The sequence below is a fragment of the Nocardia ninae NBRC 108245 genome, from assembly GCF_007990755.1.
GTDB classification, from domain to species: Bacteria; Actinomycetota; Actinomycetes; order Mycobacteriales; family Mycobacteriaceae; genus Nocardia; species Nocardia ninae.
This window is the reverse complement of sequence record NZ_BJXA01000020.1, coordinates 57,378-113,933: the sequence shown is the minus strand read 5'-3', so window position 1 is coordinate 113,933 and position 56,556 is coordinate 57,378. Positions and strand designations below refer to the sequence as shown.

Genomic DNA, 56,556 nt, shown 5'->3' with positions numbered 1-56,556 from the left:
CTCTCGGCGACATAGCCGCCGAGCGCGGAGAAACGCTCCTCCAGGCGGCCGTACTTGCGGACCGCCTTGTCGCGTTCGGCCTCGTCGGCAACCTCTGCCATCAGCGCCTGCTGCTTTTCCATGTCGCGGATCAGCGTGTCCAGGCCGCGGGCCGAGAGCACCCGGTCGCGGGCGAGGATGTCGAGGTTGCCCTCCTTCGGATCCTGCGGCAGGTAGCCGATATCGCTGGAGCGCAAAATCTTTCCGGCATACGGCTCGCCCTCGCCCGCCAGGATACGCAGCGTGGTGGTCTTGCCAGCACCGTTGCGCCCGACCAGTCCGATCCGGTCGCCGGACTGCACCCGCAGGGCCGGTCCGGGGGCCGACAGCAGGGTGCGGACTCCGGCCCGGACCTCCAGGTCGGTCGCGGTGATCACAGATTTCTCCTCGCGGATCAGTGGTGCTGGGCGGTAAGTACTCGATTGTGCGACGCCGATACACACAAGAACCACCGATTTTACCTGGGTTCGGACACCGTTCTTACCCGCGGCGACTCGGGTGTGACGGCCGTAACTGAACCGCCGAGTAACCTGCCGTGGCATGAGTAACGATCTTTTGGGCAAGAGCGCTCTGGTGAGCGGGGCAAGTCGGGGTATCGGTAAGGCCGTCGCGGCGGAGCTGCTGAGCCGCGGTGCGAACGTGCTGATCACCGCGCGCAAGCAGGATCCGCTGGACGAGACCGCCGCCGAGCTGCGGGCCCTCGGCCACCAGGGTGAGGTCGTGGCGCTGGCAGGCAACTCCGGACATGCCGAAGACCGCGCGGCCGCCATCGACCGGCTGATGGCCGAGTTCGGTTCGGTGGACATCCTGATCAACAACACCGGCATCAACCCCGTGTTCGGGTCGCTGATGGAGGCCGACCTGGATGCGGTGCGCAAGATCTTCGATGTGAACGTCGTCGCGGCGCTCGGCTACATCCAGCAGGCGTTCAAGGCGTGGATGGGTGAGCACGGCGGCGCGGTGGTCAACGTCGCCAGCGTCGCCGGCATCCGCTCGTCCGGCGTGATCGCCGCGTACGGCGCGTCGAAGGCGGCGCTGATCCGGCTCACCGACGAACTCGCCTGGCAGCTCGGGCCGAAGATCCGGGTGAACGCGGTCGCACCGGGCGTGATCAAGACGAAGTTCGCCGACGCGCTGTACGCCGAGGACGAGGAGCGGGCGGCGAGCGTCTACCCGATGAAGCGGCTCGGCACGCCGGAGGATGTGGCGCGGCTGATCGGGTTCCTGGTCTCGGACGAGGCGGCGTGGATCACCGGGGAGACCGTGCGGGTGGACGGCGGATTGCTGTCCACCGGTGGCATCTGAGCGTGCCGAAGCGCCGAGGACGGTGAGCCTGCACATGTCGAGGGCCTCGACGTGACGGCGGATGTCGTCGTTTGCGGACTCGGCCCGGCCGGCCGGGCGCTGGCGCATCGCTGCCTGGCCCGTGGGCTGTCGGTCATCGTGGTCGATCCCGCACCGGATCGTCGGTGGACGGCGACCTACGCGGCGTGGGCGGACGAGTTGCCCGGGTGGCTCCAGCCGACGGCCATCGCGGCGACGGTCGACCGGCCGACGGCGTGGGGAACTCGTGCGCACCGCATCGAGCGGGCTTATGTCGTGCTCGATACGGCTCGGCTGCGGGAGTCCTTGGATCTGACAGGGGCTGAGATCGTTGCGGATCGTGCGGTGGAGCTCACCTCCGGCACGGTGTCGCTGGCCTCTGGTCGGCTCCTGAGCGCGCAACGAGTCATCGATGCGCGTGGCATTGCCCGCTCCCCCGCGTTGGCCGAGCAGACGGCCTACGGGCTCGTGCTCGATGCTCAGCGATGCGCGGGACTCGCACCGCTGTTCATGGACTGGCGTGCGGACAACGGCGCGCCCGAGGACGCGCCGCGGTCGTTTCTGTATGCGGTGCCGCTCGGCGGCGGCGAGATGCTGCTGGAGGAAACCTGCCTTGCCGGTCGGCCGGCGCTGGACGGCACCGTGCTGCACGAGCGGCTGGTGCACCGATTGCGTTCCCGCGGCATCGAGCTCACCGGCGCCGAGCGGGTGGAGCGAGTTCGGTTCCCGGTCGAAGGCGGCAGGCCGGGGCGACGCACCTTCGGCGCGGCGGGCGGATTCGCGCATCCAGCTACCGGATACAGCGTGGCGGCCTCGCTCGCGGCGGCCGACGCCGTCGCGGCGGGAGCGGCGGTCTGGCCCGTGTCGGCGCGGGCCGTGTACCGACTGCGGGCCGCCGGTTTGCGGGCGTTGCTCGCCTTGCCGCCGACCGACCTCCCGGTTTTTTTCGACGCATTCTTCGGCCTGCCTGCCGCCGCGCAACGCGCGTATCTTTCGGGCCGCACCGACCTGAATGGCATGGTCAGCGCCATGCGGACGCTGTTCGTGTCGCTACCGCCGACACAGCGTCGGCGCGTCGCAACCGCGACACTCGGGATGCCGATTCGCTCGCCTATTCGAATGCGTTCCGCCATCATGGAGGAATGAGTGGGCCTTACCGTCCAGCACTCAACCGTCCCGGGCCGCTGCCGCAGCGGCCCCGCGGACGAGGTACCCGCGTCGAGGGGATTGCGCAGTGAGGTCGATCTGGAAGGGCTCGATCGCGTTCGGGCTGGTGAATGTCCCGGTCAAGGTCTATACCGCGACCGAGGACCACGACATCCGATTCCACCAGGTGCACGCCAAGGATGGCGGTCGGATCAAATACGACCGCGTCTGCACGGTGTGCGGCAAGTCCGTGCAGTACGCCGACATCGATAAGGCGTATGAATCGCCCGACGGCGACAAGGTCATCCTGACCGACGAGGACTTCGCCAAACTGCCCGCCGCCGAGAAGCACGAGATCCCGGTGCTGCAGTTCGTCCCGAACGAGCAGATCGACCCGATCCTGTTCGACAAGAGCTACTACCTCGAGCCCGATTCCAGCACGCCCAAGGCCTATGTGCTGCTGGCGACGACGCTGGACCGCATCGACCGCACCGCGCTGGTGCACTTCACGCTGCGGCAAAAGACCAGGCTCGCGGCGCTGCGGGTGCGCGACGGAATGCTGGTGCTGCAGACGCTGCTGTGGCCCGACGAGGTGCGCGAGGTCGAGTTCGAATCCCTGGACGGGGTCGCCGAGCCGAAGCCACAAGAGATCAAGATGGCCGAGACGCTGGTCGAGACCATGTCCGACGATTTCGACCCGGATCAGTTCACCGACGAGTACCAGATCGAGCTCAAACGGTTGCTCGACGAGGCCATCGCCAGCGGCACCGGCAAGGTGCCCGAGCAGCCGGAGGCCGCGCCCGCGGAGATGGACGCCGAGGTGGTCGACCTGGTCGCCGCCCTGCAGCGCAGCCTGGAGGCCAGTGGCCGACGCGCGGCGGGCAGCGGCGACGACAACGGCAAGGCCAAGCCGGCCAAGAAGGCGGCAGCCAAGAAGACCCCGGCCAAGAAGGCGGCTGCGAAGAGCACCGCGAAGCCCGCGAAGAAGGCGGCCAAGAAGACCGCGGCGCGCAAGGGGGCCTGAGGGTAGGACGGCTTCCGGCTGGCAAACTGTCGGCATGGATTCTGCCGTAGTGATCGTCCCGATGGGTCTCGGCCACCTGCGCCAGGTCCTCGATCTCGGTCACGAAGTCTTCGACGTCACCGCCAAGCCTTACACGTCGTGGTCGCTGACCTCGGTCGCCGAACACCTCGACAGCCCCGACAACGCCTGCTGGGTCGCGCTCGATTCGGACCGCGTGGTCGGTTTCGTGCTGGGGTCCATGGAATTCGAGAACCGCGACGACTGGGCCTATCTCGAATGGATCGCCGTCGCACCGGACATGCAGGGCCACGGCATCGCCCGGCGGCTGGTCGACGTGTGCTCGGAGGCATTGTTCGCGCGCGGTGCGCGGCGCATCGTCACCGATGTGGAAGACCGCAACACCGCGTCGACGGCATTGATGACACGCAGCGGGTTCACCCCTGCCGCCACGGTGACGCTGTTCGTCCGGCCGAATCCCAACGATCCCGATCCGGACTCCCAGCTCACCCCCGCCGCGATCGCTCCCGGCACCAAGCGCGCGCTCATCCGCAGAGGCCGGCTGGCCGGGGACAACCGGATGGCGCGCTAGCGATTCTCAGAACATGCCGTTGGGAATCTGATCCTCGTCCGGCACCGGCTGCAGCGCATGCCAGTGTTCGGTGATCATGCCGTCGACCAGCCGCCAGATGTCGACCACGGCCGCGCCGCGCGGGTCGTCCCGCGGAATCAGGTGGTAGTGCACGGCCACGTAGTCGTCGTCGGCGATCACCCGTTTGATGTCGAGCCGGGACGCGGCGATCGGCGAGTTGGCGGTGAACTCGAGGAAAGCGTCTCTGCCGGAGGGGTTTCCGGGGGCGTGGGCGCGGAAGTCTTCGTGTAGCAGCGCACGCATGCCGTCGAGGTTGCCGTCGGCGAATTGCGCGAGGCCGTGCAGGACGAGGTTCTTGTTGCGGGTGGCGAGGTCGTTTGTCATGCGGCCACCGTGGCAGTCGCGGTGGCGGGCTGTCGATTACCAGGGATGTAATGGCTGCGGGGTCGCTCGGGTGGTGATACTGGGCGGGTGGATCAGGAGCATCGTCCGGTCGGTGAGCTGCTGCGCGAGTGGCGGCTGCGGCGCGGGCTGAGTCAGCTCGAACTGTCCGTTCAGGCCGACATCTCGTCCCGGCACGTGAGTTTCGTCGAGACCGGGCGGACCGTACCCAGCGCGGTGATGGTCGAACGGTTCGCCGAGCATTTGAATGTTCCACTGCGGGAACGCAACCGGCTGTTGCTGGCGGCCGGGCACGCGCCGGTTTACCGGCATCGGTCGCCGGACGATCCGGAGTTGGCCCGGGCACGGGAGGCCGTTCGGCGGGTGCTCGATGTGCATGAGCCGTTTCCCGCGTTGGCGGTCGACCGCCGGTGGAATCTGTTGTTCGCGAACACGGCCACCCGCGTCTTCTTCGACGGGGTGGATCCGATGCTGCTGCGTGCGCCGATCAATATGATGCGGATCGGGCTGCACCCCAACGGTTTCGCGCGGCGACTACGCAACTTGGATCAGGTGCGTGGTTTTCTGCTGCCGCGGCTGGCTCGTCAGGCCGGGCAGACTGGTGACGCCGAACTGCGCGCCCTGTACGACGAATTGAGCTCGTATTATCCGGCGGGCGAGACGGTTCCGATCGATCCGGCGGAGGTCGCGCTGCCGATTCGGATTCGGCATGGGGACGCCGAATTGTGCTTCTTCAACACGATCACCACCTTTGGTGCCGCGTTCGACATCACCCTCGATGAGATCGCGGTGGAAGCCTATTTTCCTTCCGACACGGTGACTTCCGACTATCTGTATGCGCTTGCGCAGGAGGGCGAACGGGTTGGCACGAACGGGTCCTGACAGGTCAGCCCGCTGCAGCCCGGCCTTGTTCGAAGAATGCCAGCAGTTTCGACGCGGTGTCGACTTCCGCGCGCTCGCGCAACGCGCCGAACGAGGCATTCCAGAATTCTCCGGTGCGTAGGTTCCAAGGACCGACGTAGGCGTAGGGCGCCGGATGGCTGGCATCGCCCGGTGAGACACCGTAATTCACCTCACCGACGGAGCTGGACAGATCGAAGTGTTCCGGCCACAGCACCGGCGTGATATCCGGTGCCAGACATCGCAATGCCTTGTCCCCCAGTGCGAACCACTCACTGATCTGACGTGCTGCCGCGGGATCGATCTCCATCGAGCTGTCGGGGTCTACCCCTGTCGTATCTTTGTACAGCTCCTTCGGCGCCTCCGGCTCGAATCCGGCCAGCTTCGCGATGTCCCGGTAGGTCCCGCGAAGCGCTGCCCGTCCTTCCGGCCACACGAGTTCAGCGCCGACGACCGACACCGGCCACTGCACGCCGCCGAAGCCGTGGTGTACGGCGCGTAGGCGGATCGTTCCGTATTGCCGGTACTGCGGTCCTGCGATCAACAACTCCGCGGCCGCGTGCAGGCCCAACCGCGACTGCACGTAACTCTGCTCGTCCACACAGGCATCATTGCCGGTGTGGACGCGTCATGCAGGGGTTTCGGCTAGGGCTGGACCGCATCCTCGGGGATCGTGATGCCGAAGTGCGAGACGATTGCGTTGACGCTTTGCTTCAAACCCGATACGTCCTGCTGCAAGGCCGAAACATCGCGCCTGACGGTTGTGAACTCCTCTCGGACATCCTGCTGGAACGTTTCCATTTCGTGCTGGAACATTCTCGTTTCGTGCTGGAACACACCCATTTCCTGACGGAACGAACTCATGTCCAGCCGGAACGACACGAAGCCCTCCCGCAACTCCCAGACTTCCTGTTGGATCCCCTGCACCCAACGATGGGTCTTCTTCACCTTCTTGTGCGTCCGATGGAGGGCTTCCTCGTACGCGTCCCGATCCTCTTTCAGCACTTCGTACTTCTTCTCCACACCGCGCACACGCACATCCAGCGCCGGCAATGTCAGTGTCATGTAGAGCCCCCTGTCGTCTCGAATGGAAGCCCCAGTGTAGGACCGAGTACCGACAGAAAACCACTCGGAAATCCCGCCCAGCGAACGCATTTCAGCGACACACCGGCGAATCGCCGATCTCACCATTTTTAGGAACGTTCGCAACTGGAACTACTTGCGAAACTTCGCTGCCAATTCCGCCGCAGCGGCCTGCAGATCGGCCGGATCGTTATTCTTGAAGATCCCTTCGTACCCGGTCTCCGCCCGCACCGCCGCCTCGACCTCCGGATCGTGGTACAGCCGAGCCAGTTTCAGCAGCGTCGGGTTGTCCTTGTCGGCACCGCGCGCGGCGAAGATGTTGATGTACTGCTTCAGTTCCGGGCGTTCCGGGTCGTCGGTGTAGATCGTCTCGTTCTTCGTCAAACCGGCGGGCCTTGCGAAGGTGTCGTCGACGAAGGCGGCGTCGACGCTGCTGAGGGACTGCGCGGTCAGCGTCGGATCGATGGGGGTCAGCCGCACCTTCGACGCGGCGGTGTCCACGTCTTCCAGCTTGGAATCCCAGCCTGCGTTGCCCCGCAACACGATCAGACCGGCCGCGGCCAGCGACAGCAGCGGCCGAACCTGATTGGCCGGGTTGTTACTCAAGGTGATCTGGCCGCCCTGCGGGATGTCGGTGACCGACTTGTGCTTGCGCGAGTACAGCGCCAGCGGGAAGATCTCGGTCGCCCCGATCGGCACGAGGGTGTCGTTGTTGCGGGCGTTGTAGTTGGCCAGGTACCGCACGTGCTGAAACTTATTGAGATCGATGCGGCGTTGCGCCAGTGCGGGGTTGGGCTGGTTGTAGTCGGTGAAGTTGACGTACTCGACGGCAATGCCCTGCTCGGCGGCCTTCTTCTTGTACACGTCCCAATGCGGCAGTGGGACGTCGTTCACACCGATGCGGATCACGTCGTCGCGGTGTTCGGCGCCACAGGAAACCGAGGCGACGGCCAGGGCGGACAGGATCGGGATCAGCAGTAGTCGGTGCTTCAAGCGCATTGCGAGCAAACTAGATGGTCCACCGATGCTGTGGAATGGTTTGGCTCATCACAATTCAAACCGTTGTCTCCCCCGCTGCCGGATCGCTTGGATTACCGGGTTCATATCGCGACAAGCATTTCGGGAGCACGAGTGAAATTCCATCGGGTACTGGCGATCCCGGTCCTGGTAGCCACCGCGGCCCTCACCCTTACGGCGTGCGGTTCTGACGACAAGGCCTCCTCCGACACGGTAGTGCGGATCGGCACCACCGACAAGGACAAAGCCTGGGACGTCTTCGAGCAGCGGGCCAAGGACAAGGGCATCACGCTGAAGATCACCAACTTCTCCGATTACCAACAGCCGAATCTCGCGCTCGCGCAGAAGCAGATCGATGTGAATCTGTTCCAGCATCTGCAGTTTCTCGGTGCCTACAACGTCGCGAACAGCGACACTCTGACGCCGATCGGGTCCACCTACATCGTGCCGCTGGGCCTGTATTCGAAGAAGCACAAGACCCTCGCGGATCTGCCGCAGGGCGCGGAGATCGCGATCCCGAACGACCCCACCAATCAGGCGCGGGCCCTGTTCGTCTTGCAGGCGGCCGGCCTGCTGAAGCTCTCCTCGACCACCAACTCCCCCACCCCCGCCGACATCGACAAGGGTGCGTCCAAGGTCAAGGTGACCACCGTCGATGCCGCGCAGACCGCGCTCTCGCTCGCCTCGGTGGACGGCTCGATCGTCAACAACACTTTCCTAGAGCGTTCCGGCATCGACCCCAATTCAGCGCTGTACAAGGATGATCCGAAGAATCCGGCGGCCGAGCCGTACATCAACGCGCTGGTGACCAGGGCCGAGGACAAGAACAACCCGAAGCTGCTGCAACTGGTCGAGCTCTGGCACGACCCCGAGGTGCAGCAGGCGCACCACGAGGTGACCAAGGGCACCGCCGTCGAGGTGCGGCGCACCGGTCCCGAGCTGGAACAGATTCTGCAGCGGGTGCAGCAGTCCATCCGCGACGGAAAGTGAGCAACCCGCCTGCCGTCGAGTTCCGTTCGGTCACCAAGGTTTTCGGCAAAGGCGTGGATGCCCAGGTCGCGCTCGACGATATCGATCTTCGGATCGAGCAGGGTGAGATCTTCGGCGTGATCGGCTATTCCGGCGCGGGCAAGAGCACGCTGGTCCGCTTGATCAACGCGCTGGAGAAGCCGACCAGCGGCACCATCGAGATCTCCGGCACCCCCATCACCGGGGTGCCGGAGCGGGAGGTGCGCCGCCTGCGCCGCGACATCGGAATGGTGTTCCAGCAGTTCAATCTGTTCCGATCCCGCACGGCCGCAGGCAATATCGAGTATCCGCTCAAGGTGGCGGGCTGGAAGCGGGCTGAACGCAAAGCGCGGGTCGCGGAGCTGCTGGAGTTCGTCGGGTTGTCCGACAAGGCCCGCAGCTACCCCGATCAGCTCTCCGGTGGGCAGAAGCAGCGGGTCGGAATCGCCCGCGCCCTGGCGACTTCGCCGTCGCTGTTGCTCGCGGACGAGTCGACCTCGGCGCTGGATCCGGAAACCACCGGTGAGGTGCTGCGGCTGCTGAAGAAGATCAATCGGGAGCTCGGCGTCACCATCGTGGTGATCACCCACGAGATGGATGTCATCCGCGCGGTGGCCGACCGGGTCGCCGTGCTCGCCGAGGGCCGGATCGTCGAACTCGCCAGCACCTTCGAGGTTTTCGCGACCCCGCAGGCCGCGCCGACGCAGTCGTTCGTGGCGACGGTGCTGCACAACCGGCCGTCCGAGGAGGAACTGCGCCGGCTCGGCGAGCTGCACGGCGGCAGGCTCGTCACGGTCGATATCGACGACCGGCGCGGTATCGGCCAGGCCTTGGCTGGTGCGGCATCGGCCGACGTGCGATTCGAGGTGGTGTACGGCGGCGTCAGCACGTTGCAGGACAAGACATTCGGCAGCGTCACGCTGGTGCTGCACGGGGACGACGAGGCGATCGACAAGGTGATCTCTGAGCTCGACCGTCCGCCTTTGCTCGAGAAGATTCCTACGGACTGAAAGGAGTACCGATGCAGACGGATTGGGACAAACTCCGGCCGGTCCTGAACGAGGCGATCGGCACCACCATCTATCTGGTGCTGGTGGCGTTCGTGATCGGCGGACTGATCGGGCTCTTCCTCGGCACCATGCTCTACACCACCCGCAAGGGTGGGCTGCTGGCGAACGCGCCGATCAACGTGCTGCTCAACGTGATAGTGAACGTGGTGCGGCCGATCCCCTTCATCATCCTGCTCGCGGCGCTCGGCCCGGTGACGTTGCAGGTGGTCGGCACCACCATCGGCACCGAGGCCGCGGCGTTCGTGATGGTCGTCGCAGCGTCGTTCGGTATCGCCAGGATCGTGGAGCAGAACTTGGTGACGGTCGACCCCGGCGTGATCGAGGCGGCCAGAGCGGTCGGCGCCGGGCCGCTGCGCATCATCTTGACGCTGTTGATCCCCGAGGCGCTCGGACCGCTGATCCTCGGCTACACCTTCGTGGTGATCGGGATCGTCGACATGTCCGCGATGGCGGGCACCGTCGGTGGCGGCGGGCTCGGCGATTTCGCGTTGGTCTACGGCTATCAGCGATTCGATTGGCAGGTCACCCTGGTCGCGACCCTGGTCATCATCGCGGGGGTGCAGGGCATCCAGTTCGCCGGCAACTGGTTGGCCCGAAAGGCCCTGCGCCGCTGAACAGCTCGCTGGGTGTGCGGACACTTCGTCCGGACACCCAGCGGCAGGACTTATTCGGCGTTCGCGGTGCAGTGGGTGGTGCCCGCGATCCGCGCTGCGTCCGGCGCCGAACTACCGAAATTCAGTGGCGGCGGGCCGAATGCGGCGATGGCCGCCCGCTCCGCCTCGGCCCGGGTGGCGCCCGTGCCACCGAGGTAGCGGCCGTCCCGTTCCGCGATGGCGCCGCATCCGTTGACGAATCGCACGATGATCGTGCAGTTCGTCGCGCCCTCGTCGCGGCAGTCCGCCAGCGCGGCCGCGTCGGCTTCCGCCCAGTTCGGGTAATCCCACGCCGTCGAGACCGACGCGCCTCCCGAAGTCACCGAGATCGCCTTCGACCCGTAGAACGAGCCGTCCGAGCCGGGCTCGGCGGTGGCCGATCCCGCACCAGCCGCGACGAAAGCGGCGGCCGCGCACAGGCCGAGGGCAGCCTTGCCCGATAGAGACATCATGATCCTCCCCGAGAAGAAATAGGTTTCGGATCAGAGCATGGAGCATCGCATCCGATATGTCCAAATATTCGACTAACTGCTGTGTATCTGAAAAGCACAGGTGTGCAGAGTCATTCGAAACGAAGCCCTCGGGTCGGTCAACCGTCGTGACGAGCCTCAGCTCGCGTTCTTCGTGCACGAGGACAGCGCGATGCTCGCCGCCCGCGGTGAAGCGCTACCGAGATCAGGGAACGGCGGCGCACTCTCACCGAGCTTGGCGATAGCCAACCGCTCCGCCTCCGCCCGCGTCGGCGCCCAGTCCGCCGCGAACTGCCCATCGGCGCCCCGCGCTACCGCCGCACAACCGTTCGCGAACCGCACCATGATCTTGCAGTCCCACACCGCACAATCCCGGATCGCCGCCGCATCCGCCGCCACGTACGACGGATGATCGACCGCCTCGACCACCTTTCCGGTCCCCGGCGAAACAGCGAGCGTCCCATAGTAATTGCCCGCAGCATGTGCCGAGCCGACCACGGCGAGCGCTGCGGCGGATGTCAGCACCGCACCCAGCGCAGCCCTATTCAGAAGTGACACAGTAATCCCCGTCTCGAGAAAAGTTGACGCGACGCTGATCATCGCCGAGCGCAGGCACCGTGTCCAGTATTTCGTTGCGGCCCATGGGGATCGCGGTACCGCAGCACCTTAACGCGATTGCCGCAGTGATTCGTCGTGCTCACGGTCTTCGCGGTAGTAACGCTGCGTGAGGGCGGCCAGGCGATTGATCTCCGCCGCCATAGCGTCGCCGTCCATCGGGCGGGCAACGATCGGGTCACCGGTTCTGACGTAGTAGCGGCCGTCCGGGTAGTCCATCCACCAGAAGGCGCGACCGAACGTCGGACGCGAGTCGACGGCGGCGCCCGGCGACACCGTGATCTCGCCGAGCCCGAGGCGTTCGCGTTTGAACAGCCGATCCAGTTGCTCGGCGAGGCCGAGCCGGCCCGACGACCGCGTCGTCCGGTCCCGATCCGCCGCCACCTCGGCCCGGCGCACTTCGATCGGCGCGGAGCTACCCGCCGACGTATCGGGCAGCGCGGCGACGAGCAGCGCAGCGGCGCCACTGGCCGGGCCGTACCTCATGATGACATCGGCCCCGGTGTCAGCGGCTCGCCCAGGAAGCTGCGTGAGGGTGGTCGCTGCCGAGCCGTTTACTGCGGCGTGAAAACGTAAGGTACGCGCCAGATCCGGGCCGTCGAAACCCTTCGACTCGATCCGCACCTCCGGCTCGAGCAGCACCCCCAGCGCACGTTCCAGCTCGAGCGAATGCCTGCCGAGCAGCGCATCGACCGCGGCTTCCCGCTGCCGCACGAGATCATCGAAATCGACCGCGCCCGGGCGGAATTGCAGCGGATAAGGCAGACGGTCCCGGCCATAGGCGGACAGCAGCAGCTGAAATTCGAGACCGCTGAAACGCCAATTATCCACTGTCACCACCGATTACCGGCGGGACCGCCTTCGGCAACGAGTCCAAACCGGTGACCTCTTCGCCGTGTTCCCTGGTGATCAGATAGTCCTTGGTGCCGGAGGTCTGCTCCTCGTCCTTACGCTGCCCCGCCGCACCCGGCGCCATACCGCCCGGCGCACCCGCCGTCCCCGTCCGCGCACTGCTCGCATTGGATGCTGCGGCGGCCGCCGGGGTAACACCGGGCTGCTGCGGTACGCCGGGGATGCTGCGTCCCGGATTCGGCTGCGCGGTGGGGGTGCCGGGGACCCCGGTGGGGCGACCTGAGGTCGTGCCAGGCGATCCTGGACTCGGGCGCGTCGGCGAGGTCGGCGTCCCCGTACCGGTCGGCGACGGGGTCGTCGTGCCCGGCATGTTCGTCGTGGGATTCGTACCGGTGGGTGCCTGCGTGGTCGGGTTCGCCTGCGTCGCAGCGGGATTAGCCGACGGTGAGTTCGTCGAGGCCGGTGTCGTCGACTCCGGATTCACGCCGGCCGGTTGCGTGCCCGGTGCCGCGTTACCAGCTTCCGAAGGTTGATTGCTCGGCTGTCCACTCGTCGCCTTGTCCGGCGCTGCGCTCGGGTCACCATTGGAATCCGTCCCCTGCGGTACGGACGGCATCGGACCGGACGACGGCGTAACCGGCCCCTGCGAGTTACTCACCAGGGTCGGCGCGGGCGGAATGATCGGCACACCGTGGTCAGTCTGATTCGCGACCTGCCAATACACCGACTGCAGAATCCGCTTGGCCTCTTCCCTGGCCTCCTCAGCGGAATAGTCGCCTGCCTTCATCACGCCGTCTTGTGGAAGCGTCTTACCTTTAGGATCCGGTGCCTCGGTGACACCTGGCATCAGTGTCTGCGTTTGATGCAGACCGGTGTACATCTCGGCAAGCTTCAAGTGCAGCAGATGTGCCGCGGTGGTGAGCTCCCCCGCGCCCGCGCTGTATTTTTGTACCGCCTCAGCGGCCTTACTCGCAGCCTGCCCCGACCATCCACCAGCGATGGTCCGCTGCACGCTCGCATTGAACGTCTCGGTGGTATCCCGAAATGCCGTACCAATCTTGGACCACGCCTCAGCAGCCTGCAGCACGTTGCCCGGCTTCATCGCCGCCACCCGCTGAACCAAATCCTCCAGCGGCAGCGTCTCGAACAGCGCAAGATCCTCGTTGGTGATCTTCGGCGGCTCGAACCCACCGTTGAACTGCTCGCTACCGATGTTCGTGACCGTATAGATCGCCGCGCGATCCTTGTTCCACTGCTCCTGCGCAGCGATGATCCTGGCCCGGTACTCGTCGTAGGTCATGAGGGGAAGTCGATTCCGGCGAGGTTGGAGGCGTTGGATTGGTCGACGGAGTGGTAGTTCTCGATGGCTTTGGCGAAGACTTGCTTCATGAGCATCACTTCTTCGATGTGCTCTTTGATCCGAGTCTGGATCGAGTCCTCCCCAGTCGAGCCCTTCAGCGTGAATTTCTCTTCGAGCACCGTGCCCGACGGGAAACCACCAAACCCGGAAATGACCGCTACGTCACGCGCGGTACGCAGGATTGCTTCCAAATTGTCGATGTTTCGATCACAGTCCTGGGCAAGTCCGTTACCCACGTCGGGTGCCAATCGGAGCTCCCCAGCGTTAGCAGAGTCGAGCAACGCCTGCCACTTCGATCCACTCGCTTCAACCATGGAACGCCCCCTAGTTCTACGGCAGATACTTCGCCAGCTCAGTCGCATGCCTGCCAGCGACTACACATGGATCCTCTTGAAGCGGTTCGCTGTACCGGCCCAGTACGTCGAATATGACTGTCCCCCTGGGCACTTCGACTGCCACGCCGCATCCGAGATGATCATTATCGCTTGCGAGCTTGAACTGAACCGCTTGACGACCGTCGATGCCCAATGCCTTGAGATCTGTGAAATCCTTCCGGCCTCGAACCTCTTGAAGGCTCGGAGAGCCCGCGAAGATGCTCGCGGTGTACCAACGCGCCGACGCTCGCCAATTGCAGACTTTCCATCCCTCGAAGTCCACGCCAGCGGCACCCTTCTTCTTGCTGTCCGGGTCGAGCCCGGTCGCTCGCAAAGCGTCCGGCGAGAGGGTGCAGGGATCCCAAGGGGCAGTGTCTGTCGCAGGTGACGTCTGCGCCGACGTACCAACGCCGACCGACGTGCTCGTAACACCAGCACTGGTAGGCGTCCCATTCGAACTGTCCTGGCAACCAACAAGCACCATCACAACGCCAACCGCAAGCCCCACAGCGCGGCCAACATTCCCCCTGCTAGTCATCGCACCCTTTCCAAACCAGAGTTCACCACTGGAACGTCCCAGTTGAGCCTGGACAATCTGGACTCCCCCGCGACCTGCCCAAACCCTACCGCCCGCCAACAACCACCCGCAACGACCACGGTCGAGGTTGGTGTGGCGGTGGACCGGATGGTGAAATTTCAGCTTCGATGGAACCGATCGTCGGCTCGCTGCGTCGGTATTCAGTGACGGAGCGAAAGTTTCAGCAGAGGGGTTCCTGATGGAGGACAGCGGGCGCGAGGCGATGCGCGCACGGAATGACTCGCTACGCGACCAAGTCGACTCGCTGCTGGAAACTTTCGATCAACAGCGCAGAAACCTTGCCGAAGCCCAGGCGACTCTGGCGACCGCCACGGTCACCGCTCGCTCCTCGGACAACCTGATTCGCGTGGTCAGTAACGCGGCAGGGGTTCCGGTGGAGGTTCACGTCGAGCCTGATGCGTTCAAACGATCCACCCCGGAGAAGCTCGGTCGCTCGATCACCGAGGCGGTGCAGTCCGCGGCCCGGCAAGCCCTCGAGGCGACGCAACAGGCCGTCGCCCCGATCGAAGCTGCCGCAGACGGGATCCCGGACCTATCAGACCTGATACCTGGCGCGCCGAATATCCGGCAGCTCGTCCGCTCCATGTTTCCGGAGCCGCTCACCCAGGAAGTCACGACGGCAGCAGAGCCGATGCCATTGGACGAGGAAGCCGAAGACGAGTACTACCGCAACCGCTCGTATCTGCAGGACCGCCCGTGACCGACTTCCGGGTAGACCCAGATGCGTTGCGCGCCACCCGCCCTGGATTCACCAGTGTCGCTGACAAGATCACCGCCGCAGCACAGAATCTGCGCCGGGTGATCGAAGCCGAGGGCGAGTGCTGGGGCTCCGACAAGATAGGTCAGAGCTTCGCGAAGAACTACACGCCTAGCGTTCCAAAAGCATTGAAGAGCATCGACGGTCTCAGCAAAGCGATGGGCAACCTGGGCGACCGCATGGTCGCGGCGGCGAATACGCTGCAGAACCGCGACGAAGCCAACGCGGCCGATCTGAACCAAATCCAACCCTGATGGGTATCGAAATCCCCGACTCCCTGCAGTGGGTCGCCAAATGGATTGTCGGGGCGGGTGATTGGCCCGAAGGCGATGAGACCGCGATGCGGCGTGTGTCCGACGCATGGTCGGAGATGGCCTCAGCGCTCAACGAACTCGATGACGATGCCGGACACGTAGTCGCCCAGGCGTTAGCCGCGATCGATGGCCAGACACACGACGCGATCGCCGCGTACTGGGACCAGCTGACCGGCCAGAAAGGTGCTTGGACGAGCCTGGTCAAATATCTCGACAGTATCGCCGACCAAATCGGTGACGGCGCAGCCGATATCGAGCAGACCAAACTCGTCATCATCGGCACCATGGTCATCTTCGCGCTCGAGATGGCACCGTTGCTGGCGACCGCGTGGACCGGGATCAGTGCCGCGGGTGCGGTCGCCCTGCGGGTAGCCACCCAGATCACCATCCGGATGGCGATCAAGCAGTTGATCGCTCGCATGCTCACCCGCGCCGCAGCCAAAGCCGCCGCACGGGCCGCCTTATACGGTGCGATCTTCGAGGCGATCGAAGAAGGCGGCCTCGAGATAGGCACCAAGTACCTGCAGGTCGGGATCGGCCACCGCGACGACATCACCGCACAGGATTGGAAAGCCGCCGGCATTGCCGCCGCTGCCGGTGCCGCAGGAGGCGCAGTGGGTGCGGGACTGGGCAACGGCGGACTGCTGTCCGGGGCCGCCGACGTCGCGGCCACGCGCGTCGGCCGCGCCACCGTGGCGGCAACAACTGAGGCCACCACTGGCATCGCAGGTGAAATAGCCGGTGCAGCGACCGCCGCCGCGCTCACCGACCAACCCTTCAACCTCACCCTCGACAGCATCACTTCCTCCGCCGCTCAAGGCGTCCCTGGCGGGCTCCATGCCGTAGGGAATCAGCACACTGGCAACGAAACACCAACGCCCGCAACAGAAATCACTGAGCTGGGCGACTTGCCGACTGCGCCGTCGCCGCACGACACCCAACCCGCGTCCGACAACCCGGACGCCCAAGCCAGCCCAAGTGCTACCAATCAGAGCAGCCCGACAGAGACACCGGCGAGCACGACATCCGCCGCGAGCAACCCGGTGGAAACAACTCAGCCAGCCTCCACCAGCCCCGACGATGTGCCGTTGAGCCTTCCCGAGCACCACAATCCACCGGCGACGGCCGCTGCGGAGGGCACTGGTCCCGAACAATCCAGCGCGTCGATCGACAACCCGATCGCCACCGGAACGGACCACCCGACGACACCGACTCCGTCCGGCACCGACGCTGCGTCCAGTATCACGCAGTCGCAAAATTCGGCCGCCATCGATTCCGGGGCGCAGGAAGACACCGCTACGCAAGCTGTGCCTGCACATGATGGCCAACCGGATTCGAGTCCGGCAAAACCTGACATCACGGACCCAACACCGAACGCTCCGTCCGAGACCGGCACGGGCTCAGGCCAACCGAGCACACCCAACATTGCGGATACCACGCAGATTCCGGCCGAGACGATCGAGCAATCGATCACATCGAAAGACTCAGACCTTGCCGCGCCTATCGCACATGATGGCCAGCCCACACCCGCTGCGCCCGTGCAGCCGGACCATGTCTCAACTCCAGCTCCGGCGACCCACGAAAGCCCATCGGCGGTGGTGCCCGACACCGCAGGCTCGGCGCCGCGGGACGAGCCATTGTCGGCTGCCGTACCACGAGATGCTGGTCAGCCCGAACAGCTAACGGGCACTACAACATCGGCACTCACCACCGCCGACACAGCCGCTGCACCCCTCACTGCGCCGTCCGCTACGACGACCTCACCTTCAGCAGAAACTCCGCACCGCTCGACAACACCAGCGCCGGATCCGGCCGGAAGCTCGACATCGACCAGTCCAGCGCCTGGCCCGCAATCCAACGTTCCCGCGGCTGCTGGACCTACAGGGGCAACAGCCGACCCGGCCCGGCCGACAACGTCCGGGCCGACACCGCCGGACTCGACGCGCCCGTCTCCAAGTCTCGCTGAGCAAGCACGTCCCGCGTCTCCCACCCCCGCGCAACCCGGATCCGAACCGACACGGAACGCGCCCACCACCGCCGATCAGTCGAGGCCCGCGCCCAAGACAACACCGCGGCTGAACCCGGCGCCAGCCCCCGCATACCCAGGCGACCCATCGACACCTCGCGACCACCCTCGCAACGACGGCCGACCTGCCACCGACCACTCCAGAGCTCCGGAATCGCTACCGCCGCAACTTATCCCCGGCCGTGACGCAACACCTGGCCATCACCGACCACAACATGTCTCGCCGACCCACAACGCGCCCAATCCTGCTGTCCAGCACATGGATCAAGCGCGCGCGGCACGTGAGTTCTTCCGCAACCGAACACCCGAAGCTGGCCGCATCACTCAAGTCTCCACCAGCGGCGACCCATTCTCTTCCAACGCACCTGCCTTCGATGTCCGTCGCTTCCCCAACCAAGCGGCCAGCGTGCTCACCATCCGAGTGCACCTCGCACCGGGTCCATACGCCTCACCGCTGGACATCCAAAACCTTGTCGACTCCGCACAAACAGCGACTGACCGCGCTTTCAACACAGTGCCTCGCCTACTCAACGGCGATCGACTACTCATCGACATTGTCTTCACCACCGACCCCGTCACCGCTCACCTCCAAGTAACCGCTACGCAAGCACCTGGTGATCGCAACAACTGGTCGGTCCACGCTCGCCCCGAAACCCTCGTAAACAACATCCGCCGCCAAATCGGGCTGTTTCCCGCTGAGCCGGGCACCGATCCCGGACTCTCCTCCACCGATTTACGACAGATCAGCAACGACATCGCGGCAGCGAACACACCCAGCCGCTACGAAAATCTTCCCGATACCCGGGTCATCGATCACCGCCGGCTCAGTGAGCTGGAAGATCAGGCATATCAGGAGATGGTCGAAGATTCACTCCGCGACGGCGATCGCTTCACACGCGGTGCGGACCCCCGAAGTCACCCTTACGGCCGACTGGTCAACGACGGTGGGCCGACCGTTCAAGGCCGCCGCAACAACTGCTTGGACAACGCTCTGGCAGCGCTGTCGTCATTTTTCGGCCGCCCGCAGGTTGCCCTGCCGAGATGGCCGGATCCGCTGCCCGACGGGAGAATCGACCAAAACAGCGGTGAGCACGGCGGAATGGAGCGCGCGGCCGATTGGCTCGGCAGCGGAGTATCGGACTACGCCAATCGGGGCATGTCCTTGCCGGAACAGTTCGAGGCGGTCCACAACTGGATCGCCCACCTGGGCCCAGGTTCGGCAGCCCTCGTCGTCAACACCTGGCACGCCCGGGACGCCAACAACGCATTCCAATACGACTCGAACGGCAATCCGGTCCCCAACGGCAGTCACGCGACAGTCATCGTTTACCCGCTAGGTGCGACCGGCCCCGTCTGGTGGGATCCGCAGTCGGGCGCAACCTCTGACCACCCGCCGACCTGGATGGTCGACTACTCAACCGAGTTATCGTTCACACCGATTCCGCCGGATCAAGGAGCAGGTAATGCCGGAGCAGTATCGAACCAGGGGCCAAGTGGAGCAGTACCTGGCACACATCTTCAACCCCAATCGGGAGTACCGGCTCAATCCGTTCGAGAAGGGATGGGTCTGCAGCCCGATCCTGACATCGGAGGAGATCGCAGCCGGACAGGGATTGGGCTCGACGAGACTGGTGATCGATTCCGAGACCGGCGTGGTGATCGAGTACCCGAGTTGGTCGGACCAGATGGTGATGGACGACTACAACGAAGCGAAGCGGACCGGCCGAGCACCGATGGGCGGCCAGGTGTACCCACCTCGGTGGCAGGTGACCTTCGACCGGATACGGGAGGACCCGACCGAAGTGGAGTACCTAGTCCACGTGTCCTCGCCGACGGAGCCGGCCACCCAACAACGACTGATCATCAACAAACAAACACTCCGCTCCCGGACCAGCACGTCGCCGATCCATCCCGCGTCCGCGCAAGCGAAAGCTTGGGCCCACGCGAACAGGGAACCGGACGGGACGTGGCCCCCGCGGGGGACGTTCAGCTTCTAGGACCCGCACGCGACACTTCACCCGGCGACAACACCACCACCCTTGCGGTCACACCGCCGACTGCTCATCAGCCGTTAGCACCCGCCCCCACCCGTGACTTGCCTGTCGACCCGGGAAGTGGTCGGGATCGCTCAGGGAACTCTGAAGATCGCGACAACGGCCGCTACCCGCCATACATCGACCCCAACGCTCACACACGATCAGACCGTCCACCGCTAGATCGGTCAACCGATCCCGACGCTCCACGAAAATTTGCCGAAGCCGCACGCTCTGCTCATCCGACCTCGAACGAGCGGCCAGTGGAGTCCCGTGTGGAACGCTCCACTGATCCCAACGCCCCGAACAGATTCGCCGAGGAACAACGCACGGCCCTACCGTCCCCAACCGATCCTCCGGCGCAGCCACGTGTAGAACTTTCATCGGATTCGTCCCTCAGCAGTCAACCCGCCCCTCCAGGTATGCACCGCGGCGACGATGGACTGCTGCACAAGCCAGGGGATCGCGCCGACTCCTATCGAGACCCGGACGGCAAGTGGCATCGCGTCGGTGATCGAGATGGCACATACCGTGACAAAGCATTCCAGCTGAAAGAAGGCCGCAGCTGGGTTGATGATCCTGCGGTCAGGGAGGATATCGCCTTCCTAGCCGATCAGAGCCCGGCCGAGCTATACGAGGTCATCGACCCCAGCAGTAGAGGCAAGCTCGACGAATTGGTGGCAGAGGCCGCACGGCAAGACGTCGATCGTGCCGCCGCCGGTGCTGCGGCAAAAGCACACATGAAGGAGTTCGGGGTCGACAGGATCGCTCTGCTGAGCGAGAAGAACCTCCCCGAGTTCATCCAAGCCCAAGAAACACACATAGCCGACGATTCCACACTCAGCGACCAAGCAAAACTGGCCAAGCTCGAGCGGTTGTATGAGATGGCAGACAATGCTAGTAAGTATAATTTGCTCGGCACCGAGATGGTCAACACCTCAAAAGCGCTGGGAGAATTTGGTGGAATAGCGCACGCCACCGACCGGCCGGACATAGTGCTGCTGACACCGTTCGACGGCGCATTTGACGGGCGCGACACCTTTGATGTCATCGCTTTCACCGATAATCCGCACCCCACCCTCTTGCTCGAAGAGTGCAAAGGCGGCTCATCGCCACTGGGTGCCGCCGGGACCGAGAAAGGGCGCGCCCAGCAGGGGTCGCCCGAATACGGCGAGCGCACTGCAGCAATCGAAAAGAATCTCGCCCGTCTGCTGTCGGAAACTCCCGAGCAGATGCGTGCACGCGGCGTGGATCCGGACGGGCCCGAGGGCCGGCAGCTGTTGAACGCTCGCGATCAGCTGCTGCGCGCCCATGCTGACGGCACACTGCGGGTCGAGTACAACTTGGTCCATGTCTCTCGCGACGGGACGATCAGCGTATCGCGGTTCAATCTTGAACGTGACGGACAGTCGTTCTTACTCGGAGTCATCGGGGGTATCGACAAATCGCAAGCCCAAGAACTCCTACGGATTTCCGAGACTCGAGCCTTGGAACAAGCCATGGCTCGAGTGATGGAGGACCATCGGGCAAGGCTGCTCCAGCCGCTGCACCCGCGTGACCGCGAAGCCGTCTTGAATGCCGTTGAATTCGCCCGAGAAACGGCAGTCCCAGACGGTCGACCGGAGGAGTTCCGAGCGCAGGCACTCGAATTAATTGAAAAATCCAGGGAAACACTCGGTCAAGATCCTGGCCAGGCAAGCAACGAGCTTCTCAAGGCGGCTCAGTATTTAGACCGGGCACAGGCCTTGGAAATCTATCCAGCTATCGATTTATTGCATAACCTCGACATCGACCCGCAACTAAAGGACGTCGCCAAAGATGTTCTGACGGCTGAAGTGGTCGACCGCGATCGAGCAATCGCGGCGAGCTTGGAAATAGGGAACCAGGAAGTAGTTGCCTCGGTGACGGAGCGAGTGCTCGCGACCAGAGACCCGCAGCTGCAAGATCGTGAGAAGCTTCTACAGCAGGCAATCGAAAAGGTCGTACAGCTGGAAGGAGAACGAGAACAGGGAGCCGGAGCCAACATGGCCAGACTGCTCGAAGCTCATCAATCAGTTGAGCGCGCCGAGCAAGCAGCAGCAGTTGAGCGCGAACACGAGGCACGCGCGGTGACAGTTTTCGGATTGACGCCCGAACTGGGGCGGGAAGTCGCTCAGGCGCTGGACGCTGACCGTGCACTAGCTATAGAGCAGGCTAGAGAAGTAGTTTTTCGAGAGGCTGTACAGCAACATAATAATGTTGTCGAGTATAATCCTGCGCTGCGAGTGCCGATCGGACGAGAGGGTTCTTTCGATGCTCGCACGTATTTGTTGAGGCTGGGACACGAACATAGCAGGTTCGACAGACAAAGGGGCACATTGGTTTATGAGCTGCCCGGTCGGGAACCTATGTTCATTCCGTACGACTCGGAGGCTGCCCGCTTAGCGGCTGCCGCAAAATCGATCCAACATGGTTTGTCGATCGAGAACGCTGCAGTGGTTCATTTAGCTCAAAAAGGACAAGGTACACCCGCGCATGAAGTCGTTCAAACTCCACCCACGGTGGAGGAATTACGGATGCGTGGCCGCGGTCGAGAACTCGATCGCGCGCGCGAACGTGGTATAGAGCAAGGCCGTTAGAACGATTACTATGTCGCGTAGCAGAAATGGTCGGATGAACGGGTATTCGAGAGTGTCTTCCATGCTTCGCGGAGGGGTAATCTACCGGACCCGCACTCTGGGCGGTCATGGCACGCGGTTATGTCTGGCTGCCCGCTCGTACGAGAGCGACTACCCGGGATGGATTGAACGTAAGGTGATGTCATGACGGAGTGGCGAGCACTGAGTGACGCCGAAATCATCGAGCTGGCAACCAGGTTGCTTTCGCTGGACTGGTCGTGGCAGATGTCGGAAGTCCCCGAACTAGCTAGCGCGTTCGGTTGGCAGATACAGAGCGCCCGGCCACGGTCAGTCATCCTCGACGTTGGATTCGGGATGGCTAGCGGCCGTGTTCACGGCCGCGATAGTCGGGCAGAGATCGTTGAATTGGCCGTGACTACACGGGCGACGGGGGACGGTGCTGAGCGAGCACTAGTGCTCGACACATTCGCACGGATGACCACCGCACTGACCACCGCGTTAGGCGCACCTGCGAGGCGAATCCCCGGTGAGCTTCCCGAGATTCGTTGGGCTGGCGAGGAAACAACGCTGCGGCTACTGTGCATGTCGTCGTCGGTGCGACTGTCTCTGGAGACCAATTCATGGCTCGCTCTCCACGATGAGACGATCGAGCTGCAGGAACAGGGACTGATATGACCAGTTGGGCAGGGTTCGAGGACGGTCTGGCGGAGCACCTGACATCCTTGCCTGCCGGCGTGGTGGTGATCATCGATGAGGCCGAGCGTCAGCAGGAGCGCCGGCGGTTTGCGCAGTTCCGGCAGCTCGAGGACATGATCTGGGCCGAACTGCCAGGCGATGATTCGCTGGACCCGGATGTGCAGGTCCGTGAAGCTGGATCGCGGGTGATTGCCGAGGCAGGCTGGCAGCACCCGGACGCCGACCACTGCGACAATTGGTGGTTTGAACTGCCATGGCCCGCCGATGCGGGTGCCTATCGGCGACTGGCGTCGATGATCGTTACCGGGCTACGAGATGCCTATCGAGTAGTGGCCCCGGACCGTCTCGTGTACGACGCGTGGAACGAGAGCGCCGGCAATCGAAAGTTCGAACTACCGCGCACCGGATTGATACGGAAGAGCTGACGATGGCAGATTTCGGTTCTGGGAGCGACGCTTTCGATGCTGGGTGGCGAACGAACAGCGACGGGGAGATTGTCGAACTCGCCACCACGCTGCGGTCACTGGTCTGGTCGTGGCGGATGGATGACCTGATGAGTTTGCTGGTGGTATTTCCCTGGCATGACCCGATCATCGAGTCGCCGGACTGGGCTCGATTCGATGCCGGCCTTGGAGCGGGCACCTGCGATGTGCTCGGCCGTAATAAAGATGCAGAGCGCATCGAGGTAGCGGTCACGACCCTGTCGGCCGATAACACGGCTGGTCGGGACGAGGTCCGCAAGACGTTCGATCATATGACCGCAGTGCTCACCGGCCCGCTCGGTGAGCCGAGCCAGCGGATCGCGGACGCGATCCCTGAGATCCGATGGACGGGCGAAGAAACTACCCTACTGCTCACGGATCTGTCGCTGATGGTGCGACTGTGTCTTGTGACGAACACATGGCTCGTTGAATACGACGAGACAAACGGATTGCAAGGCCAGAGCACGACCTGACAGGCCTTACTGTGCGTTCGCCGGTGGACGCTTCCGTCGCCGAGAACGGTACACCGCTTGCCGGCAAGGATTGCGTTGGACGAAGCCGGTCGTGTTGAGCCCGGCGACCAAACGACCTTTATGTCCACAAGTATCGACTACAGCAGGTTTCGCAAGTGGATCCTTGATTCGCTTCGAACGGATTACATCGGTCTCGCCCCACCACCCGCGACCGACTACAACCCGCGCATGCGAAGGGATGAACGATGGCGCTCTACGCGGAGATTCAGAAGCTGGACGAAGACAGCGGGCATATCCGGTATGGATACACCGATGTCGAGGGAGTGCAGCGGACTTTGCTGCTGGACAAGGCGGCCGAGACGATCGGCCTTGAAAGTGGTTCCGAGGACATGCTTTATCGAGCTGTGGCGCGCAAGATCGCCTCAGCATGGGTGAACGGTCTGGTACCCGACCACATGATCGTGCAGTCGTGACGCAGCCCTGGTTCGGCGGCACCAGGGAGCTCCACTGCCCCGGCTCGCGATGCAACACGACAACGGCCGCCTCGATGGCGGCCCCTGTTGCCAAGGGCGCCTCGATCGGCGGCCGTTCGTACTGCGGTGCGGTCAGACAGTGAAACCGAGCGCACGAAGCTGTTCGCGCCCATCTTCGGTGATCTTGTCCGGCCCCCACGGCGGCATCCACACCCAATTGATCTTGAGATCATCGACGAGCCCGCTGCGGACCAGCGCGTTGCGGGATTGGTCTTCGATGACGTCGGTGAGGGGGCAGGCGGCGGAGGTGAGGGTCATGTCGAGGATGGCGACCTCGTCCTGCACGGACAGACCGTAGACCAAGCCCAGGTCGACCACGTTGATGCCGAGTTCGGGGTCGACGACGTCACGCATCGCCTCCTCGAGGTCCTCCAGGCGCTTGATGTCTTCGGCGGACAGCTCGACCTGTTCGGCTGTCTCGGTTGCCGGTGTGTCTGTCATCGCTGGTCCCCATTCTTGGATACTTCACTGCCTATAGAACGCTTTGCCTCTTCTGCCGAGGTTATCCGGACCACCGCGTCTTTGAACGCCATCCACCCGAGCAATGCGCATTTGACCCGCGCGGGGTATTTGGAGACGCCGACGAAGGCGATGCCGTCGCCGATCATGTCCTCGTCACCCTCGATGGTGCCGCGGCTGGAGATCATCTCGTTGTAGGAGTCGACCACCTTCAGCGCCTGCTGCACGGGCAGGCCGATCACCTGGTCGGTGAGGACCGAGGTGGCGGCTTGACTGATCGAGCAGCCCTGGCCGTCGTAGGAGACGTCGGCGATGTCGCCCTTGTCGTCGAGCTGGACGCGCAGGGTGACCTCGTCGCCGCAGGTCGGGTTCACGTGGTGCACTTCGGCACCGAACGGTTCCCGCAGCCCGCGGTGGTGCGGGTGCTTGTAGTGGTCCAGGATCACTTCCTGGTACATCTGCTCCATGCGCATGTCTTATGCAACTCCGAAGAAGCTCTGAGCCTTCCGCACGGCCGCGACCAGTGCGTCGACCTCGTCGAGGGTGTTGTAGGCGGCGAACGAGGCGCGGGCGGTGGCGGGCACGCCCAACCGGCGCATCAGTGGCCACGCGCAGTGGTGGCCGACCCGCACCGCGACACCTTCGTCATCGAGAATCTGCCCGACATCATGGGCGTGGATGCCGTCCACCACGAACGACACCGCGCCACCGCGGTCGACGTTCTCGGTGGGTCCGACGATCCGCACGCCGTCGATCGCACTCAGACCGGTCAGCGCGGCCTCGACCAAAGCGTGTTCGTGGTCCGCGACGGCCTGCATGCCGAGCGCTTCGAGATACCGGACGGCGGCACCCAGCCCGACCACCTGTGAGGTCATCGGCACGCCCGCCTCGAACCGCTGCGGCGGGGCGGCGTAGGTGCTGCCCTCCATGGTGACGGTCTCGATCATCGAGCCACCGGTGATGAACGGCGGGGTCTCCGCGAGAATCGCGCGACGGCCGTACAGCACGCCGACACCGGACGGCCCGAACATCTTGTGTCCGGAGAACGCGGCGAAATCGACATCGAGCGCACGGAAGTCCACCGGCATGTGCGGCACCGACTGGCAGGCGTCGAGCACCGTCAGCGCACCGACTGCCTTGGCGCGGCGCACCATTTCGGCGACATCGGTGACGGCACCGGTCACGTTGGACTGGTGGGTGAACGCGACAACCTTTGTGGCGGGCGACAATTCGAGCGAATCGAGGTCGATCCGGCCGTCGTCGGTCACGCCGTACCACTTCAGTGTCGCGCCGGTGCGACGCGCAAGCTCTTGCCACGGAACGAGATTCGCGTGGTGTTCGAGCTCGGTGATGACGATCTCGTCGCCCGGCCCCACGTGGTAGGGGAACCGGTCGTCGGCGAACGAGTAGGTCACCAGGTTCAGCGACTCGGTCGCGTTCTTGGTGAACACGATCTCGTCGGCGTCCACCCCGACGAACCGGCCGATGACGGTGCGCGCGTCCTCGTAGGCGTCGGTGGCCTCCTCGGCGAGCTGATGCGCGCCGCGGTGCACCGCCGAGTTGTGCGTGGTCAGGAACTCACGTTCCGCGTCGAGCACGGCGAGCGGTCGCTGCGAGGTGGCGCCGGAGTCCAGGTACACCAACGGTTTCCCGTCCCGAACCGTGCGGCTCAGGATCGGGAAGTCGGCCCGGATGCGGGCCACGTCGAGTGCGGGGACCGTGGCGGTCATAGTCAGGCTCCTGCAGTTGCAGACTGAGTGAAGCGGACGTAGCCGTTGGCGTCGAGTTCGTCGGCGAGTTCCGAGCCGCCCTCGGCGACGATGCGGCCTGCCACGAAGACGTGCACGAATTCCGGCTGGATGTAGCGCAGGATGCGGGTGTAGTGCGTGATCAGCAGCACGCCACCGTTCTCGCGCTCCTTGTAGCGGTTCACACCCTCGGAGACGATGCGCAGCGCGTCGACGTCCAGGCCGGAGTCGGTCTCGTCCAGGATGGCGATCTTCGGCTTGAGCAGGCCGAGCTGCAGGATCTCGTGCCGCTTCTTCTCGCCACCGGAGAAGCCTTCGTTGACGTTGCGCTCGGCGAAGGCCGGGTCGATCTCCAGCTCGGCCATCGACTCCTTGACTTCCTTGACCCAGTGCCGCAGCTTGGGCGCCTCGCCGCGCACGGCGGTGGCGGCGGTCCGCAGGAAGTTGGAGGTGGAGACGCCGGGGACCTCGACCGGGTACTGCATGGCCAGGAACAGGCCGGCGCGGGCGCGCTCGTCGACCGACATCGCGAGGACGTCCTCGCCGTCGAGGGTGATCGAGCCGGAGGTCACCGTGTACTTGGGGTGACCGGCGATCGCGTACGACAGGGTCGACTTGCCGGAGCCGTTGGGGCCCATGATGGCGTGCGTCTCACCGGACTTGATGGTGAGGTCGACGCCCTTCAGGATCTTGATGGGCTCGCCGGACGCGTCCGGGTTGGCGACCTCGACGTGCAGGTCCTTGATCTCCAGGGTGGTCATCGAATTCGAGTTCCTTTGCAGGGTAAGTGAGTGGTTCAGACGCCGACAGCGGCGAGCTCGGCCTCGATGGCCGACTCCAGCCGCTCCCGGATCTCCGGGACCGCGATCTTCTGGATGATCTCCTGGAAGAAGCCGCGCACCACCAGGCGTCGCGCCACGTCCTCCGGGATGCCACGGGCACGCAGGTAGAACAGCTGCTCGTCGTCGAAACGTCCGGTCGCCGAGGCATGTCCGGCGCCGGCGATCTCGCCGGTCTCGATCTCCAGGTTCGGCACCGAGTCGGCGCGGGCGCCGTCGGTGAGCACCAGGTTGCGGTTCACCTCGAAGGTGTCGGTGCCTTCGGCGGCGGCGCGGATCAGCACATCGCCGACCCACACGGTCCGCGCGTCACCCTTCGGGGAGTCCGGATCACCTTGCAGCGCACCCTTGTACAGCACGTTCGACTTGCAGTTCGGCTGCGAGTGGTCGACCAGCAACCGCTGCTCGAAGTGCTGCCCGGCATCGGCGAAATAGAGTCCGAGCAGTTCGGCGTCGCCGCCGGGGCCCGCGTAGCGGACGGTTCCGGTGAGGCGAACCAGGTCGCCGCCGAGGGTGACGGCGATGTGCCGCAGTGTGGCGTCGCGGCCGAGCAGCGCGTGGTGCGCGGTGGCGTTCACCGCGTCGTCGGCCCAGTCCTGCACCGCGACGACGGTGAGCTTCGCGCTGTCACCGAGCACGAATTCCACGTTCTCGGCGTAGGTTCCGCTGCCGCGCTGGTCGATGACCACGGTGGCGGTGGCGAAGTTGCCGAGCCGGATCTGCAGGTGGCCGTAGGCGGTCTTGCCTTCGCCGGGGCCGGTGACCGTGACCACGACCGGTTCGGCGACCTCGGTCTCCGCGCCCACCGACACCACGGTGGCCGACTCGAAGCCCGAGTACGCCTGCGCCGCAACACGATCCGCGGGCGTGCCCGCGGCACCGAGGCGCGCGTCGTCGCGGCCGACGGTCTCCACCTGGATGCCCTCGACCGAGCTGACCTCTACCGTGGCCTGCCCGTCGCGCACGGCGGAACCGTCGTGCAGGCCGCGCAGACGGCGCAGCGGCGTGAACCGCCACTCCTCGTCCCGGCCGGACGGGATCTCGAAGGCGTTCACATCGAACGAGGTGAACACCTCGCCCTTGTTGATCGCGGCGCCCGCGCCGGGGTTCTGAATCGGCTTCGAGGGGTTCTCGCCCTCGACCGCGCCAATGACACCTGTCGCCATCAGCCGACGGCTCCTTCCATCTGCAGCTCGATGAGCCGGTTCAGTTCCAACGCGTATTCCATCGGCAGTTCCTTGGCGATGGGCTCGACGAAGCCGCGCACCACCATGGCCATCGCCTCGTCCTCGGTCATGCCGCGGCTCATCAGGTAGAACAGCTGGTCCTCGGAGACCTTCGAGACGGTCGCCTCGTGCCCCATCGTCACGTCGTCCTCGCGGATGTCGACGTAGGGGTAGGTGTCCGAGCGGCTGATCGTATCGACAAGCAGCGCATCGCATTTCACGGTCGACTTGGAGCCGTACGCGCCCTTGTTCACCTGAACCAGGCCGCGGTAGGAGGCCCGGCCACCGCCGCGCGCCACCGACTTGCTGATGATGTTCGAGGAGGTGTGCGGCGCCAGATGCAGCATCTTCGCGCCGGTGTCCTGGTGCTGGCCCTCGCCGGCGAACGCCACCGAGAGCACCTCGCCGCGGGCGTACTCGCCGGTCATCCAGACCGCCGGGTACTTCATGGTGACCTTGGAGCCGATGTTGCCGTCGACCCACTCCATGGTCGCGCCCGCCTCCGCCTTGGCCCGCTTGGTGACCAGGTTGTAGACGTTGTTCGACCAGTTCTGGATGGTGGTGTAGCGGCAGCGGCCGCCCTTCTTGACGATGATCTCGACCACCGCGGAGTGCAGCGAGTCGGACTTGTAGATCGGCGCGGTGCAGCCCTCGACGTAGTGCACGTAGGCGTTCTCGTCGACGATGATCAGGGTCCGCTCGAACTGGCCCATGTTCTCGGTGTTGATCCGGAAGTAGGCCTGCAGCGGGATGTCGACGTGCACGCCCGGCGGCACGTAGATGAACGAGCCACCCGACCACACGGCGGTGTTCAGCGCGGAGAACTTGTTGTCGCCCGCGGGGATCACCGAGCCGAAGTACTGCTGGAAGATCTCCGGGTGCTCCTTCAACGCCGTGTCGGTGTCGAGGAAGATGACGCCCTGCTTCTCCAGATCCTCACGGATGGAGTGGTAGACGACCTCGGACTCGTACTGCGCGGCGACACCGGAGACCAGGCGCTGCTTCTCCGCCTCCGGGATGCCGAGCTTGTCGTAGGTGTTCTTGATGTCCTCGGGCAGGTCGTCCCAGGTGGCTGCCTGCTTCTCGCTGGAGCGCACGAAGTACTTGATGTTGTCGAAGTCGATGCCGTCGAGGTTGGAGCCCCAGTTCGGCATGGGCTTGCGATCGAAGATGCGCAGGGCCTTGAGGCGGATGTCGAGCATCCAGTCCGGCTCGCTCTTCTTGGCCGAGATGTCGCGGACAACCGCCTCGGACAGGCCTCGTTGCGCGCTGGCTCCGGCCACATCCGAATCGGCCCAGCCGTAGCCGTATTTACCCAGTGACGCGATGGTCTCTTCCTGAGTGAGCGGCTGCACCTGGTCGGTGGTTGTCGTCATTCGGCACTCCTTCCGGAGTCGTTCGTTCGAAGTGCTGCGGGCTGTGCAGCGGTTTCTGGTGAAGTTTTCTTGGTGATCGGTAGGACGAGCAGCGGCACGTGCGTGGTGCACGCGCAGTCGCCGTTGGCGATGGTGGCCAGGCGCTGCACGTGGGTGCCGAGCAGGTCCCGGAACGCCTCGAGTTCCGCCTCGCACAACTGTGGGAATTCCTCCGCCACGTGCGCGACCGGGCAGTGATGCTGGCAGATCTGCACGCCCGTGCCCACCTTGCGGGTGGAGGCGGCGAAACCGGCGTCGGTGAACGCGTCCGCGATCTCCTCGGCCTTGGCCTCGGTGCGCTGCGGCGTGTGCTCCTCGACCGGTGCGATCCCGGCCACGATAGTCCTGGCCCGTTTCCTGGCGAACTCGGTGATGGCCTGTTCGCCGCCGATCTCGCCGAGCTGGCGGATCGCCGCGCCTGCCAGGTCGTCGTAGGCGTGACCCAGTTGGCCACGGCCCGCGGCGGTGAGCTGGTACTGCTTGGCGGGACGGCCGCGACCCTTCTGCTGCCACGGCGCGGACCGGCTGGCCCGAGCCTGACCGGAGTCGATCAGGGCGTCGAGGTGACGCCGCACACCGGCCGGGGCGAGCCCCAGCGTCGTGCCGATGGCCGTCGCGGTGATCGGGCCCTCCGCCAGCAGCAGCTGAACGATGGCCGCGCGGGTGTGCCCCTCCGCGACGGTCGTGGACGCAGCAGCCGACCCGGTGCCGGCCTTTCGACCAGCCCTTTCGTCTTCGCTCCGCAAACCCACGGTTTTCACAACATCAGTGTGGCGGAATTCGTTCCCGAAATCTAATAAGGGTGCCCTGAGTTCTCGGGCCTCGTGACCTGCGTAGACCGCCGATGACGGGCGCTCACGAGCGCGGTGGGCGGTGGGCGGGAGGTTGCGAATCGACCGAACCGCAGGCCCATATTTAAGCCCAGCCTTCACACGGTCGCGAATATGGGCTCTGACCTGCGGAATCATCGCGCACCCCGCAGCCGCCGCGGCATGCGAGCAGTTCGCCTGTCACGGACCGATCACCCACGCGACGGACGCTCCGGCGATCTTCTCGGCACGCATTCGGTCCAGTGCGTTACGTCACATATGTCGATCCGACTATCCCGCCGAACCCCTCAGCGGACGGCGACGAGCTTCATCGGCGTCTCCACCAGAGCCGCCACCGCCTCGTCCCAGTTTGCTGTCCGGGTGGTAACCAGCGACGGATCGAACCGCCCCGCGGCCACCAGCTCCAGCACCTCGGGGATGACGGGACGGGCGTGCGCGCGACCGGTGTGGAACGTGCAGCAGCGCGAATACATCTGAAAGATCGGCAGCGGCACATCGGTGAGCTGGACGCTAACGCTGGTGCACCAACCGTCATAGGTGGTGGCGTCGATCGCGGCCCGCAGCGCTTTGGCACCTCCTGCGGATTCGACCGTGATCGGGAACCGGCCGACGCGGGCATCGCGCGGACCTTCGATCGCCTCGGCCCCCAACGACTTCGCGATCTCCAATCGCTCGACGGAGTCGTCGAGGTAAACGACCCGGGACGCGTTCAGTGCGACAGCCAGTCCCGCTGCATACAGGCCGATGGACGGTGCCGCGGGACCACCGATGACCAGCACCTCAGCCCCGGGATGATCGGCGAGCTGCGGGCCGACGGCCCGATAACCGTCGGGGATGTTGTCGCTGGCACTGGCGACGGCGACCGGATCGACGCCCGGCGGCAGCGGCACGAGCATGGCGTCCGCGTGCGGGATCAGCGTGAGATCGGCCCAGAGCCCGCCCCAGTCCAGGCCGCCGAGCGGGCCGAGACCGCTGCATCTCTCCAGTGTTGATAGAACGTTCTTTCTAGTCAATGCCCGATGCGGGATTTTGTTGCTCGGCAACAACTTCCGGAATATTTTCGGTCGACGCCGCGGCCGCGGCCACCACACTCGCGTCGACGTCGGGTTGCGCGGACTCCACCGCAGGCATGCACGCGTCGATATCCGACGAGCCCGTGCCCGTCGAACCCGTGGTCATCTTCGGCAGCCCCGCTTCGGTGAACGTCACCCGGATCAGCCGTTCCATCGCCACCGCGACCGTGCGCAGCGGTGCGTCCGAGCGCCGCACCCTGGCCAGCATGGTCGCGCCCTCGTACGCGGCGACCACCGTCGTGGCCAACTCCCCCGCGTCCTGAGCGGACAGCCCCAATTCGGCGAGCATGCCTGCGAACGCCTGCTCCATCGCGTCGAAGGCCGCGGCGCAGGCGGCGCGGATCGCCTCGACGTCGCTGGCACCGTCCAGCGCGGGGGTGCCGATCGGGCAGCCGTCGTCCCAGTCCGAGCCGGCCAGTTTGCCGACCATGAAGTCGAACAGGGTTGTCGTGGTGGCGAAGACATCGGTCGGCGCCTGCCGGATCATCCGCCCGGCCGCCGTGCCCGTTCCGGTGATGGCGGCTACCGCGATCTCCTCCTTGCCACCCGGAAAGTGGTGGTAGATAGAGCCATACGGCAATCCCGCCGCCTCGCTCAACGCCTTGAGACCGAACCCGTGATACCCGTGCTGTGCGAGCAGCCCGCACGCGGCCAGCTCGATCCGCCGCCTGGACTCCGAAACCATATGTCCGATTGTGCCCTCGGTCGGCGACGCTTCCGATCGGAACGAGCAGGCCCGTCCCGGGCTGTGACAGGACTGTGCCGGGGCGCGCCCACTACGCTTCGTCTCGTGGCGGTACTGGAGGGCGCGCGGCGCAGAACACTGGCATTCGGGCGCCGAGCACTCGGGTTGGACGCACCGGCCGCCGATCACACGATCGCGGTCCTGCACCAGGACGAATCCGAGGTGCCCGGGCTCGATCGCAAAGAGCTGGTCCAGCTCGACCGGATCCGGCTGATGGGCGCGACCGGGACGGTGCTGATGGCGATCAGCGCGCTCGGCATCGGCGCGCAACCGGTGCACCAGAACCCGACCTCGGGCGTCCGGGTGCTCGGCATCTTCGCCCGCGCGCACACCGGCTCGCTCGCCATGTGCATGACCGGCACGGTCGTGGTGGTGCTCGCCTGGCTGCTGCTCGGCCGGTTCGCGGTCGGCGGCTTCGGCGGCGCGCCACGCCACCGGCTCAGCCGCTCCCAGCTCGACCGCACCCTGCTGGTCTGGATCATTCCGCTCAGCGTCGCGCCGCCGCTGTTCAGCAACGACGTGTATTCCTATCTGGCGCAGAGCGAGATCGCGGCCCGCGGCATCGACCCCTATCAGGAGGGGCCGGTCGACGGGCTCGGCATCGACAACGTGCTGACCAACAACGTGCCGACCATCTGGCAGAAAACACCGGCCCCCTACGGTCCGCTGTTCCTATGGATAGGTCGCGGTATCGCCGAACTCACCGGCGACAACATCATTTTGGGTGTCTGGGTGCATCGCGCGCTGGCGATCGCGGGCGTCGCGCTGATCGTGTGGGCGCTGCCGCGGTTGTCCCAGCGCTGCGGGGTCGCACCGGTCAGCGCGCTGTGGCTCGGCGCGGCCAACCCGCTGGTGCTGTTCCATCTGGTCGGTGGCGTGCACAACGACGCGCTGATGCTCGGCCTGATGCTGGCGGGCATGGAGCTGTGCCTGCGCGCGATCGAGGACATCCATCCGTTCGACGGACGGGCCTACGCCTGGTTGATCGGCGGGGCCATCCTCATATCGCTGTCGTCGGCGGTCAAACTCACCTCGATCATCGCGCTCGGTTTCGTCGGAATGGCGTTGGCCCGCCGGTGGGGGTTCAGTCTGCGCACGGTCGCCGTGTCCGCCGCACTACTCGGCGCGATCGCGCTCAGCACAACGCTTTTCATCGGTTCGGTGAGCGGGCTGGGCTTCGGGTGGATTCATACGTTGAATGTCGCCAACGCCGTGCGCAGCTGGATGTCGGTGCCGACCGTGCTCGGCATCATCACCGGATTCGGCGGTGTGCTGCTCGGACTCGGCGACCACACCACCGCGCTGCTCAGCATCACCCGGCCGATCGCCGCGGTGGTCGCCGGGTTCCTCGCCCTGCGCATGCTCGTCGCGACCGGCATCGGACGGCTGCACGCGGTCGGCGCGCTCGGTGTCGCACTGGGCGCCATCGTGCTGCTGTTCCCGGTGGTCCAACCCTGGTACCTGCTGTGGGCGATCGTGCCGCTGGCCGCCTGGGCCACCCGGCCCATCTTCCGCGTTCCCGCCGTGACGTTCTCGGCGATCGTCAGCGTCATCCTGATGCCGCGCGGCGCCGACCTGGAGGTCTTCCAGATCGTCGGCGCCGCCATCGCCACCGTGATCGTCGCCGTGCTGTTCATCGTGATCACCCGTAACAAACTGCCGTGGCGTGGCCAGGAGGGGGTGTCGGCTCCGTCACAGGTGGTTACCTCTTACGGTGTGACATCGTGAGCGAGCGAAGCGAGCGAACCATCGGCGCAGCCCCGGAGGGCACGGCGGAGCCGAGCGCCAGCGAGGTGAAGTCGTGACCTCCTCCGGACTTGCCGTTCGCGTCGAGGGTGTCGTCAAGCGATACGACGAGACCACGGCGGTCGACGGTTTGAGCTTCGATGTCGAACGAGCGCAGGTGCTCGCGCTGCTCGGTCCGAACGGGGCGGGCAAAACCACCACGGTCGAAATGTGCGAAGGGTTCGTGACTCCCGACGCCGGGTCGGTGCGGGTGCTCGGTCTGGATCCGATCGCCGATTCCGATCGGCTGCGGCCGCGCATCGGAGTCATGTTGCAGGGCGGCGGCGCGTATCCGGGCGCGAAGGCGGGCGAGATGCTCGATCTGGTCGCCGCCTACTCCGCCGATCCGCTGGATCCGGACTGGTTGCTGCGCACGCTCGGGCTGCAGGACAACCGGAGTACGCCGTATCGCAGGCTCTCCGGTGGCCAGCAGCAGCGGCTCGCGTTAGCGTGTGCGCTGGTCGGCAAGCCGGAGATCGTGTTCCTGGACGAACCCACCGCCGGGCTGGACGCGCAGGCGCGGCTCATCGTGTGGGAGCTGATCGACGCGTTGCGCCGCGACGGCGTGACCGTGCTGCTCACCACGCACCTGATGGACGAGGCCGAACAGCTCGCCGACCAGCTGGTGATCATCGATCACGGCCGGATCGTCGCCTCCGGCACGCCCGCCGAGGTGACCGCGCACGGCGCCGCCGGGCAGCTACGCTTCTGTGCCCCACCGAAACTCGATCTGGAACTGCTGAAATCGGCGCTACCGGAAGGTTTCTCGCCACGGGAGACCACGCCGGGCACGTATCTGGTGGAGGGCGAGATCAATCCGCAGGTACTGGCCACGGTGACCGCGTGGTGTGCGCGAGTGAACGTGCTGGCCACCGATATTCGGATCGATCAGCGCAGACTCGAAGACGTCTTCCTGGAACTCACCGGACGGGATCTACGCGGATGACTCAGCCCGACCTGACCGCCAACCGCTTCACCCCGGGCACCTTCGCCCCCGACCCACGGCCGAGCTCGCGCGTCGCGATGATGATCGCGCAGACGCGGCTCGAGCTGATCCTGTTGCTGCGCAACGGCGAACAGCTGCTGCTCACCATGTTCATCCCGATCACGCTGCTGGTCGGCCTGAGCCTGCTGCCGTTCGGCGATCTCGGCGACGACCGGGTGGACAAGATCGTGCCCGCGGTGATGATGGTGGCGGTCATGTCGACCGCGTTCACCGGGCAGGCCATCGCCGTCGGCTTCGACCGCCGCTACGGCGCGCTGAAGCGGCTCGGCGCCACCGCACTCCCCCGCTGGGGCATCATCGCGGGTAAGAGCGCGGCGGTGCTCATCGTCGTTGTGCTGCAAGCGATCCTGCTGGGAGCCATCGGTTTCGCGCTCGGCTGGCGGCCCGAGCCGGCTGGGCTCGCGCTCGGCGCGCTCGTGATCGCGCTCGGCACCGCCACTTTCGCGGCGATGGGCCTGCTGCTCGGTGGCACGTTGAAGGCGGAAGTCGTGCTGGCGCTGGCGAACATCCTGTGGTTCGTCATGCTCGGCATCGCCAGCGTGGTCTTCGCGTCCGATGATCTGCCCGCCGCGGTGAATGTGCTTGCCCGCCTGGTGCCCTCGGGCGCGCTCGCGGTCGGTCTGGAGGATGCGATGCGCAGCACCGTCGACTGGTTCGGTATTGCCGTGCTCGCCGCGTGGGGCGCGGTCTCCGGCGTCCTCGCCGCGCGCTACTTCCGGTTCCAGTAGACCGCTGCCACACGCACCGCGTTCGCCCCGTGAGGTGGCGGTCTCCGGCATCCTTGCCACCCGCTACTTCCGGATCCAACAGACCGCTGCCACACGCACCGTGCTCGCCCGTGGGCGCGCAGTCTCCGGCGCCCTCGCCAACCGCTACCTCCGGTTGCAGTAGACACGCTCGGACTGCGCACCGCGCCGCGAAGCTGCCGACTGGGCTTGCCATCCGGCACCGCCGACACCCCAGCGGCTTAGTTGCGGACGGCATCTCGACTCCAGCGGCTTCCTAACTGCGTACAACAACCCGACCACACCGGCCTCCGAACTGCGTACAACCCGACCCCACCAGCTCCGAGCTACGTACAACAACTCGACCCCACCGGCTTCGGAGCTGCGTACGGCTTCTCGCGCATCGCCCACGCCCCCGCAGGCGTACCGCCGACCCGTACCAACGACAGCGTGTAGTTGACCGTGCTCTACCATCGTGACGTGCTGTATCGCGCCTTTCTGCGACTCGTCGACAAGCTGCCGCTGCCCTCGCTGCGGGTGCAGCGCATCATCGCTATCGCGGTGATCCTCTCTCAGGCGGGCATCGCGGTGACCGGGGCCGTCGTCCGGGTCACCGCCTCCGGGCTCGGCTGCCCGACCTGGCCGCAATGCTTCCCCGGCAGCTTCACCCCGATCGGCGTCTCCGAGGTGCCGGTGCTGCACCAGACCGTCGAGTTCGGCAACCGGCTACTCACCTTCGTCGTCTCGCTGTGCGCCGCACTGATCGTGCTCGCGGTGACCCGCGCCCGGCGCCGCAACGACGTCCTGCTGTACGCGTGGCTGATGCCCGGCGGCACGCTGCTGCAAGGCATCATCGGCGGTATCACCGTGCGCACCGGCCTGCTCTGGTGGACGGTTGCCGTGCACCTGCTGGCGTCGATGCTCATGGTCTGGCTGGCCGTGGTGCTCTACGCGAAAATCAACGAACCCGACGACGGCATCGAGGTCGTGCGCGCACCCGCGCCGCTGCGCTGGCTCACCGGTCTCAGCGCCGTCGCGTTGAGCGGCGTGCTGATCGCCGGAACACTCGTGACTGCCGCCGGCCCGCACGCGGGCGACAAGAGCATCGAGCGTCCGGTCGCGCGGTTGGAGGTGGAGATCGTCACCCTGGTGCACCTGCATTCCCAGCTGCTCGTCGGTTACCTGGCGCTGCTGGTGGGCTTGGCGTTCGGCCTGTTCGCGGTCGGCATCACCCCGCCGGTCCGTAAACGAATACTCGTACTGCTCGCGATCGTCTGCTCACAGGCTCTGGTCGGCGTCGTCCAATACTTCACCGACGTCCCAGCCGCCCTCGTCGTCATCCACGTCGGCGGAGCCGCCGCCTGTGTAGCCGCCACCGCCGCCCTCTGGGCCTCCCTGCGCACCAGGGAGAAAATCGAAACCCCCACCCCCACACCCCAACCCGCCTGATCCGCACCCAGCAAAACCCGCACCCTCTCTCGGGATCCGCCCCACTCGGGACCCCCGTAGTCAGTGCGGATCCCGAGAGCCAGTGCGGATATTGCTGAACCACCGAGCCCGCCAGCATCGGCGCGATTTCGCATACCCTCTGGCGCTCCGTTCATGATCAACGGAGCCCAGCGGCACCAAAGCGCGCGGTTCACCGCCGCTATGCCCCGCTGGGCGACCAGCTGGTTGCCCAACGGGACACCATGGTGGACGTACTCGCGTTTTCCCGCCCTTATGTCCCGCTGGGTGATCGGCCCAGCCTCGAGTGGGACGTCACGGCGGGCTTACTCGCACTTCGCGCCCTCATGTCCCGTCGATCACGAAAACGGGCCGCTGCCAGCAAAATCCGCACCCTCTCTCGGGATCCGCACCCACTTGGGCCCGATGCCCGGATAGTGCTGGGCGCGTCAGGTGGTGTCCCGGCTTTCTCTTCCGCAACCTGGGATGGGCAAGGTGAAAGCTCCGGCGTGGGGATTGGCGGTGGTGCTGATCTCGAGATTCTTCCGAGAGGGAAGTCCATTGGGCCGCCGACCGGGGCGGCAAAGTGCGAGTCGGGCCGCCCTTATCCCGTTGATCATGGTCGACTTGGGGTGGCTACGCTCGGAGGGCATCGGCGTAGGGCCGGTCGTCGAGGAGGGGTTATCGATGAGTGCGAGCCAGCCGGAACATGTTGCGGCACAGCCGTTTCCTGATATCGAGCCGTATGCGCACGGGCTGCTGGAGGTCGGGGACGGGAACCGGATCTACTGGGAGACCAGCGGTAATCCCGATGGTAAGCCCGCTTTGGTGGTGCACGGCGGGCCGGGGAGCGGGGGTCGGCGGGGTTCGCGGAAGAACTTCGATCCCGCGATCTATCGCACTGTGCTGTTCGATCAGCGTGGCTGTGGTGAGAGTCTGCCGCATGCCTCGGATCCGGCAGTCGATATGTCGCACAACACCACTGAGCACCTGATCGCCGATATGGAGCGGCTGCGGGTGCACCTCGGTATCGAGAATTGGCTGCTGTACGGCGGGTCCTGGGGGTCGACGCTGATTCTCGCCTACGCCGAACGGTTTCCTGAGCGGGTCTCCGAAATCGTGCTGGTCGGGGTCACGATGACTCGGCCGGAGGAGACGGAGTGGCTCTACCACGGTGTCGCCCGCTTCCTGCCGGGTCCGTGGGAGGCGTTCCGGGACGCATTGCCGGAATCCGAGCGCGACGGGAATCTCGTTGCCGCATACAGCCGTTTGATGAACAACCCCGATCCGGCGGTACGCGCGGCGGCGGCCCGTAATTGGTGCGCGTGGGAGGACGCCGTCATCGCGCACGAAACCCTCGGCAACCCCGGCCAATACAGCGACAAACCCGACGCGGCACTGCTCGCCTTCGTCCGGATCTGCACGCACTACTTCGCCAATGACGCGTGGCTGCCGGATGGACAACTACTCACCGACGCACACAAGCTCGCGGGCATCCCCGGCGTGCTGATCCACGGACGCCTGGATCTCGGCAGCCCCTTGCGAACTGCCTGGCAGTTGGCGCAGGCCTGGCCCGACGCCGAACTGCACGTCATCGATGAATCCGGCCATACCGGCAGCCCCGAGATGATGACGACGATCCTCGAGGCCATCGCCCGCTTCGGCCGCCAGTAAAGCGCTTTCAGGGTTCGAGCACTGCCCGGACGAACCCGACGAGGTCATTGCGGACACGTTCCTGGTCCAGCCCGTCGGCACCGGCCCGAATCGCGGACAACAAGGCGGACAACAGAATCGACAGCAGAATCTCCCCGGTCAACCGCGGATCGAGCTCCGGATCCAGATACCCGAGCGTCATCCCCTTCTTGAGCCGGGCGGTAGCCTCGTCGCCGTACACGGTCAGGTTCCGGATCGATCGCTCCGCCACCTGATCATCGATCGAGGTCGCCTCCAGCAGAATGAAGGACACCAAACCCGGTTCGTCCGCGACCAATTGGTAGCAGTGATCAACGACGCGACCGAACAGCGCACAGAATTCGTCGAGGGTCTGCGGACGTTGCCCGGTCACCGCCTGGCCGAACACCCGCTCGCGGATCAACGCGAAGTAGTGGTCGATGACGGCGTCGAGGACATCGCGCTTGTTGGTGAAGTAGTTGTAGAAGGTGCCGTGACTCACGCCGGCCCGCGCCACGATGTCGGCGACGACGACGTTGCGATACCCCTTGTCGACGAACAGCTCATACGCGGCGAAAACAAGCTCGGCGCGGCGTTTGGCGCTGCGATCGGCGGCATTCACCGAGCCGGCCCGTCCGCGACGGGAGCGCGCGGCCGCAAGGCCTTCTCGAGCACGGTGAGCACCCCGGCGGTGGCCCGTTCCCGCGCCTGTGGCGTGTTGTCGCCGCGCATCTCCTGCAACACCCCGGGCACCACCAGGGTGAGTGTAGTGTGCGCGGTCACCTCGACGTCGATGTCGGCCCGGATCCAGCCCGCCGCGACGCCACGCCGAAGTTCTTGCGCCACAAAGGTACTGACGAGCAGCTCCAGACCGAGCAGTCGGTCGCTGAGCTCTTTGTCGATGGCGCTTGCCTCGACGAGAACCAGGCGAACGAAGTTCGGGTCGTGCTCCAGCATCGCGTACAACCGCTCGATGGCCGCCCGGACACCGGCGAGCATCTCCGCGGCCGAGGTCGGGCGGCTCAGCAGGGTGTGCGGCTGCAACACCTCGACGAGCTTCTCGACCCCGAAATCGACTACATGGTCGAGGATTTCGCGTTTACTCGCGAAATACCGGTACACCGTGCCCTGCCCGATGCCTGCGTGCGCGGCCACATCGGAGATCGCGGTCGCCTCGTAGCCGCGTTCGGCGAACACGGCGTAGGCCGATTCGATGATCTGCTGTCTGCGCCGTTCCGGCAGACCGGCAAGCGGCGGCCGACCACGGCGGGCCGCGCGGGACTGGTCCGGCACAGCACTCCCTCTCGACGGAACCGGGACAAATAGCGCGTCAGCTTATCAACGTCCCGGCGCCTCGCCCTTCGGGCCGTAGTCCACCACCTGCCAGTCGCCGCCGTTCTTGGCCACGGTCACCACCAGCAGGTTGGGCACCGTGGCCGGCGTCGGCTGCTGGATGTTCTGCGTCTTCTGGGTGGCGAGCACCGTCACCGAGTACTGGTCGTTGCCCTGGGCGTCCACCGTGGTGCCCAGCACCTGACCGGTGGCGACGACCTGCGCCTCGGTCATGATCTTGGCCAGCGTGTCGTGCACTTCGTCGTAGCGCTTGCGCAGCGCGTCGGAGGTGCCGCGCTGCACGCCGTCGAAGAACGCGGGCAGGTTCTTGTGGTCGTAGGTGAGCGAGCGCAGCGTGTAGTCCTGGGCGACCTCAGCGGCCTTGGCGCGGTCGGCATTCTGCTGCCGCAGCGCGCTGAGGTCGTCGGCGGCCGACTGCCAGGACAGGCCGAGCACGATGCCGAGCACCGTGAGCAGTACGGTCAGGCCGCCGAGTACGTAACCGATGGTGTTGCGCTGCTGCACTTCTGGCGCGGGCTTCGCTGTCAATTCGGTGCCGGTTTCGGCCGCGGGATCCGGTGTGGTCATGATGGCCTCAACTCTCTACTTCGGAATGTCGAGCGTGATTCGGGCGGTCCCGTGCTCCGGGAAGGTCGCCGACAGCAGGTCGATGATCGAACCGGCGTCCACCCGAACGGGTTTCAGCACACTGGTGGCCGGCCGCAGCGCGGTGGCGATGTGCGCCAGGTCCGGTCCGAGCACGGTGAGGTACTGGTCGATCTTGCGCACCAGCGGTCCCATCGGCTCGTCCCAGACATGTTCGCCCGCATAGGAATAGCCGCGGAACGCCTCGATCAGGTGCACCACCTCGGGCAGCAGGTCGGTGAAATCGTCGGCCCAGCCACCGATCACCGGTCCGTAGCCGTCGAAGTTCTGCGCGAGGTCCTGCCCGTTCAGATACAGCCGGGTGATGGCGTCACGCTTGTCGTGCAGCAACTGCGCCGTCATGGTCAGCGTCCGGGTGAGGTTGGCGATCTCCGGCTCCCGGCCCGCGTACCCCTGCGACAGGATGGCGGCGAGCTGTTCGATCTTCACCGGATCGATCTGCGCGTTCAGCACGTCCAGCTTGGCCAGCGCCTCGCTGACCGTCGTCGCGATGCGCACCTGATGGGCGGGTACGACGCTGCCGTCGGTGAGGTACGGGCCCGCCGTGCCGGTCGGGCGGAAGTCCATGAACTGCTCCCCCGCCGCCGACAGGTTGCTGACGTGCACCTCGCTGCCGAGCGGCACCCGGTACTTCGCGTCCAACTCGATCCGCACCGCGAGCCCGGTGCCGGTGGCGGTGATGGCGCGCACCTTGCCGATCCGCATGCCGCGCAGGTCGACCTGGGAGGTCTGCATCAGGCCGCCGGACGAATCCATCAGCACCGTCACGGTATTCGTGCTGCGCCGCGGATCGATGTCGAGCACCCCGATCGCCATGTACGCCGCGCACACCACGGTCATGACGAGCAGCAGCACCAGCGAGACCGGACCGGAGAGCTTCATCGGACCATTCCTATCGACCGGAGCACCTGGATCATCTCGTCCGAGCGGGCCGAGGCGTCGGCGGCGACCGCCTCGGGCGTCACCCGCTGCACCCGAATGTTGGGCGGCGCACTGAAGAACGGGATCAGCTTGTCGCGCAACAACCGGTTCATCGCGGCGACGTTCATCGGCACCGTCGTGTCGGCGCTGCCGATGGTGCGGGCCGCCGGCGCCAGGATGCTGATGATGTCGTGCAGATCGCCGCGCAGCGGCAGCGCGAGATCGCCCACGTACGTGGCCAATTCACCGCCGTCGATGATCAGCTGGACCAGGCCGAACAGCACCTCCGACAGACCGGCGGCGCGGCCGGGCCCGAGAGTGAGGGTGCGGTCGACATTGTCCTTGTTCGCCTCCAGCGTGGTCGTCACGCTGGCGGCGGCGGCCAGGATCCGGTCGAGTTCGCTGGTGTGCGTGGCGAGGTCGTGCAGCGCGTTCCGGCCACCGGCCAGGATGCGGGACAGATCCACCGGGTCGGTCGGGAAGGCGGCGTTGACGCTGGCGACGAGCTCCTGCATCTCACCGAAGCGGCCGCCGGTGACGATGTTCGACATCGCCCGCAGGATGTCCTCCACATTGGCGGCGGGCACCGTGCGACTGCGTGGGATGACATCACCGTTCACCAGAAACGGCGGACCGGCGTTCGACGGCGCCTGCAATGCGATGTGGATGTCGCCGAGGATGGTGCTCTGCCGCAGTTCCGCGGTGGTCGACTTGGGCAGACGCACATCGGCTTTCAGGTCGACCGTGGCGACGGCGGTGTCCCCGATCAGTTCGATCCGGTCGAGCATGCCGACCTCGACGCCCTCCGCGATGATCTTGGCCCGGTCCGGCAGATTGAGCACCGAGCCGAATTCGATGCGGATCGAGAACGTATCGCCCGCCAGATACGTGCCGGGAATCGGTACGTCGGTCGCACGCACGCCACAGCCGGTCAGCACCAGGACCATCGCTGCGAGCACCGGAATCAGCCGCTTCATGGCGCCCCCAGCGAGCCGAGAATCACCCGGACCAGTCCGGGCTGGCTACCGTCGGCCGACTCGTAGTGCGGCGGACGGTAATTCACCCGCACCGCACCCGTGGCCGGGTCGTACACCCGCGCCAGCCGATCGGCCAGCGGCGGCAGCTGCACCAGCAGATCCACGATGCTGCCCGCCAGCACCGCGTAGCGATGCACCTCCGGCACGATCCGATCCAGGAATTCGAAGGACTGCTGGTCGTACTTGCCGACATTGCGGGCGATCACCGGCAGGAACTCGAGCGCGAGATCCACCGCCCTGGACAGTTCCGCGGAGAAGCCGTGGACCAGATCGATGCCGTTGTTCAGGTTGTCCAGCAGCGCTTGCATATCCGGCCAGTTGGTGATGAACATCGTGGTGAGCAGGTCGAGATTGTCGACGAGCTTGCGGATCACCACGTCCCGGTCGGCCGGATCGCCGATCACCTGGGACAGGCGCTGTAGCAGTGAATTCCATTGCGGGCCCGTGCCGTCGAGCGTGCGGACCGCGCCGGTCAGGGTGTCGTCGAGCAACGTGTCCGACGGTGCGCCCGGTGTCGGAGACTGCTGTGCGCCGAGCAGGTCACCGGACAGCTTGCCGAGCGCGTCGAGCGCCTCGCTGATGCCGACCGGCGTCTTGGTGCGCGCCAACGGAACACACTGTGCGGTATCGAATTTCGGGCCGCCGGTGTAGGTCTTGGTGAGCTCGACGCGCCGATCGGTGACGATGGAGCTCGACATGGTGACGGCCTCGACGTCGGCGGGCAGCGTCAGCTTGCCGTCGATCGTCATGGTCACCCGCATCCGGTCGCCGAGTGCTTCGATACCGGAGACGGTGCCGACCTCCACGCCCAGCATCGTGACGCTGTTGCCTTCGTAAAGTCCTACGGTGTCGGTGAATTCGGCACACAGACGCTGCTTGGCCGGCTGCACCTGATCCAGCCAGGACGCGCCGCTCACGCCGACCACCACCGCGACGGTGACCAGCATTGCGCCGATGACCACGCCCGCTCTTACCCAAGCACGCATCAGCAAGCCCTCCCCTCGAACGGAATGCACAGTGCCGGACCGCGTATCACGCTGGCGGACTGGTCGATGGTCACGCCGTCGACGCCGAGCATCGCGGAGATCTTCCCGATGAAGTCCTTGATTCCCGCGATGACCGTGTCGAGCCGGCCGGGGTCCTGCACGAGTTTGTTGAACAGCTCCTCGAATTCGGCGACCGACGGTTCGATCGAGTCGCCGTAGGCCATCACCGGCCGGTGCAGCACCGCGAAGAACCGCTTCAACAATTCGAAGACCTGCACGACCTCGCCCCTGCGCTGCCCGAGCACCACGGCGACGCCACCGAGCTCGCGCACGAAGTCGGCGAGCACCGCCCGGTCGGTCGCGATCGCGCCGATGTATTCGTCGGACACGCGGACCGCGGAGTCCAGCTGGGTCGACCGCTCGGCCAGCACGCCGGTCAGGTCGTTGAAGTTGCCGATGATCGAGCGCACCGCGTCGGGCTGACCCGCCAGCGCCGCGTTAACCTCGGCGATGGTGCTGCGCAAGGTGGTTCCGTCGACCTGGCTGAGCACCGGAGTGGCGACGTCGATGATGTCGGTCAGCTCGAACGGGGTGGTGGTCCGTTCCGGCGGAATGTGCTTGCTACCCAGCGCTCGCTCCCCCTGCGGAGCGAGCGACAGGTAGTGCCCGCCGATCGGCGTCAGCATCTTCACCGCCACCGACGAGGCGTCACCGACCCGGACCTCGCGGTCCACGCCGAAGCGCACCTCCACGTGGTCACCGACCAGCTCCACCGAGCGGACCTGGCCCACTTTGATGCCCGCGATCCGCACCTCGTCGCCGGTCCGGGCGCCGCCCGAGTTACGGAAGTCCGCCGTGTAGGACTGCTCGCCGAAGGGCACCACGTACAGCACCGCGGCGGCGAGCAAACCGAGCACGCTCACCAGCACACCGGCTATCCCCCACCGCATCTGCGACCAGGAGTCCGACTTCTCCGCGCGCAACTGTTTGACCTCGCCGAACAGCCGCCACGGCAGTCCGATGAGTTGCTTTGCCGCACCGGTCATTTGCACACCACCAGCTTCTGATTGCCGAGCACGACATCGCCGATACCTGGTAGCCCGAGCTCGCCTCCGGCGCAGGAGTACGTCTTCGCGGTGCCGCTCGCGGGGACGTTCTGGTTCAGCCCGGCGATCAACGACGGCACCAGCGACAGGATCTCGACCAGCTGATCGGTCTGCGGCAGCAACCTGCGCAACAGCCCGTCCAACGGCAGGTAGCTGTCGTCGTAGGCGCCTTGCAGTTCCTCGAGCAGCGGAATGAGCGGCACCAGCGTGCGATTCGCCTGCTCGACCGCGTTGACGATCATCGCGGTCCGGCTGCCGAACTGGTTGAGCACGCCATTGAGCTGCTTGACGAGATCGCCTACCGCCGCGGACTTTCCGCCGATCGAGCGGGAGATCGCGCCGAGGTTGTTGATCAGCAGCACCACTACCGCCTCGCTGCTCTTGGCATGCTTGGTGAGCCGGTCGAGATCGGCCAGCGCGGGACCGATACCGCTGCCGTCGCCCTGCAGCACCCGCAGAATGTTCGTGCCGAACTGGTTGAGCTGTGCGGTATCCAGCGTGTCGAACAACGGCTTGAAGCCGTTGAACAGGGTGGACACATCGAAACTCGGGATGGTGCGCTGCACCGGAATAGTGCCCCCGGGCGCCAGCCGCATGCCGCCGGATTTCGCGTTCATCACCTCGATATAGCGCTGCCCGATCAGATCCTGGTAGCGCACAGCGGCTTCGGTGTTGTCGTAGAGGGGACGCTGGCGGTCCACGGTGAACCGGACGCGTGCATGCTTGCCGTCCAGCTCGACGCTGTCGACCTTCCCGACCGCCACGCCCGACATGCGCACCACATCCCCGGCGTACAGCCCCGAGATATCGGTGAACACAGCGTCATAGGAGACCTTGTCGTCGGGCACCGGCGTATTCAGCGCGGCCACAATGAAAGCCGAGCACACCGCGACGATCGCGACGAACACCCCGAGCTTCACCGCCGCGGCGGTCACACTGTTCATCGCGGCACCCCGATGATCGAATCGGCGAGGTAGGGCATGTTTTTCACGATCACCTCCAGCTGCAGCTGCACCCGGCCGTCGATCACCGGGAACGCGCTGTCGATCCGGGCGAGCAAGGCGGGCAGCCGGTTGTACGCGGGCGCGACCGTGCCGAGCGACGCGCTGATCGGCACCACCAGATCCAGCACACCGCCGATCGTGACGGCCAGATCCGGGTTGTTCCTGCGCAGCAGATCGGTGATCGGCAGCAGCAGTTCGGTGTCCAGGCCGGACAGTGAATGCTTTGTCCGTTCGCGGTTTTCGAGGCTGCCGAAGTACTCGCTGCTGTCCAGCACGCCGAGGATCACATCGACCACCGGCGAGGTGGTCTGCGCGACGCCCGCACCGACGTCGGCGCCGATGTCCAGGTAATGCCCCAGTGGCGCACGCTGATTCATGGCCAGCACCCGGGCGGTGGCGAAGAACGACCGCACCGCCGGACCCATCGAGGCGGTGTTGTCCAGCAGCAGATCGAACAACGCCCGCACGGTGTCGGAATCGAGCACCTGGGTCAGCCGCGCCGCGCGGCGGAACACACTCGACACGGTCGCGTTGGACGCGTTGGCGCCGATGAACAGCGTGGTGTTCTCCGGCAGCGGCCCACCCTTGCCGGTGTTCACCAACTCGATGGCGCTGGAGCCGAAGATGTTCGACGAGGTGAACCGCGCCGACACGTCGTCGGTCAGTGCACCGGCCTGGTGCCGATCCAGCGCCAGCTCGATGCGCTGGTGCCCGTAGTCGACGGTCTGCACCGTGCGCACCGTGCCGATCGCGAAGCCGCGGAACTTCACCTCCGCGCCCGGCGCGAGACCCTCACCGAGGGTGGCCGCGTCGATGGTGAGGGTGAACCGGTCCGCGAATTTTCCCTGCGCGTACTGCGTGGTGAGCACCGCGACCACCAGGATGACAACGGCGACGATCAGCCCACGTAGCCGCAGCATCCACCGCCCGGCGGCCCGGCCTGAGAGATCAACGAATATCGGCATCAGTCACCCCGAAATCTTGATTCCGACATCGAGCCCCCAGAAGACGATCGTCATGATCATGTCCGCGACCACCACCAGCACCAGGCTCGCGCGGATCGCCCGGCCGGAGGCCCGCCCGACGCCCTCCGGCCCGCCGGTCGCGTAAAACCCTTGGTAGCCATGGATCAGGATGATCATCACCACGAACACCGTCGCCTTGATCAGTGAGGCGACCACGTCGCCGGGTTGCAGGAAGGCGTCGAAGTAGTGGTAGTAGGTGCCCGAGGACTGACCGTGCAACACGTTCACCACCACCGCGCACGAGAGGTAACTGAGGATCAGCGTCAGCAGGTAAAGCGGGACGATGGTGATCATGCCCGCGATCACCCTGGTGGTCACCACGAACGGAATCGGCCGGATACCAATGGCTTCCAGTGCGTCGATCTCCTCGGAGATGCGCATCGCGCCGATCTCGGCGGTCATCCGGCAGCCCGCCTGGGCCGCGAACCCGATCGCGGCGACCATCGGCGCCATCTCCCTGGTGTTGGCGTAGGCGGAGACGAAGCCGGTCAGCGGCCCCATGCCGACCATGTTCAGCGCGGTGAAACCCTCCACGCCGATCGAGCCGCCGACCGCGACGCCGAGGAAGATCAGCACCGCCACCGTGCCGCCGCCGACGATGATATTGCCGCTGCCCCAGGTGATGTCGGTGAGCGTCAGCATGGTCTGGCGCCGGTACGCGCGCAGCGTGTGCGGTATCGCGGCGAGCACCTGGATGACGAAAGTCAGCTGGTGGCCCAGCGATTCGAACAGGGTCAGCGGTCCGCGCGTGCCGCGCTCGACGAGACGACCGGCACGGCCGAACGGCCGATACTGGGCCGGTATTTCAGTCATCAGCCCACCTTCTGCGGCAGGAACATCGAAACCAGCTGAGTGATCACGAGATTCACGCCGAACGCGGCGATCACCCCGATCACCACCGCGGCGTTGACCGCGTTGGCGACGCCCTTGGGCCCATGCGTCGCTTCGAGTCCGCGCTGGCACGCGACGACCAGCACGATGACCCCGAAGATGACCGACTTCCCGATCGCCACCGCGAGATCGGCCATGGTCGCGAAGGCCGCGAACGAGGACAGGTAGCTGCCCGGCGTCACCCCTTGGAACCCGACCGCCACCACGTATCCGGTGAACACGCCCATGAAGATGACCAGCAGGCACAGCAGCGGCGTCAGCACGATCATGGCCGCCAGCCGCGGGGCGACCAGCCGCCGCACCGGGTCGATGCCCATGGTGCGCAACGCGTCTACTTCCTCGCGGATGGTGCGCGCACCCAGATCCGACGCGATGGCCGACCCGGCCGCGCCGCCGAGCAGCAGCGCGGTCACCATCGGCGCGCCTTGCCGGATGACGCCGAGCCCGCCCGCCGCACCGGCCACCGAGGTCGCGCCCACCTGCTGGGTCAGGCTGCCGACCTGCACCGAGACGATCACGCCGAACGGAATCGCCACCAGCACCGCGGGAATCGCGGTGACGCTGACGATGAACCAGCCCTGCTGCAGTGTGTCCCGCCACGGATGGCGCAGCTTGAGGATGTCGCCGACGAGGTAGCTGAACGCGGCGACGGCGAGCTGAAGGGTCCGGCCGAAGGTTCGCAGACTCGTCAGGACGAGCTCGAATCCCCACCGCACCAGTGGCTCGGACACCCGAGCGACCCTGTCGACCACCACTACCTCGATTCCGCCGGCTCCACCCCCGACCGGGCTCAATTTAACCGACTGATATGTCACTCTGCGGCGAATTGGCTCGATTCGCTCAACTGACCCAGACAGTACATGCCCGAGCGGATGATTGCGCTTCCGCATTGCGGCAGACCGGAAAAAGTCCAGCCGGATGCGCGCCCGGCCGGGACGCTAACCTGGCCAGCATGGCGGTGATTGTTCTGGTGCCGGATGACTACGGCTTCGAGGTCCTGTCCGGAATCGACGGCATACAGCCGTTGCGCTACGAAGCGGGCGAGCCCCTCCCCGAGGGCGCCGAACACGCGGAAGTACTGGTGCCCAAGTTCCTTTCCCGCGCCGACACCGTCGACCTGACCCAGCTGCCCAAGCTGCGGCTGGTGCAGATGATGACCGCGGGCGCCGAGGGCTGGATCAGCCGGTTACCCGATGGGGTGCGCCTGTCCACCGGACGCGGTGCGCACGGCGGCAGCTCGGCCGAATGGGTAATGGCCGCGCTGCTGCACATCTATCGCGAGCTCGGCGGCTTCGCCGACGCCCAGCGCGCCCAGCAGTGGACCTTCCATCAGACCGGAACATTGGTCGGCAAGCGGATTCTGGTGGTCGGCGCCGGCGATCTGGCCGCCGAGCTCGTCCGCAGGCTCGACGGCTTCGACACCGAGGTGACACTGGTCGGCACTCGGGCTCGCGACGGAGTGCACGGCGTCGATGAACTACCCGACTTGCTCCCCGGAAAAAACGTCGTCGTCCTGACTGTCCCGGTCACCAGTCGCACCACCGGCATGGTCGACGCCGCCTTCCTCGCCGCGATGGACGACAACGCCATCCTCGTCAACATCGCCCGCGGGCCGGTCGTCCGGACCGATGCCCTGCTGGCCGAACTGCAATCGGGCCGGCTGCGCGCCGCACTGGACGTCACCGACCCCGAACCCCTGCCACCGGGCCATCCGCTCTGGACCGCGCCGAATCTCCTGCTCACCCCGCACGTCGGCGGGAACAGCACCGGCAGTTACGAACGTGGCTACGCCGTGGTCCGCGCGGAGATCGCCCGCTTCGTGGCTGGTGCAGAGCCCAAGAACCTGGTGCGCGGGGAGTACTGAGCCAGCCCGCCGAATCCCTTGCCGCAAGGACCTTTACCCATTCCATAAGAGGACGCTCGGCACCCGTTGACGCGGGCCCGTGGCGGGCGTACGGTCGTTTTTGACAACTTCTCAAAATATGTCAAGGTGACAAAACGATGAGCGTCAATGAGTTCGAACGCGAGCAGGCCATCCTCGATGCGGCGGCCGACCTGCTGTGCCGGATCGGCTACAACAAGCTGACGATGGGCGACGTCGCCGATGCCGTCGCCCTGCACCGGGGTTTGGTGTATCTGCAGTTCAAGTCGAAAGACGAGCTCGTCGAGGCGACGGTGCGACGCGAGCTGAGCCGGTACGCGGACACCTGGCGGGCCCAGCTGGAGGCGGACCCGCAGGCAGGCAGCGTGGCCAGCGTCTACCGGGCGATGGTGCACACACTCACCCGACTGCCGCTCGCCGCTGCAATCGTCGCGCGCGACGAAGACATCCTGGGCAAGTACCTGCGCAAGCCGGGCAACGTCTTCGACCGGCTGCCGAAGCTCGGCACCGGCGACTTCCTGCTCGCCATGCAGGAGGCGGGCACGGTCCGCTCCGACGTCGACATCCGCACGGCCGCTTTCATTCTCGACGCGTTGGCCCCCGCCATCCGGCGCACCTTGCCATCGGATCGGGCCGAACTCGCCGATCCGGACCAGCCGTCCTCCGATGAACTACTCAGCACACTGGCCGACCTGCTCGAACGGGCGCTGACCCCGCCCGAGGGCGCCGACCTCGCCCGTGGCAAAGCGCTGCTGCTCGATGAGCTGGCGCGCGCCCGTGCGAATTTCGGCGCCGAGCCTGGCCGGTAGGAAGGAAAGATCTGATGACCACAAGCAATCCGCTCGTCCTCGACCTGGACGACACCAGGGCAACACTGGAGGTGGCCGGCGGTAAGGGCGCTTCACTCGCCCGGATGGCCGCGGCGAAACTCCCTGTGCCACCCGGGTTTCACGTCACCACGGCCGCGTACCGGCACTTCGTCGATCGCGCGAATCTGCACGAGAAGATTCTTCGGACGGTCGCCGCGGCAAACCCGGATCGGCCCGCATCCATCGAAGCCGCGGCGGCGGAGATCGCCGGACTGTTCGCCGAACAGCCTGTGCCGGAAGAGATCACGGCGGCCGTCCGAATGGCCTACGCCCAACTCGGCGACGAGGTGGCGGTAGCGGTGCGTTCCTCGGCCACCGCGGAGGATCTGCCGGAGTTGTCCTTCGCCGGGCAACAGGACACCTATCTCAATATCCTTGGCGTCGAACAGGTCTTGGCCGCGGTGCAACGCTGCTGGGCGTCCCTGTGGACCGCGCGGGCCATCGATTATCGCGCCCGCCAAGGCATCGAGTCCGACGACGTGAGCTTGGCGGTGGTCGTACAAGAGCTCGTGCCCGCCGACGCCGCCGGTGTGCTGTTCACCGCGGACCCGCTGACCGGTGCGCGGGACCGGGTGATGATCAATGCGGCCTGGGGTCTCGGTGAGGCCATCGTCAGCGGAAACGTCACGCCCGACACACTTCTCGTCGCGAAGTCCGACGGGCAGATCCTGCGCGAGGACATCAGCGACAAGCGCTCGATGACCGTGCGCACGGCAACGGGCACCGAGGACGTCGCGGTACCCGAGGAGCAACGGAACGCGCGGGTGCTCGAAGCCGATCGAGCCGCCGAACTGACCGAGCTCGCCGTGCGGATCGAGGAGCTGTACGGACAGCCCATGGACCTCGAGTGGGCGGTGCACGCGGACGAGCTGTTCATCGTGCAGGCACGGCCGATCACCGTGCTGCCCGACGCGGTCGAGCCGCAGACCGAATGGGAGTTGCCCGACCGTAAGGGCAAGTACATGCGGGCCAGCGTGCTGGAACTGCTGCCGGAGCCGCTGTCGCCGCTGTTCGCCACGCTGGGGCTGCCCGCGTTCGGCAAGGCCACCAAGGACCGGTATCACGACCTCGGGCTGCCCTACTTCGACAATCCGTTGGTGGTGATCAACGGGTATGGCTACTACGACATCACCTACACCCCGGGGATGCTCGCTCGAATGTTGGTGGCGCAGCCGCGATTTCTGGCGTCGACCTTGCCGCGTGCGCTGCGCACCGCGCCACAGCGGTGGCGAGCGGGACACACACGGTATACCGAGGTCACCGCGGAGAAGAACGGGCTGAATCCGGCCCAGGCGTCCGCCACCGAGTTGCTGGAAGCCGCCAGGGCGATCGTCGAGGAGGCGGCGCGCTACTACCTCACCTTGCAAGGGGGTGTGCTGCCCGCGACATACATCAGCGAGGGCCTGTTCTCGGCTGCGTACAAGACGCTGAAGCGGCGCGACGATCCGGCCGCGTTGACGTTCTTGCTCGGGCTCGACAGCAAGCCGTTGCGAGCGGAAAAGTCGCTCTACGAACTGACTCGCTGGATCCACACGCAGCCGGGCCTCGCCGATCGAGTCGAGAATCTCTCGGGCACAGACCTTCTCGCACTTCTGCACGACAAGGACGCAAGTAGCGGGAACCAGGCGTGGCACGAGTTCCTGAGCCGGTTCGCCGAACACCTGTCGACCTACGGCGATACCGTCTACGACCTCGACTTCGCCGCACCACTGCCCGTCGACGATCCAGCGCCGCTGCTGCAGACGCTTGCATTCTTCGGCACCCCAGCGGCACACGATCCGCACGACCGTCAGCGCAACGCACAGCTGAAGCGGGAGCAGGCGATGCGCGCCCTCCAAGCGAGACGGCCGGGCGTACGGCGTTGGCTGACACTGCGTTTGCTGCGCTGGGCGCAAACCATGAGCCCGTTGCGCGAGGACGGCCTCGCGGATGTCGGCCTCGGCTGGCCGACCGTGCGTCGCCTGCTGCGCGAGCTCGGTCGACGCCTCGTGACCGCAGACGCACTCGGCACGGACGAGGACGTCTTCTGGTTGCGCCTCGACGAACTACAGGACGCGGCGCACGCACTGGATAACGCTCGCCCCGTGCAGGATTCACGCGCCGTAGTGGCCGAGCGCAAGGCGACCGCAGCGGCGCAGCGCATGGTCACCCCGCCGCATGCGCTACCCGCCGGCGGCGGCACGAAGCTCCTCGGCCTCGACTTCTCGAAGCTGCTGCCCGCGGGCGCCGACCAGGATTCCGGCGCGGTGGTCAAGGGCGTGCCCGGCAGTCCCGGCCGCGTGACGGCGCCCGCGCGAATCATCAACGGCCCCGGTGATTTCAGCCGCCTCCGCCCCGGCGACGTACTGGTCGCCAAAATCACCACACCGGCCTGGACACCGCTGTTCGCCCTGGCTTCCGCGGTCGTCACCGACGTCGGCGGGCCGCTGAGCCACAGCTCGATCGTGGCCCGCGAGTACCACATTCCCGCCGTGCTGGGCACCGGCGTGGCCACAGAACGGCTGCCCGACGGCGCACCGGTCACCGTCGACGGAGACGCAGGCACGGTCACCCTGGCCACCAGCTGAAACGGAATCCACATGAGCAGAACGACATCCGAAGAGATCATCCCGCTGTGGCCGGACTCGAGCCCACGCCTGCCGTCCCCGTATGGCCAGGTGACCACCGTCCCCGGCTTGCAGGACGGCAAGGCGGTCACGCTGATTCGCAATGTCACCGAACCCGCACTGACCGTCCACCGGCCGGATCCGGCGCGCGCGACCGGAACCGCCGTCATCGTCTGTCCCGGCGGCAGTTTCATCACGCTCACCCGAGGGACCGGCGCTGACATCGCCGATGCCCTTGCGGCACAGGGCTGCACGGCCTTCGTGCTGCGCTACCGCCTGCTCCCCTCGGCGCCGAACGACGAAGACTTCATCCGGCACTGGGCCACCGACTACACCATGGGCGATATCGAGTCGCAGTCCTACCCGGCGGCCATCGATGCACGCCGAGCAGTCCAGTTCGTCCGCGAGCGCGCCGCCACCTGGCAGGTCGATCCCCGGCACGTCGGCATCCTCGGTTCCTCCGCGGGCGGGCAACTAGCCTTCAGTGCCGCAACAGATTACGACCGGCAGAGCCGTCCCGATCACGCCGCCGCGCTGTATCCCCCCGCCTGGCACGAATACACCGTCCCGGCCGACGCACCCCCACTGTTCCTCGCCTTGGCCGGCGATGACCCCGACGAGAACGTCGTGCCCGGGAATCTGGCCCGCTACCAGGCCTGGCAATCCGCAGGTCACGCCGCGGAGCTGCACGTCTACGCCCAAGGTGGCCACGGTTTCGCGATGGAGCCGCGCGGTCTGCCCTGCGACAGCTGGATGGACCGCTACCTCGACTGGCTTGCCACCACGAGGCCGTCGGACTAGACCGGAACCGTCGCGTTGGGTCCGATCCACTGGTCGAACAGCCGGTCCACCGTGCCGGTGGCGAGCTGCGTGGTCAGGTACCCGTTGAGCAGCGTGGCCAGCACCGGGTCGTCCTTGCGGATCAGCAGCACCTTGCCGAAGGAGTCGAACGGCTTGTCCGGGTGCAGAACCTGGAGGCCCGGGTGCTGGCGGACGCGGTAACGACCCTCGACAGCGTCGGTGACGAAGACGTCGGCCCGGCCCTGTTCGACCTCGTCGAAGATGGTGAGATTCTCCGGCCAGAGGGTCAGCTGGGCGTCGGGGAAGTTCTTGCGAGCGAACTCCTCGTTCGTGCCACCACGATTCGCGATCACCCGCACCTCGGGCCGGTTGATCTGCTCGATCGTCGAGTAGTCGGCACCGCTGGCGCGGCGGGTGATCGGCGTCTTGCCGTCGGTGCCGTAGACGATCGAGAAGTCGGCGAAGGCGCGGCGCGCGGGCTGGTCGGAGATGCCGCCGACCGCGATATCGCACTGGCGCTCAGCGAAATCCGTCTTCAACGTCGCCCAGGTGACCGGGACGAACTGGATCGGCCTGCGGAGCAGCTCGGCGAAGCCGCGCGCCAGTTCGATGTCCACACCGCGGTATTCGCCCGCACCCTCGGCGACCGAATACGGCGGATAGTCGCCGGGCGTGCACACCCGCAGCGCGTTGCTCTGCTGCGCGGTCGCCGGAATCGCCGGGGCCACAAGGACTATGCACGCGGCAAGCAGTACCGCACCGAGGCGGCCGAACAGCCGCGTCACGCGCATTGCTCAGTGCTCGTTGCGCGCCTTGGGGAATCGCTTCTGTTTGGCCACCCAACCGGCCATCTGGGCCCAGTGCGACTTGCGCGGGGTGACGATCGAGGTCAGTTCCCGGTCCCACTCGTCGGCCTCGGTGAGACCGTCGATCGTGGCGACGAGTTCCTTCGCGGTGGCCATATCGGTGACGACCCGGTCGCCGAGGATGCCGTCGGCACCGACCAGCGTCACCCGGACACCGGCGCGGCCGAGCGGCTGCAGCACGGCCGTGGCCGAGCCGTCGTGATCGGCGACGAAACCCTTGACGGACTCCACGAGGGCACCCGGCAACTTCACCGGGGCCGTGGCGACATCAGCACTCATGGCACGGAGTTTACCGGCCAGTAGCAAACGGTCCAGTCCCCCTGCCGGATTTGTCCGCCACCGTCGGGTCCGACGCGTCCACCGTGAAGGTGTAGAACAGATCTCATGCGTGCGATTCAGGTGTCCGAACACGGTGGTCCCGAAGTCCTGGAGTACGTCGAGGTGCCGGACCCGCAGCTCGGTCCCGATCAGCTGTTGGTCGACATCCAGGCCATCGGCATCAACTTCATCGACACCTACATCCGCACCGGCCGCTATCCGCAGGACGTGCCCTACGTTCCCGGCGCCGAGGGTTCCGGTGTGGTCGCCGAGGTCGGCGCGAACGTCACCGAGTTCGCCGTCGGCGACCGCGTCGCCTGGGCGGCCGGACCCGGCAGCTATGCCGAGCGGGTCGCGGTGAACGCCGCGGTGGCCGTCAAAGTGCCCGGCGAGGTCGACCCGAAGGTGGCCGCCTCGGCGTTGCTCCAGGGCATGACCGCGCACTATCTGCTCGAATCGATCTACACCCCGCAGCCGGGCGAGTCGGTGCTGGTGCACGCGGGCGCGGGCGGCGTCGGCCTGGTGCTGACCCAGCTCGCCGCGGCCCGCGGCGCGCGAGTGATCACCACGGTGTCCACCGATGCCAAGGAGAAACTGTCCCGCGAGGCCGGCGCCGCCGAGGTGCTGCGTTACGGCGACGACCTCGCCGACCAGGTGCGCGCACTGACGGATGGCGTCGGCGTGGCCGCGGTGTACGACGGTGTCGGCGCGGCCACCTTCGAGGCCAGCCTCGCGTCGCTGCGAGTCCGCGGCATGCTCGCACTCTTCGGCGGCGCGAGCGGCGCGGTTCCCCCGTTCGACCTTCAGCGCCTCGCCGGCTCGG

At 65.9% G+C, this 56,556-nt stretch carries 58 protein-coding genes and 1 pseudogene (2 of these 59 running past the window's edge); 26 read left to right on the top strand and 33 right to left on the bottom strand.

Going from position 1 to position 56,556, the window contains the following annotated elements:
• Window positions 1–416: the start of an ABC-F family ATP-binding cassette domain-containing protein gene (locus NN4_RS17170; protein ID WP_135231940.1), read on the bottom strand. 1,216 nt of this gene lie to the left of the window's left edge; only the first 416 of its 1,632 coding nucleotides appear in the window; it begins with the start codon at window positions 414–416; the stop codon falls past the left edge of the window.
• A 163-nt stretch (window positions 417–579) separates the two neighbouring features.
• Here NN4_RS17170 and NN4_RS17165 point away from each other — a divergent pair, with 163 nt between their 5' ends.
• The 4 genes from NN4_RS17165 to NN4_RS17150 all read left to right on the top strand — a co-directional run bounded on the left by NN4_RS17165 (window position 580) and on the right by NN4_RS17150 (window position 4,121).
• Entirely contained in the window at window positions 580–1,344 is a 765-nt protein-coding gene (locus NN4_RS17165) for an SDR family oxidoreductase (protein ID WP_107657835.1), read from the top strand.
• Window positions 1,345–1,395: 51 nt separating this feature from the next.
• Window positions 1,396–2,508: a lycopene cyclase family protein gene (locus NN4_RS17160; RefSeq protein ID WP_147131983.1), complete on the top strand. Its 1,113-nt coding sequence runs from the start codon at window positions 1,396–1,398 to the stop codon at window positions 2,506–2,508.
• Between the two features lie 88 nt (window positions 2,509–2,596).
• Entirely contained in the window at window positions 2,597–3,532 is a 936-nt protein-coding gene (gene ku, locus NN4_RS17155; RefSeq protein WP_147131981.1) for a non-homologous end joining protein Ku, read from the top strand.
• 34 nt (window positions 3,533–3,566) lie between these two features.
• Complete coding sequence (locus NN4_RS17150) at window positions 3,567–4,121, top strand: GNAT family N-acetyltransferase (RefSeq protein ID WP_107657838.1); 555 nt, start codon at window positions 3,567–3,569, stop codon at window positions 4,119–4,121.
• Window positions 4,122–4,127: 6 nt separating this feature from the next.
• On the opposite strand, the gene NN4_RS17145 is transcribed toward NN4_RS17150, so the two are convergent.
• A complete protein-coding gene (locus NN4_RS17145; RefSeq protein WP_147131978.1) occupies window positions 4,128–4,505 on the bottom strand; it encodes a nuclear transport factor 2 family protein in 378 nt (125 codons plus the stop codon).
• A gap of 87 nt (window positions 4,506–4,592) precedes the next feature.
• Here NN4_RS17145 and NN4_RS17140 point away from each other — a divergent pair, with 87 nt between their 5' ends.
• Window positions 4,593–5,405: a helix-turn-helix domain-containing protein gene (locus NN4_RS17140; RefSeq protein WP_147131973.1), complete on the top strand. Its 813-nt coding sequence runs from the start codon at window positions 4,593–4,595 to the stop codon at window positions 5,403–5,405.
• Window positions 5,406–5,409: 4 nt separating this feature from the next.
• Here NN4_RS17140 and NN4_RS17135 read toward each other — a convergent pair whose 3' ends face one another.
• The 3 genes from NN4_RS17135 to NN4_RS17125 all read right to left on the bottom strand — a co-directional run bounded on the left by NN4_RS17135 (window position 5,410) and on the right by NN4_RS17125 (window position 7,505).
• On the bottom strand, window positions 5,410–6,024 hold the full coding sequence (locus tag NN4_RS17135) for a hypothetical protein (RefSeq protein WP_147131970.1): 615 nt from the start codon (window positions 6,022–6,024) through the stop codon (window positions 5,410–5,412).
• A 44-nt stretch (window positions 6,025–6,068) separates the two neighbouring features.
• Window positions 6,069–6,488, bottom strand: a complete 420-nt coding sequence (locus tag NN4_RS17130; protein WP_147131966.1) for a hypothetical protein — start codon at window positions 6,486–6,488, stop codon at window positions 6,069–6,071.
• Between the two features lie 150 nt (window positions 6,489–6,638).
• Window positions 6,639–7,505 carry a MetQ/NlpA family ABC transporter substrate-binding protein gene (locus tag NN4_RS17125; protein WP_147131963.1) on the bottom strand — a complete coding sequence of 289 codons (867 nt, stop codon included), beginning with the start codon at window positions 7,503–7,505 and terminating at the stop codon, window positions 6,639–6,641.
• Between the two features lie 132 nt (window positions 7,506–7,637).
• Here NN4_RS17125 and NN4_RS17120 point away from each other — a divergent pair, with 132 nt between their 5' ends.
• From NN4_RS17120 to NN4_RS17110, 3 genes are read left to right on the top strand one after another with little or no spacing between them, the layout of a single operon-like run.
• Window positions 7,638–8,513: a MetQ/NlpA family ABC transporter substrate-binding protein gene (locus NN4_RS17120; RefSeq protein WP_135231948.1), complete on the top strand. Its 876-nt coding sequence runs from the start codon at window positions 7,638–7,640 to the stop codon at window positions 8,511–8,513.
• Window positions 8,510–9,541: a methionine ABC transporter ATP-binding protein gene (locus NN4_RS17115; protein ID WP_147131960.1), complete on the top strand. Its 1,032-nt coding sequence runs from the start codon at window positions 8,510–8,512 to the stop codon at window positions 9,539–9,541. Before NN4_RS17120 ends, NN4_RS17115 begins: the two co-directional genes overlap by 4 nt.
• An 11-nt stretch (window positions 9,542–9,552) precedes the next feature.
• Window positions 9,553–10,215 (top strand): methionine ABC transporter permease, encoded by a 663-nt coding sequence (locus NN4_RS17110; RefSeq protein WP_147131957.1) that lies wholly within the window; start codon window positions 9,553–9,555, stop codon window positions 10,213–10,215.
• A 50-nt stretch (window positions 10,216–10,265) separates the two neighbouring features.
• Here NN4_RS17110 and NN4_RS17105 read toward each other — a convergent pair whose 3' ends face one another.
• The 6 genes from NN4_RS17105 to NN4_RS46935 form a co-directional block, all read right to left on the bottom strand.
• Window positions 10,266–10,706, bottom strand: coding sequence for a DUF4189 domain-containing protein (locus NN4_RS17105; protein ID WP_147131954.1), 441 nt, complete (start codon window positions 10,704–10,706; stop codon window positions 10,266–10,268).
• A gap of 156 nt (window positions 10,707–10,862) precedes the next feature.
• On the bottom strand, window positions 10,863–11,282 hold the full coding sequence (locus NN4_RS17100) for a DUF4189 domain-containing protein (RefSeq protein WP_147131951.1): 420 nt from the start codon (window positions 11,280–11,282) through the stop codon (window positions 10,863–10,865).
• Window positions 11,283–11,390: 108 nt separating this feature from the next.
• Window positions 11,391–12,170 (bottom strand): ESX secretion-associated protein EspG, encoded by a 780-nt coding sequence (locus tag NN4_RS17095; RefSeq protein WP_147131948.1) that lies wholly within the window; start codon window positions 12,168–12,170, stop codon window positions 11,391–11,393.
• On the bottom strand, window positions 12,163–13,491 hold the full coding sequence (locus tag NN4_RS17090) for a PPE domain-containing protein (RefSeq protein WP_147131946.1): 1,329 nt from the start codon (window positions 13,489–13,491) through the stop codon (window positions 12,163–12,165). The genes NN4_RS17095 and NN4_RS17090 overlap by 8 nt, the downstream gene beginning before the upstream one ends.
• On the bottom strand, window positions 13,488–13,865 hold the full coding sequence (locus tag NN4_RS17085) for a hypothetical protein (RefSeq protein WP_147131943.1): 378 nt from the start codon (window positions 13,863–13,865) through the stop codon (window positions 13,488–13,490). The genes NN4_RS17090 and NN4_RS17085 overlap by 4 nt, the downstream gene beginning before the upstream one ends.
• Window positions 13,866–13,881: 16 nt before the next feature.
• Window positions 13,882–14,409, bottom strand: a complete 528-nt coding sequence (locus NN4_RS46935) for a DUF3558 domain-containing protein (protein WP_371865668.1) — start codon at window positions 14,407–14,409, stop codon at window positions 13,882–13,884.
• Window positions 14,410–14,701: 292 nt separating this feature from the next.
• Here NN4_RS46935 and NN4_RS17075 point away from each other — a divergent pair, with 292 nt between their 5' ends.
• The 8 genes and pseudogenes from NN4_RS17075 (at window position 14,702) to NN4_RS17045 (ending at window position 24,395) form a co-directional block, all read left to right on the top strand.
• A complete protein-coding gene (locus NN4_RS17075) occupies window positions 14,702–15,223 on the top strand; it encodes a YbaB/EbfC family nucleoid-associated protein (RefSeq protein WP_147131936.1) in 522 nt (173 codons plus the stop codon).
• Entirely contained in the window at window positions 15,220–15,534 is a 315-nt protein-coding gene (locus NN4_RS17070) for a WXG100 family type VII secretion target (RefSeq protein ID WP_147131933.1), read from the top strand. Before NN4_RS17075 ends, NN4_RS17070 begins: the two co-directional genes overlap by 4 nt.
• Window positions 15,534–18,983 (top strand): annotated as a pseudogene (locus NN4_RS47185) (toxin glutamine deamidase domain-containing protein); the annotation flags it as partial. The gene NN4_RS17070 and the pseudogene NN4_RS47185, both read left to right, overlap by 1 nt.
• A gap of 100 nt (window positions 18,984–19,083) precedes the next feature.
• On the top strand, window positions 19,084–19,617 hold the full coding sequence (locus NN4_RS47180; protein ID WP_503826342.1) for an SUKH-4 family immunity protein: 534 nt from the start codon (window positions 19,084–19,086) through the stop codon (window positions 19,615–19,617).
• 2,837 nt (window positions 19,618–22,454) lie between these two features.
• Window positions 22,455–22,946, top strand: a complete 492-nt coding sequence (locus tag NN4_RS17060; RefSeq protein ID WP_147131928.1) for a DUF6301 family protein — start codon at window positions 22,455–22,457, stop codon at window positions 22,944–22,946.
• The gene (locus NN4_RS17055) at window positions 22,943–23,392 is read left to right on the top strand and encodes a TY-Chap domain-containing protein (RefSeq protein WP_147131925.1); all 450 of its coding nucleotides are present in this window, start codon (window positions 22,943–22,945) and stop codon (window positions 23,390–23,392) included. Before NN4_RS17060 ends, NN4_RS17055 begins: the two co-directional genes overlap by 4 nt.
• A 2-nt stretch (window positions 23,393–23,394) precedes the next feature.
• On the top strand, window positions 23,395–23,922 hold the full coding sequence (locus NN4_RS17050; protein ID WP_147131922.1) for a DUF6301 family protein: 528 nt from the start codon (window positions 23,395–23,397) through the stop codon (window positions 23,920–23,922).
• Between the two features lie 245 nt (window positions 23,923–24,167).
• A complete protein-coding gene (locus NN4_RS17045) occupies window positions 24,168–24,395 on the top strand; it encodes a hypothetical protein (RefSeq protein ID WP_147131919.1) in 228 nt (75 codons plus the stop codon).
• Window positions 24,396–24,527: 132 nt separating this feature from the next.
• Here NN4_RS17045 and NN4_RS17040 read toward each other — a convergent pair whose 3' ends face one another.
• The 9 genes from NN4_RS17040 to NN4_RS17000 all read right to left on the bottom strand — a co-directional run bounded on the left by NN4_RS17040 (window position 24,528) and on the right by NN4_RS17000 (window position 32,730).
• Window positions 24,528–24,896: a metal-sulfur cluster assembly factor gene (locus NN4_RS17040; RefSeq protein WP_107657857.1), complete on the bottom strand. Its 369-nt coding sequence runs from the start codon at window positions 24,894–24,896 to the stop codon at window positions 24,528–24,530.
• Window positions 24,893–25,387 carry a Fe-S cluster assembly sulfur transfer protein SufU gene (gene sufU / locus NN4_RS17035; RefSeq protein ID WP_147131916.1) on the bottom strand — a complete coding sequence of 165 codons (495 nt, stop codon included), beginning with the start codon at window positions 25,385–25,387 and terminating at the stop codon, window positions 24,893–24,895. Before sufU ends, NN4_RS17040 begins: the two co-directional genes overlap by 4 nt.
• Window positions 25,388–25,390: 3 nt before the next feature.
• Window positions 25,391–26,644 carry a cysteine desulfurase gene (locus tag NN4_RS17030; protein WP_147131913.1) on the bottom strand — a complete coding sequence of 418 codons (1,254 nt, stop codon included), beginning with the start codon at window positions 26,642–26,644 and terminating at the stop codon, window positions 25,391–25,393.
• Between the two features lie 2 nt (window positions 26,645–26,646).
• Window positions 26,647–27,423, bottom strand: a complete 777-nt coding sequence (sufC, locus tag NN4_RS17025) for a Fe-S cluster assembly ATPase SufC (protein ID WP_107657860.1) — start codon at window positions 27,421–27,423, stop codon at window positions 26,647–26,649.
• A 35-nt stretch (window positions 27,424–27,458) separates the two neighbouring features.
• The gene (sufD, locus tag NN4_RS17020; RefSeq protein ID WP_147131910.1) at window positions 27,459–28,667 is read right to left on the bottom strand and encodes a Fe-S cluster assembly protein SufD; all 1,209 of its coding nucleotides are present in this window, start codon (window positions 28,665–28,667) and stop codon (window positions 27,459–27,461) included.
• On the bottom strand, window positions 28,667–30,103 hold the full coding sequence (gene sufB / locus NN4_RS17015) for a Fe-S cluster assembly protein SufB (protein WP_107657862.1): 1,437 nt from the start codon (window positions 30,101–30,103) through the stop codon (window positions 28,667–28,669). Before sufB ends, sufD begins: the two co-directional genes overlap by 1 nt.
• Window positions 30,100–30,903, bottom strand: a complete 804-nt coding sequence (locus NN4_RS17010) for a helix-turn-helix transcriptional regulator (RefSeq protein ID WP_135231968.1) — start codon at window positions 30,901–30,903, stop codon at window positions 30,100–30,102. The genes sufB and NN4_RS17010 overlap by 4 nt, the downstream gene beginning before the upstream one ends.
• Before the next feature lie 356 nt (window positions 30,904–31,259).
• Window positions 31,260–31,985 carry a zinc-binding dehydrogenase gene (locus tag NN4_RS17005; protein ID WP_186818482.1) on the bottom strand — a complete coding sequence of 242 codons (726 nt, stop codon included), beginning with the start codon at window positions 31,983–31,985 and terminating at the stop codon, window positions 31,260–31,262.
• Window positions 31,978–32,730 (bottom strand): TetR/AcrR family transcriptional regulator, encoded by a 753-nt coding sequence (locus NN4_RS17000; RefSeq protein ID WP_147131907.1) that lies wholly within the window; start codon window positions 32,728–32,730, stop codon window positions 31,978–31,980. The genes NN4_RS17005 and NN4_RS17000 overlap by 8 nt, the downstream gene beginning before the upstream one ends.
• A 105-nt stretch (window positions 32,731–32,835) precedes the next feature.
• Between NN4_RS17000 and mptB the strand changes: the two genes are divergently transcribed.
• The 5 genes from mptB to pip all read left to right on the top strand — a co-directional run bounded on the left by mptB (window position 32,836) and on the right by pip (window position 39,426).
• On the top strand, window positions 32,836–34,518 hold the full coding sequence (gene mptB / locus NN4_RS16995; protein ID WP_147131904.1) for a polyprenol phosphomannose-dependent alpha 1,6 mannosyltransferase MptB: 1,683 nt from the start codon (window positions 32,836–32,838) through the stop codon (window positions 34,516–34,518).
• 73 nt (window positions 34,519–34,591) lie between these two features.
• Window positions 34,592–35,521, top strand: coding sequence for an ABC transporter ATP-binding protein (locus NN4_RS16990; protein WP_147131901.1), 930 nt, complete (start codon window positions 34,592–34,594; stop codon window positions 35,519–35,521).
• Window positions 35,518–36,309, top strand: coding sequence for an ABC transporter permease (locus NN4_RS16985; protein WP_147131897.1), 792 nt, complete (start codon window positions 35,518–35,520; stop codon window positions 36,307–36,309). Before NN4_RS16990 ends, NN4_RS16985 begins: the two co-directional genes overlap by 4 nt.
• 477 nt (window positions 36,310–36,786) lie before the next feature.
• Window positions 36,787–37,755, top strand: coding sequence for a COX15/CtaA family protein (locus NN4_RS16980; protein WP_147131893.1), 969 nt, complete (start codon window positions 36,787–36,789; stop codon window positions 37,753–37,755).
• A gap of 684 nt (window positions 37,756–38,439) precedes the next feature.
• Entirely contained in the window at window positions 38,440–39,426 is a 987-nt protein-coding gene (gene pip, locus NN4_RS16975; RefSeq protein WP_147131890.1) for a prolyl aminopeptidase, read from the top strand.
• Between the two features lie 7 nt (window positions 39,427–39,433).
• Here the strand turns inward: pip and NN4_RS16970 are convergent, their stop codons facing one another.
• The 11 genes from NN4_RS16970 to NN4_RS16920 are packed head-to-tail and all read right to left on the bottom strand — an operon-like array spanning window position 39,434 to window position 49,218.
• Window positions 39,434–40,045: a TetR/AcrR family transcriptional regulator gene (locus NN4_RS16970; protein ID WP_186818481.1), complete on the bottom strand. Its 612-nt coding sequence runs from the start codon at window positions 40,043–40,045 to the stop codon at window positions 39,434–39,436.
• The gene (locus NN4_RS16965; protein ID WP_147131884.1) at window positions 40,042–40,716 is read right to left on the bottom strand and encodes a TetR/AcrR family transcriptional regulator; all 675 of its coding nucleotides are present in this window, start codon (window positions 40,714–40,716) and stop codon (window positions 40,042–40,044) included. The genes NN4_RS16970 and NN4_RS16965 overlap by 4 nt, the downstream gene beginning before the upstream one ends.
• Window positions 40,717–40,761: 45 nt before the next feature.
• A complete protein-coding gene (locus tag NN4_RS16960) occupies window positions 40,762–41,343 on the bottom strand; it encodes a hypothetical protein (RefSeq protein WP_147131882.1) in 582 nt (193 codons plus the stop codon).
• Between the two features lie 15 nt (window positions 41,344–41,358).
• Entirely contained in the window at window positions 41,359–42,303 is a 945-nt protein-coding gene (locus NN4_RS16955; RefSeq protein WP_147131879.1) for an MlaD family protein, read from the bottom strand.
• Window positions 42,300–43,319, bottom strand: a complete 1,020-nt coding sequence (locus NN4_RS16950; protein ID WP_147131876.1) for an MlaD family protein — start codon at window positions 43,317–43,319, stop codon at window positions 42,300–42,302. The genes NN4_RS16955 and NN4_RS16950 overlap by 4 nt, the downstream gene beginning before the upstream one ends.
• A complete protein-coding gene (locus NN4_RS16945; RefSeq protein WP_147131873.1) occupies window positions 43,316–44,365 on the bottom strand; it encodes an MCE family protein in 1,050 nt (349 codons plus the stop codon). The genes NN4_RS16950 and NN4_RS16945 overlap by 4 nt, the downstream gene beginning before the upstream one ends.
• Entirely contained in the window at window positions 44,365–45,411 is a 1,047-nt protein-coding gene (locus NN4_RS16940; protein WP_147131868.1) for an MlaD family protein, read from the bottom strand. The genes NN4_RS16945 and NN4_RS16940 overlap by 1 nt, the downstream gene beginning before the upstream one ends.
• Entirely contained in the window at window positions 45,408–46,415 is a 1,008-nt protein-coding gene (locus tag NN4_RS16935) for an MlaD family protein (RefSeq protein ID WP_147131865.1), read from the bottom strand. Before NN4_RS16935 ends, NN4_RS16940 begins: the two co-directional genes overlap by 4 nt.
• Complete coding sequence (locus NN4_RS16930) at window positions 46,412–47,440, bottom strand: MlaD family protein (protein ID WP_147131862.1); 1,029 nt, start codon at window positions 47,438–47,440, stop codon at window positions 46,412–46,414. Before NN4_RS16930 ends, NN4_RS16935 begins: the two co-directional genes overlap by 4 nt.
• A 3-nt stretch (window positions 47,441–47,443) precedes the next feature.
• Window positions 47,444–48,313: an MlaE family ABC transporter permease gene (locus NN4_RS16925; protein ID WP_107657880.1), complete on the bottom strand. Its 870-nt coding sequence runs from the start codon at window positions 48,311–48,313 to the stop codon at window positions 47,444–47,446.
• The gene (locus NN4_RS16920) at window positions 48,313–49,218 is read right to left on the bottom strand and encodes an MlaE family ABC transporter permease (protein WP_371865667.1); all 906 of its coding nucleotides are present in this window, start codon (window positions 49,216–49,218) and stop codon (window positions 48,313–48,315) included. The genes NN4_RS16925 and NN4_RS16920 overlap by 1 nt, the downstream gene beginning before the upstream one ends.
• A gap of 125 nt (window positions 49,219–49,343) precedes the next feature.
• On the opposite strand from NN4_RS16920, the gene NN4_RS16915 reads away from it, so the two are divergent.
• The 4 genes from NN4_RS16915 (at window position 49,344) to NN4_RS16900 (ending at window position 54,549) form a co-directional block, all read left to right on the top strand.
• Window positions 49,344–50,255 (top strand): 2-hydroxyacid dehydrogenase, encoded by a 912-nt coding sequence (locus NN4_RS16915; RefSeq protein WP_186818479.1) that lies wholly within the window; start codon window positions 49,344–49,346, stop codon window positions 50,253–50,255.
• Between the two features lie 137 nt (window positions 50,256–50,392).
• Window positions 50,393–51,082, top strand: coding sequence for a TetR/AcrR family transcriptional regulator (locus tag NN4_RS16910; protein WP_147131857.1), 690 nt, complete (start codon window positions 50,393–50,395; stop codon window positions 51,080–51,082).
• 14 nt (window positions 51,083–51,096) lie between these two features.
• Complete coding sequence (locus tag NN4_RS16905) at window positions 51,097–53,709, top strand: PEP/pyruvate-binding domain-containing protein (protein ID WP_147131854.1); 2,613 nt, start codon at window positions 51,097–51,099, stop codon at window positions 53,707–53,709.
• 12 nt (window positions 53,710–53,721) lie between these two features.
• Entirely contained in the window at window positions 53,722–54,549 is an 828-nt protein-coding gene (locus tag NN4_RS16900) for an alpha/beta hydrolase (RefSeq protein ID WP_147131851.1), read from the top strand.
• Here the strand turns inward: NN4_RS16900 and NN4_RS16895 are convergent.
• Both NN4_RS16895 and NN4_RS16890 read right to left on the bottom strand, forming a co-directional pair.
• Window positions 54,546–55,340: a transporter substrate-binding domain-containing protein gene (locus tag NN4_RS16895; RefSeq protein WP_147131848.1), complete on the bottom strand. Its 795-nt coding sequence runs from the start codon at window positions 55,338–55,340 to the stop codon at window positions 54,546–54,548. The two genes, NN4_RS16900 and NN4_RS16895, sit on opposite strands and share 4 nt — an antisense overlap.
• Before the next feature lie 3 nt (window positions 55,341–55,343).
• Window positions 55,344–55,694 (bottom strand): hypothetical protein, encoded by a 351-nt coding sequence (locus NN4_RS16890; RefSeq protein WP_147131845.1) that lies wholly within the window; start codon window positions 55,692–55,694, stop codon window positions 55,344–55,346.
• A gap of 105 nt (window positions 55,695–55,799) precedes the next feature.
• Between NN4_RS16890 and NN4_RS16885 the strand changes: the two genes are divergently transcribed.
• Window positions 55,800–56,556, top strand: partial view of a quinone oxidoreductase family protein gene (locus NN4_RS16885; protein WP_147131842.1) — the 5' portion only. 215 nt of this gene lie beyond the right edge of the window; only the first 757 of its 972 coding nucleotides appear in the window; its start codon is at window positions 55,800–55,802; its stop codon lies off the right edge, out of view.

Bases quoted from the DNA above. Each gene is read 5' to 3' on its own strand.
- sufU (WP_147131916.1), bottom strand. From the start codon at position 25,387: ATGCGCATGGAGCAGATGTACCAGGAAGTGATCCTGGACCACTACAAG.
- pip (WP_147131890.1), top strand. From the start codon at position 38,440: ATGAGTGCGAGCCAGCCGGAACATGTTGCGGCACAGCCGTTTCCTGAT.
- NN4_RS16945 (WP_147131873.1), bottom strand. From the start codon at position 44,365: ATGCGTGCTTGGGTAAGAGCGGGCGTGGTCATCGGCGCAATGCTGGTC.
- NN4_RS17045 (WP_147131919.1), top strand. From the start codon at position 24,168: ATGGCGCTCTACGCGGAGATTCAGAAGCTGGACGAAGACAGCGGGCAT.
- NN4_RS17085 (WP_147131943.1), bottom strand. From the start codon at position 13,865: ATGGTTGAAGCGAGTGGATCGAAGTGGCAGGCGTTGCTCGACTCTGCT.
- NN4_RS17150 (WP_107657838.1), top strand. From the start codon at position 3,567: ATGGATTCTGCCGTAGTGATCGTCCCGATGGGTCTCGGCCACCTGCGC.
- NN4_RS16900 (WP_147131851.1), top strand. From the start codon at position 53,722: ATGAGCAGAACGACATCCGAAGAGATCATCCCGCTGTGGCCGGACTCG.
- NN4_RS16940 (WP_147131868.1), bottom strand. From the start codon at position 45,411: ATGACCGGTGCGGCAAAGCAACTCATCGGACTGCCGTGGCGGCTGTTC.
- NN4_RS17075 (WP_147131936.1), top strand. From the start codon at position 14,702: ATGGAGGACAGCGGGCGCGAGGCGATGCGCGCACGGAATGACTCGCTA.
- NN4_RS17000 (WP_147131907.1), bottom strand. From the start codon at position 32,730: ATGGTTTCGGAGTCCAGGCGGCGGATCGAGCTGGCCGCGTGCGGGCTG.
- NN4_RS16935 (WP_147131865.1), bottom strand. From the start codon at position 46,415: ATGAACAGTGTGACCGCCGCGGCGGTGAAGCTCGGGGTGTTCGTCGCG.
- NN4_RS17130 (WP_147131966.1), bottom strand. From the start codon at position 6,488: ATGACACTGACATTGCCGGCGCTGGATGTGCGTGTGCGCGGTGTGGAG.
- NN4_RS17125 (WP_147131963.1), bottom strand. From the start codon at position 7,505: ATGCGCTTGAAGCACCGACTACTGCTGATCCCGATCCTGTCCGCCCTG.
- NN4_RS17060 (WP_147131928.1), top strand. From the start codon at position 22,455: ATGACGGAGTGGCGAGCACTGAGTGACGCCGAAATCATCGAGCTGGCA.
- NN4_RS17055 (WP_147131925.1), top strand. From the start codon at position 22,943: ATGACCAGTTGGGCAGGGTTCGAGGACGGTCTGGCGGAGCACCTGACA.
- NN4_RS17090 (WP_147131946.1), bottom strand. From the start codon at position 13,491: ATGACCTACGACGAGTACCGGGCCAGGATCATCGCTGCGCAGGAGCAG.
- NN4_RS17110 (WP_147131957.1), top strand. From the start codon at position 9,553: ATGCAGACGGATTGGGACAAACTCCGGCCGGTCCTGAACGAGGCGATC.
- NN4_RS16910 (WP_147131857.1), top strand. From the start codon at position 50,393: ATGAGCGTCAATGAGTTCGAACGCGAGCAGGCCATCCTCGATGCGGCG.
- NN4_RS47180 (WP_503826342.1), top strand. From the start codon at position 19,084: ATGCCGGAGCAGTATCGAACCAGGGGCCAAGTGGAGCAGTACCTGGCA.
- sufC (WP_107657860.1), bottom strand. From the start codon at position 27,423: ATGACCACCCTGGAGATCAAGGACCTGCACGTCGAGGTCGCCAACCCG.
- NN4_RS16955 (WP_147131879.1), bottom strand. From the start codon at position 42,303: ATGAAGCTCTCCGGTCCGGTCTCGCTGGTGCTGCTGCTCGTCATGACC.
- NN4_RS16960 (WP_147131882.1), bottom strand. From the start codon at position 41,343: ATGACCACACCGGATCCCGCGGCCGAAACCGGCACCGAATTGACAGCG.
- NN4_RS16915 (WP_186818479.1), top strand. From the start codon at position 49,344: ATGGCGGTGATTGTTCTGGTGCCGGATGACTACGGCTTCGAGGTCCTG.
- NN4_RS17145 (WP_147131978.1), bottom strand. From the start codon at position 4,505: ATGACAAACGACCTCGCCACCCGCAACAAGAACCTCGTCCTGCACGGC.
- NN4_RS17030 (WP_147131913.1), bottom strand. From the start codon at position 26,644: ATGACCGCCACGGTCCCCGCACTCGACGTGGCCCGCATCCGGGCCGAC.
- sufD (WP_147131910.1), bottom strand. From the start codon at position 28,667: ATGGCGACAGGTGTCATTGGCGCGGTCGAGGGCGAGAACCCCTCGAAG.
- NN4_RS17165 (WP_107657835.1), top strand. From the start codon at position 580: ATGAGTAACGATCTTTTGGGCAAGAGCGCTCTGGTGAGCGGGGCAAGT.
- NN4_RS16905 (WP_147131854.1), top strand. From the start codon at position 51,097: ATGACCACAAGCAATCCGCTCGTCCTCGACCTGGACGACACCAGGGCA.
- sufB (WP_107657862.1), bottom strand. From the start codon at position 30,103: ATGACGACAACCACCGACCAGGTGCAGCCGCTCACTCAGGAAGAGACC.
- NN4_RS17105 (WP_147131954.1), bottom strand. From the start codon at position 10,706: ATGATGTCTCTATCGGGCAAGGCTGCCCTCGGCCTGTGCGCGGCCGCC.
- NN4_RS16950 (WP_147131876.1), bottom strand. From the start codon at position 43,319: ATGAAGCGGCTGATTCCGGTGCTCGCAGCGATGGTCCTGGTGCTGACC.
- NN4_RS16890 (WP_147131845.1), bottom strand. From the start codon at position 55,694: ATGAGTGCTGATGTCGCCACGGCCCCGGTGAAGTTGCCGGGTGCCCTC.
- NN4_RS17040 (WP_107657857.1), bottom strand. From the start codon at position 24,896: ATGACAGACACACCGGCAACCGAGACAGCCGAACAGGTCGAGCTGTCC.
- NN4_RS16985 (WP_147131897.1), top strand. From the start codon at position 35,518: ATGACTCAGCCCGACCTGACCGCCAACCGCTTCACCCCGGGCACCTTC.
- NN4_RS17050 (WP_147131922.1), top strand. From the start codon at position 23,395: ATGGCAGATTTCGGTTCTGGGAGCGACGCTTTCGATGCTGGGTGGCGA.
- NN4_RS16925 (WP_107657880.1), bottom strand. From the start codon at position 48,313: ATGACTGAAATACCGGCCCAGTATCGGCCGTTCGGCCGTGCCGGTCGT.
- NN4_RS16895 (WP_147131848.1), bottom strand. From the start codon at position 55,340: ATGCGCGTGACGCGGCTGTTCGGCCGCCTCGGTGCGGTACTGCTTGCC.
- NN4_RS46935 (WP_371865668.1), bottom strand. From the start codon at position 14,409: ATGGTGCTTGTTGGTTGCCAGGACAGTTCGAATGGGACGCCTACCAGT.
- NN4_RS16930 (WP_147131862.1), bottom strand. From the start codon at position 47,440: ATGCCGATATTCGTTGATCTCTCAGGCCGGGCCGCCGGGCGGTGGATG.